We start from the raw sequence: 55277 nt of genomic DNA on the forward strand, positions 1-55277 counted from the left end.
GCGCGGGGCTGTGGACCGGGGAACCCGCGTGCCGGGACCGGGGACCCCGGACCGGGACGCGGCACCCCGGACCGGGACGCGGCACCCCGGACCGGGACGCGGGACCCGGGAGCCCCGGAGACCGGGACCGCCGAGCGGTGAGTGGAGAGTGGGGAGCGGGGAGCGGCGGGTGGGAGGGGGTGGTGGACGGGGTGGGAGGGGCGGGCTTAGCTTGCTCGGCATGAAGTTACGTATCGCGATCACGGCCGTCGCCGCGGCCTGTGCGCTGATCACCCCCCTGCCCGCCCAGGCCGACACCCCTGACCTCGGCGGCCTCACCGGAGGCGACCTCCTCCGCTGGGACCTCAAGCAGACCGGCGTCACCGCCCGCCTGCGCGGACTGGCTCCGGTGAGCCGTGACGTCGTGTGGGCCTCGGGCAGCGAAGGTACCGTGCTCAGGACGGCCGACGCCGGGCGTACCTGGCGGAACGTCTCCCCGCCCGGTGCGGGCGCGCTGCAGTTCCGCGACATCGAGGCGTTCGGGCCCGACACCGCCGTGGCGCTGTCCATCGGCGAGGGGACCGACTCGCGGGTGTACCGGACCGACGACGCGGGCCGTACCTGGACGGAGACCTTCCGCAACGACGAGCCGCGCGCCTTCTACGACTGCATGGCCTTCTTCGACCGCCGTCACGGGCTGGCGATGAGCGACCCGGTGGACGGCAGGTTCCGGATCCTGTCGACGTCGGACGGCGGGCGGAGCTGGGCGGTCCTGCCCGCCGCCGGGATGCCGGCCGCGCTGCCCGGCGAGGCCGGGTTCGCGGCCGGCGGGCAGTGTCTGGTGACGTCGGGCGGCCGGGACGCGTGGCTGGCCAGTGGCGGCGCCGAGCGGTCGCGCGTGTTCCATTCCCGCGATCGGGGCCGCACCTGGACCGTGGCCGACACTCCCATCCCCGCCGGAGACCCCGCCCGCGGGGTGTTCGCCCTCGCCTTCCGCGGCCGGCACCAGGGCATCGCGGTCGGCGGCGACTACCGGCCCGGCCAGGCCTCCCCCTCGGCCGGCGCCTACTCCGCCGACGGCGGCGCCAGCTGGCGGCCCTCTCGGGTGCCGCCGCCTGCCTACCGCTCGGGCGTGGCGCTGCTCCCGCTGGCCGCGATCGCCGTCGGCCCGAGCGGCAGCGACATCTCCTTCACCGGCGGCCGGACGTGGCACACGTTCGACACGGGCTCGTTCGACACCGTGTCGTGCACGCCCGACCTGAGCTGCTGGGCGGCGGGCGAGCAGGGCAGGGTGGCCCGCCTGGCCCTCAGCCGCCGCTGACCACCCGGGTGCGTCACCGGCCCCCTGCCCAGCCGCCAGGACAGGGCAGGGGGGCGGACCCGGTCAGCCGGAGCTGGTCATGACGGCGAAGCGGACGCCGTGGGGGTCGGTCAGGGTGGCGAAGCGGCCCACTCCTTCGACCGACTCGGCGGCCACCGCCACCGCGCCGCCCAGTTCCCGCGCCTTGGCCACGGCCGCGTCGCAGTCGCCCACCTCGATGTACGGCAGCCAGTGCGGCGCGACGCCCGGCATGGGCACGAGCCCGGCCATGCTGTCGTCGGCGCCGCCGCCGGGCGGGGTGACGACGGTGTAGGTCAGCTCGCCCATCGGCATGTCCTCGAAGCTCCAGTCGAACACCGACCGGTAGAACCCCTGCCCGCCGCCGGCGTCGGGCGTGTAGAGCTCGGCCCAGCACAGCGAGCCCGGCACGGTCACCAGCTCCAGCCCCTTGAGCTGCCCCGGCTCCCAGATCGCGAACTCCGCCCCCGCCGGGTCGCTGAACTGCGCGATGCGGCCCTCCGGCCCGACCTCGGACGGCGCCATGCGGACCGTGCCCCCGGCCTGCTCGACGGCCTTCGCGGTGGCCTCGGCGTCGGTGCTGCGGAAGTAGAGGATCCAGGCGGGGCTGGCCCCCTCCTCCGTGAGCCTGCCCACCGCCGCGACGGTCTTGCCGTCCTGCTGGAACGACCCGTAGTCGCCGCCGCCCGGCATGGTGTGGTGGCTCCACCCGAACAGCCCGGTGTAGAAGGCCACGGTCGCGGGAAGGTCGGGGCTCCCGAGGTCGAGCCAGACCGGGGTGCCGGAAAGGTTCTTCGTGGTGAGCATGGCGTGCTCCTTCGTGTGGATGATGGTCGGCCCGCCGCCTCACGGTGCGGAGGGAACTGAGGGCGACGCCACCTCTCAGCGTCGCACACGGCGTCGGGGATGAGGAGAGCCTAGCGAGTTTCGAATGTGTGTTCAGGCGATCACGTACACTCGAACACATGAATGTGCTCTACCAAGGCTCGCTGCTCGACGTGGACGAGGAGCCCGGCCCCGGCCCGCTCGCTCCGGTGCGCACCCGGCTGTCCCGGGACGCCTGGATCGACGTGCTGCCCGGCTGGCTCGGCGGCGCCGACGCGCTGTTCGACCGGCTGCTGCGCGAGGTGCCGTGGCAGGCCGAGCGCCGGGTCATGTACGACCGGGTGGTGGACGTGCCCCGCCTGCAGAAGTTCTACGGCGAGGCCGAGCCCCTGCCCGACCCGGTCCTGACCGAGGCCAAAGCCGCGCTCGACGCCCATTACGCCGAGGAGCTGGGCGAGCCGTTCCGCACCGCGGGCCTGTGCCTCTACCGCGACGGACGCGACAGCGTCGCCTGGCACGGCGACACCATCGGCCGGGGTTCCGCCGAGGACACGATGGTCGCCATCGTCTCGCTCGGCACGCCGCGCAGCCTGCTGCTCCGCCCCCGGGGCGGCGGCCCGTCGGTCCGTCGCGAGCTGGGCCACGGCGACCTCATCGTGATGGGCGGCAGCTGCCAGCGCACCTGGGAGCACGCCGTGCCGAAGACCGCGCGGCCGTGCGGGCCGCGGATCAGCGTCCAGTTCCGTCCGCGCGGGGTGCGCTGAGCGACATCGCCGCGTAGGCCACGACCGCCGCCGCCTGCAGCGCCGCGCCGGCCGCGAGGGCGAGGGGCACGGAGTGTACGGCCAGCGGCCCGGCCACCGCCGACCCGGCGGCGAACGAGGTGATCTTCAGGCTGGCGCCGGTGGTGAAGATCTGACTCCTCAGCCGGGCGGGGGCGTCGCGGTGCCGTACCGCGAAAAGGGCGGTGAGCTGTGGCCCCTCGCCCACGCCCGCGATCGCGGCGGCCACGACGGCGAGCGCGAAGGAGTCGGCGAGCGCCGCGACGGCGATGCCCGCCCCGACGACGGCGGTGGCGGCGACGAGCACGCCGTCGGGCCACCACTTCCCGGCGGCGGGGGCACGGTGGGCCAGCACCGCGTTGGCGCCGAGGGCGGTGGCGGCGGTCACGGCCAGGAGCAGCGCCCCGAACCCGGCGCTGCCCACGAGCCGCTCGCCCAGCAGCGGCGTGCACACGACCAGCATCGCGACTCCGGCCAAGGAGATCATCGAGGTCACGGTGGCGCGGCGCAGCGACGGGTTGCCGGTGATCGCCCGCGCGCCGGCCAGGAGTTCGGCGGCGACCGAGGTCGTCTTCTCCACGCGCTCGCGCGGCGGGAGCGACAGGGCGACGGGCAGGGACGCGGCGATGAGGACGCAGGCGGCGATCACCGGCGTGGAGCCGCCGCCGAAGGCCGCCATGAGCCCGGCGAGCGCGGGCCCGAGCAGGGCTGCGACGTTGTAGGAGATCGAGTCGAGTGCGTTGGCGCGCGGGAGCGAGCCCGCGGGCACGGCCAGGGGCAGCTGCGCCGTCCATCCGCCGCTCAGCGCGGGCCCGAGCAGCCCGGTCAGCACCGCGAGGCCGATCACCAGCCCGTCGGGCACCCGGCCGAGGAGGGCGAGGATCACCAGGAGCCCGCCCGCGTACCCCGTCAGGCACCAGGCCAGCAGCCGTCCCGGCCACCGCGCGCGGTCGAGCAGCACGCCGAGCAGCGGCCCGCCCACCGAGGCCGAGACCGTCAGCCCCGCGAGCAGCCATCCCGCGACCGCGGGCGACCCGCTGACGGCCAATCCGAGCACGAGCAGCGCGGGCCCGGACATGTCGTCGCCGGTACGCGCCGAGGCCGCCCCGAGCATGTAACGCCATAACATGCAAGAGACGTTACATGCCCCGGGTGGCGGCGCGGTGGGCGGCCACCCGCTCCCTGGTGGCGCAGCGCGGCGAGCAGTAGCGCCTGGGGCTGCCGCCCGAGGTGTCCAGGAACGGCCGCCCGCAGCTCGCCGAGGCGCACAGCCCCGCGGGAACCCGCTGATGATCGGCCAGCAGCACCGCCATCGACATCGCCGAGGAGGCCAGGAACCACTCCGCCCACGGCGCGTCGTCGTCGCGGTCCACGTGCAGGTGCCAGGTCGTCGTGCCGCCGTGGTCGGTCAGGCGCGGCGGGCAGGCGGTGCCGGCCAGCAGCCCGTTGAGCAGCCCCGCCGCCTCGCCGACCGACGGGGCGGCGAACAGCTCCATGAGGCGCCCGGCCGCCGCGCGCATCGCGCGCACGTCGTCCGGCGTCAGCTCCAGCGGGCCCGGCTCCCCGTGGGCCCGCAGGACGCCGGCGATCGACCCGGGCGTCGGCTCCTCCCACAGCAGGGCCTCGCACAACGCCACCGCCCGCGCCGCCATCGCCCTGGTCGAATGCACCTCCATCCCTGCAGGGTACGGTGTCAGCCCCCGCAGGCGGCGAAGACGTAGGAGTCGGCCAGGACGCTGTAGCGGTCCCTGACCGTGACCTTGCCGGAAGGCACCTCGACCCGCACGACGGTCATCTTCGTCGGCCCGCTCTCCGGCGCGTCCGCCAGGTGGAGCGTCACCTGGTTCTCGCCCGTCCAGTCGGCCTTCAGCACCTCGCCCTTCGGCAGCGTGAGCCGGATCTTCGCGGTGACCTGGTCCACCGCGCTGTCGTACAGGACCAGCGCGGGCTTCCTGCCCTGGATCACGTTGGCGATCGTCGCGCCGTCGGCGGCCAGGGCGTAGGGGCCGTTGTAGGCGACGACCTGCGGCGGGGTCACCCGGCGTACCTGCTCGCCGCTGTCGCGGTAGACGGCCAGGTCGGTCACGGGCTCCTCGCCCTCGGCGGAGGTGAGCAACTCGTCGGCGTCGCCGCTGAAGCCGGAAACCGCCTCGTTCCTGCCGGCCGAGCCGAGCTGCGTGCCGCTCGCGGTGTCGAAGATCCGCGTCTTCTTCCCGGTGATCGCCGCGGCCAGCTTGGCGCCGTCGTCGGAGAGCAGGAGCGTCACGTCGTACTGGGCGACCCGCGGCAGCGCGTCGGCGGCCAGCAGCTTCACCCCGCCGCCGATCGTGCGGACGGCCAGGCGTCCGCGCTTGGTGAAGTAGGCGACGCGGCTGCCGTCGCCGCTGACCGCGATCGGCGCCACCTGGTAGCCCGAAGAGGTGCCGTCGGCGTGCCTGGCCACGGTCTGCGCGTCGCGCAACTGCCGCTGCCTGCCGTCGTGCGTGACCAGCCGCCAGGGTCCGCACGGGCGCCGCTCGTCCTTCTTGTCGGCGCAGCCCTTCAGCGAGGCGTAGCGGACGGCGTCGTGGTCGTGCGGCCCCGCCTGCGCGGGGGCGGCCGGTGACAGGCTCAGGGCGAGGGCGCCCGCGGCCAGCGCGGCGGTGAACCTGATCTTCATGGCCTTCACTCCCCCGCCAGCCGCGCGGCGTACCTGGCCGCGCTGATCGTGTAGCGGTCACGCTTGGTGAGCGTGCCCGCCGAGGTGTCCACGCCGGCCGACAACGCGTGCCCCGTGCCGCTCTCCCCCTGGTAGAACAGCACGCCGAGGCCGCCGTCGCGGTCGTAGGAGGCGACCGCGGGCACGTAGCCCTTGGGCGCCGCCAGCTTCAGCGACGGGCCCATCTCGCCGCTGGTCAGGTCGTACTCGCGCAGCTTGGGCGGCTTGACCCCGTCGTAGTCGCCCGGGATGAGGGCGGCGAGGTTCCTGCCGTCGGCGGCCAGGGCGTACACGCCGGCCGCGCCGATGACCTGCGGCGGCGTGCGCCGCAGCGGCGGCCGGCCGTCGGTGTGGTGCACGACCAGCGCGGTGGTGTTGTCGGTGAGGTTGCGCGTGGCCAGCAGCTCGTCCCCGTCGGAGCTGAAGGCCTGCGGAACGTCGTCCGCCGGAAGGTTCACCGTCGCTCCCGTCCTGACGGTGACGATCTTGCCGGGCTTGTTGCCGTCGGTGTGGTCGATCGCGATCCGGTCGCCGCGTGGCGACAGGCGCAGCGTGAGGTCCATGGTTCCCGACGCCTTCGGGGTCAGGGACTTCGGCAGTGCGGTGACCCGGCCGCCGGCGGCGCGCCGTACGACCAGACGGTGGTCGCTCGCGCGCAGGTAGGCGATCCAGCGGCCGTCACCGCTGACGGCGAACGGCGCCTCCTGGTACTGCGGGACGCCCTTTCCGTCGGTGGCCGCGGCCGCGGCGCCGGGCACGGTGACCGTGCGGCCGTCGCGCATGATCAGCCGCCACTGCCCGCACGGGTAGGAGACGTCCTGCTTGTCCGTGCAGGACTTGATCCATGCGGCCCTCGCCTCGGGTGCCGCCCCGGTGTGCGCGGCGGCGGGCGTCGCGGCCCATCCGGCGGCGAGCAGCGCCGCGACGACCGTGACGGCCGCTGAGCTGTGTCTCATCCTCTGTCGTCTCATCCTCGTCCTCCTTTCGCTCACAGGGTTGGACCCGTGCGGCAGGAGGACGGTTGGTCACAGCTCGGCCACTATTCGCGCTGGAGGGGCCGCCGCCCGGCGAAGCCGAGTTCGTCGCGGTGGTACCAGCCCAGCTCGACCTCGCCCTCGATCCAGCACAGGCCCACCGGCCGCCCGCCGATCACCGAGGGGAAGTCGAGCAGCACCGGCGCGATCCCCTTCACCTGCAGCCCGCGCTCGTGCCAGCCGCTGATGATCTCCTCGATCCGCGCCTCCAGGGCCTTCAGCTCGGCCAGGCCACCCAGCGGGGAGACGCCTTCCTGCTGGCGGTCGAAGGCGATCTCGGCGAGATCGGCGCGGGCGGCGACCAGCCGCTCCGCCTCTTCGAGGATTCCGGGCAGCATCGCGCGCGCCTCGTCGAGGGTGAAGGTCCGCTCCATGACCGCACGCTATCGGCTGGGGTCGTAGGCGTGGACGAGCAGCCGCTCGGCGTGGTCCAGATAGTCGGCCAGGAAGGCGGCCGCCTCGTCCGTGCGTCCCGCCTCGATGTGCTCGAGCAGCTTGCGGTTGAGCACGACAAAAGGCTCGTGGAAGGTACGCGGGTTCTTCATCACATGGAAGACCAGCCGCAGCTCGGCCAGGAGCTGCCGCATGGTCTCATCGAGCCTGGGGCTGCCGTTCATGGCGACCAGCGCCTGGTGGAAGCGGATGTTGGCGGTGCCGACGCCGCGCCAGTCGTCGGCCGCGGCCGACCTTTCGGCGTCGGCGACCGCCTCCCTGATCACCGCCAGCGCCGCCCCCGTGGGGCGCCGGCGCACCGCCGCGTCCTGGAGCACGCGGCGGACGCGGTAGAGGTCGGCCACGTCCTCGGCCGACAGCACGCGGACGAAGACGCCGCGGTTGAGCCGGTGGTCCAGTAGCCGCTCGTGCCCGAGCAGCCGGAAGGACTCGCGCAGCGTGTTGCGCGAGACGCCGAGCGCCTCGGAGATGGACTCCTCCGACAGCCGCTGCCCCGGCTCGAAGAACCCCTCGATGATGCGGTCGCGCAGGATGTCGGCCACCCGCTCCGCCGTGCTGGTACGCCCGAGCCTGGACCGCTCGCGCTCGAGATCCGCAACCGCGTCATCCACATGTAACAGACAATCACCCCACAAACCTCTTGTCGAATTGTTCAACGATCCTTACGTTGAGAGATAAACCTACGAAAGGCGATGCGATGTCTGGCTCCCCCCAACAGACGCGGCGGGTGATCCTCGCCAGCCTGGTCGGCACGTCGCTGGAGTGGTACGACTTCTTCCTCTACACGACGGCGGCGACGCTGGTCTTCGGCAAGCTGTTCTTCCCGACGCTCGACCCGTTCAACGCCACGCTCGCGGCGCTGGCCTCCAACGCCGTCGCGTTCGTCGCCCGGCCGCTCGGCGGCGTCGTCTTCGGCCACTTCGGCGACCGCGTGGGACGCAAGACCGTCCTCGTCGTCACCCTCCTCATGATGGGCGTCGCCACGTTCCTCATCGGCGTGCTGCCCAGCTTCGACAGCGTCGGCATCCTGGCCCCGGTCCTGCTGGTCACCCTCCGCTTCATCCAGGGCCTCGGGCTGGGCGGCGAGTGGGGCGGCGCCGTCATCATGACCATGGAACACGGCGACCAGCGCCGCCGCGGCTTCAACGCCAGCTGGCCACAGGTGGGCGTGCCCGCCGGTTACGTCCTGGCCACCGCCCTGCTGACCGTCCTGTCCCTGACGCTGACCAACGAGGCTTTCCTGTCGTGGGGGTGGCGGGTGCCGTTCCTGCTGTCGGGGGTCCTGGTGCTGGTCGGCTTCTGGGTACGGCGCCGCATCTCCGAATCCCCGCAGTTCGCCGAGATCGACACCAAGGGCGCCAAGGCCAAGATGCCGCTCCTGGAGGTCATCCGGACGCACCCGAGGGCACTGCTGTCCGCCTTCACCGCCCGGATCGGCGTGGACGTGGCCTTCTACACCTTCACCGCCTACATCCTCGTCTACATCACCACCACGCTGGGCATGGACCGCTCGGTCGGCCTCAACGCGGTGCTGATCGGCTCGGCGCTGCAGTTGTTCCTCATCCCGGCGTTCGGCGCCCTGTCGGACCGCGTCGGCCGCCGTACCGTGTACCTGGCCGGCGTCGTGGCCGCCGCCGTCTGGGTCTTCGCCTTCTTCCCGCTGCTGGAGACCCGGTCGTTCCCGCTGATCGCGCTCGCCGCCGTCGTCGCCCTGATCACCCACGCCGCCATGTACGGCCCGCAGGCCGCCTTCATCGCCGAGCTCTTCAGCACGCGGCTGCGCTACAGCGGCGCCTCCATGGGCTACCAGGTGGCCGGGATCGTCGGCGGCGCCCTGGCCCCGATCGTCGCGCTGAAGCTCTTCGACACCTACAAGTCGACGCTGGCCGTGTCGATCTACGTGGTCATCGCGCTGGCGATCACCGCGTTCGGCCTGGCCATCGCGCCGTCCGCCCATGACCAGGACGAACGGATCGCCCAGCGGGCCTGAGCCACCGCGGAAGGGGCGCCGGGCGGCGGCTGCCAACGCCGCCCGGCGTTCAGGATCAGGCGGCGGTCTTCGCGTTGTGGCGCGCGGGCCGCCAGCCGCCCTTGAACGCGACCATCGACACCAGGAAGATCACCTGACCGGCCAGGCCGACCAGCAACCATGCCCGCCAGCCGCCCCCGGCCACGACCTGCGGCGAGACGATCAGCAGCACCACGATCATGACCCGGACGACCATGCCCCAGATGCCCAGCGCCGCGCCCTGCAGCCGCGACTCCACATCTTCGGCGTCCTCGGAGAAGTTGGCCATCCAGGGCACGTACGCGACGCCCATGAACAGGAACATCAGCGCGTAGACGACGGTGATCTGGGTGGTGGAGGCAGGGGAGCCGATCAGGCTGACGTAGTAGCCGAGCGCGGCGATCGTCAGGACCGTCCCCACGGCGGTGAACGGCTTGCGCGTCTGCAGCCTGTCGGAGAAGCGGCCGACCACGATCACGGCCAGGGCGTTGAGGAGGATGCCGATGGCCACGACGCCGTTGGCGGCGGCGGTCTCCATCCCGAAGGCCTCGTTGAGGATGGTCGGGCCGAAGATCGCGAAGGTCCAGTACAGCACCTGCCAGGCGGTGTTGCCGAGCACGTGGGCCCACAGGTGCGGATGGCGGAACAGCTCGCGTACCCGGCCGGGATCGATCTTCTCCTCGACGCGGACCGCCGACTCGGCCCGCATCACCTGGGCGCGCAGGGCGGCCGACGGCTCGGCGATCTGCCAGATGATCACCGCGCACAGCAGCAGCGAGACGACGCCCATGATGATCGCCTGCGACTGCCAGGCGTTGCCGAACATCGGCAGGGTCACGCTGGCGATCAGCGAGGCCAGGAAGGCGGCGCCGACCGGTCCCCACGTCCAGAACCCGAACGCCTGCGCCCGCCCCAGCCGCGGCGAGAAGTCGCGTACGAGCGAGGCGGTGATGGTGATCCCCGCGCCCTCGATGAAGAGCATCAGGCACCTGACCACGAACAGTCCCGTGGTCGTCTCGACGGTCGCCAGCAGGAAGTTGCAGGCGGCGGTGACGGTCAGGGTGGGCACGAGGATCGTGACGCGCCCCCACCGGTCCGACAGGATGCCGCCGAATCCGGCCGACAGGCCGCCCACGAGCACCGAGGCGGCCGCGATGAGCCCGTAGACCTCCAGCGTCATGCCGAGGTCCTGGCGCAGCAGGGGAAGGATGGTGGCGATCGTGGTCTCGAAGTTGGCGACCAGCGAGGCGAGCACGGCGATGGCCAGCAGGCGGATGCGGTTGGCGCCCACCGGATACACGTGCAGTTCGCGGACATAGAACGGCTTCATCCCAAGTCCTCCGGGGTTGAACTGTCGCTCTAGAACGCGTTTCTAGTTGCTTCACCCTGCTCTGCCTCGTCACCATCCGTCAACATTCGCGGACGTCACGATGTGATCTCGATCACAGGTGCCTCGTGATCGAATCGCAGCCCGGTTTCGTTACATCAATCGGCGAATCCGCATAAAATGCGCGCCTGTGAGCCTGCCTGTACGTGAACGTTCCCCCCGGCCCGGTGGCGGCCGGCACCGTCGTCCGGTCCCCGCGTCGCTACCCCCGGACGCCCCCGTGCTCGTGCTCGCCTGTCCCGGCGGCACCGACGGACCCGCCGCCGACATCGCGGCCGTGGTGAGAGTCGACAACCCGCAGATCGAGGTACGCCTCACCGCCGTCACCGAGCTCTCCCAGGCTTTGACCGACAGCCGGGCGAGCGTCGTCGTACCCCTGCTGACCTGGGACGACCCCGCAGTCCTCGGCGAGATCGGCAAGGCCGTGGCGGCCAGCGGCGCCGAGGCGGCCGTCACCCAGGCGCTCGGCCCGCACCCGCTGCTCGCCGAGGCCCTGCACATCCGCCTCGCCGAGCGCGGCCTGGCCAGAGCCGACCGCGTGCGCCTGCTGAACGTCGGCAGCCCCGTCGACGCCGTCATCCTCGGCACGCTCGGCGGCGAGCAGGCCGTCGCGGCCGCCCAGCCCACCGCCGTGCTGCTGGCCTCCCGCCTGACGATGCCGGTGGTGGCCGCCTCGCTCGACAGCGCGCCCGGCGTGGCCGTGGCCGCACAGCGCCTGCGGGCGGCCGGCGCCGAACGCCTCGCCATCGCCCCGTGCGCCATCGACGCACCCTCCGGCCTGGTCGAACAGGCCGCCACGGAGATCGGCGCCGGCCACGCCGACCTCCTGGGCGCGCACGGCGCGATCGCCGAACTTGTCGCGCGAGCTTACGGTAGTCAACTAGCGACTTGACAACACTTGTAAAGATCACTATGTAGGCGTTACCGTCAGCGCATGCACTGCGTCAACGTCGTCGGCGAGCGTCTCGGGCTGCGGGACGTCACGCCTGCCGACATCGACGCCCTGCACGCCATCTACGGCAACCGCGCGGCCACCGAGCATCTGCCGTTCAATCCACGATCCCTCGACGAGGTCGCCGGGATCGTCGAGGAAGCGATGGCCGCCGCAGCGACCGAACCCCGGCGCCTCTACCTCCTGGCCGTCACCGATCCCGACCACCACGGCGTGATCGGCGTCGCCCGCCTGCACGTCGAGGCCGACCACCCGCACAGCGCGGAGATCGGCCTCGGCCTGCGGCCCGACCAGTGGGGGCGCGGGATCGGGACCGACCTGATCAGGCTCCTGTTAGGTTTCGGCTTCCGGTCGCTGGGCCTGCACCGGATCTGGGGCGCGCGCGCACCGGCCAACATCCCGGCCCAGCTGGCCATGCTCACGGCGGGGATGATCGAGGAGGGCCGGATCCGGCACCACGTGCTGGCGCCCGACGGCTGGCGCGACTCCGTCGTCCACTCGGCCATCGTGGACGAATGGAACTCCCTGTACGTCTAGAGTGACGCCGATGTGGAACCACAACATCGCCTTCCACCCTTTCGTCCTGGCGAACGTGCCGGCCGGCTGCGAACGGGCGCTGGACGTGGGCTGCGGAGACGGGCTGCTGGCCCGCAAGCTGTCCGCCCTGTCCCGGCAGGTCACCGGCGTGGACGTCTCCCCCGAGATGATCGCCGAGGCCCGGTCCGCCGGAGGCCGCCCCGACTACCTCCAGGCCGACTTCCTGGCCAGTGACCTGCCCGAGTCGTCCTACGACTTCGTCACCACGGTCACCACCATCCACCACATGGACTTCGCACCCGCCCTGACCAGGATGGCGCGCCTGCTGCGCCCCGGCGGCCGGCTCGTCGTCATCGGCATCGCCGCCAACGCCACTCTCCTCGACTGGGTGATCGACGGGATGAGCGTGGTCAAGCACCAGATCGTCTCCCGCGTCCACGGCGGCGCCGAGCAGAACACCCCCGTCGCCGCGCCCACGATGACCTGGTCCGCCGTCCGCCGCGAAGCCCTGACCCTGCTGCCCCGGGCGCGGTGGCGACGGCACCTGCTGTGGCGGTACTCCCTCACCTGGACCAAACCGCTGCCAACACCGCCCCGCCCGGCGTGAGAATGTCAGTGCCGCCCCCTACGATGAGCGACCTCACGAAAGGGTGCCTGCCATGCTCGATTCGCTGATCGTGCCGCTGCTCGTCACGACGGACCTGCCGCCGGACGCCGACCTGGCCGAGTTCGGCGCGCTCCTGACGGAGACGGCGCGCGAGTTGCCCTACGACGCCTTCCTCGCCGGGAAGGTCTTCTGGCTGGACCGTCCCGTCCTGCCCCAGCAGCGCCCCGCCTCGGAAACCGAACTCCGCTTCGCGGCGATGCTCGGGTACGCGGCCGCCTCGGGCACCGGGCACGAGACCCGCCAGGTCGTCGCCGACGTACGGCGAGCCGCCACGGCGGCCATCGCCTCCCGCTACGGCACGGGCGCCGCCGCCCCGGCCGTCTTCGCCATCAGGGAGCGCGACATCCGCGAACGCACCCCCGACACCGCCCTCTACGTCGACACCCGCGACGCCACCCCCGACCTCATCACCGCCACCCGCGCCTACCTCTAACCCCGCCACCCGCCCGCCCACACCCCGAGCGCCCTCTCCGCCACGGCGCCACCCAGCCGCGCCCCGCCGCGCCCTCCTCGCTGCCTTACGCACCACCGCCCGCGCCCTCCCCCGGACACCGCGCACACAACGGCCGGGCGGGCAAACCGCCTTGGGCGGGCGCGACCACCACCGCCCGACCCCTCCCCCGGGCACGCGTCCCCGGTCACCACGCGCACGACAGCCGGGGCGGCTGGCAATGCGCCTTGCGTGCCACCACCACCCCGCTGCCTCCGCTGGCCCGCGGCCCTCGCCCTGGCGCCACACAGGCCGCGTGCGGGCTGCACTACCGCCGTACCGGCCACCGTCACCGGCAGCACACGCGGGCAGGTTGGAGCGCTTCATGCATGCCAAGGGGTGCCGTGGGCCGGTGCGCTGGGCAGGGAGCCTTGGACGATGGCCTGGGCGACCTCGTGGACGCCTTCCCTGGTGATCGACTCCGGCGGAGCCGTGACCAGGGTGAACAGTGCGCCCGCGTACAGTGTGATCAGTGTCGCGACCCTGTCCCGTGGGATGGGCAGGGCGAGGTCGGCGTGGTGGCCGGCGGTCAGGCGCAGGGCGGTGTCCTGCAATCCGGCCAGCGCCGGGGCCATGGCCGGGCGGCGGACGGCCTCAAGCTGGAGTTCGAAGATCGCCAGATAGCGGGTACGGAGCATGGTCGCGGCCCCGAACAACGACTCCGCCAGCAGATCGACGGTCTGCCCGATGCCGTCGGCGGCGGCTTCGGCCGGCCGCATGGCCTCGGCCATGTCGGCGAGGTGCAGTTCGCTGACGCGCTCCGCCACAGCCAGCAGCAGCGCCTCTCTGGTGCGGAAGTAGTTCGAGGCGGTCCCCTGGGGCAGCCCGGCGGCCTGCTCGACCGCGCGGTGGGTCAGTCCGTGCGCCCCGGACTCGGCGAGGAGTTCGATGGCGGCGTCGGTCAGGGCCCTGCGGCGGCCGGGGTTGGTCGGCGGCATGCGGCCATGGTAACGGCATCCGTCCTAGGACGGCCGTAGTGAGGATCTCCATGCACACCGTGAGCCTTGGACCTCTGTCCCAGGTCGCCCGGTGGGGATTAAGGTGATCTGTCATGGAGCGTTCTAGACGGCGGCGGCGGTGGGCGGCCGGCCTGCTGGGAATGGTCGTGCTGGCCGGCGGGTGCTCGCTGGGCACCGGCGACGACCGGAGCCGTGCCGAGGAACTGGCGGGCAAGCTCTACCCCGGCCGGCTGAAGGTGGTCGGGGCGCGCAACCTGTTCCCCGAGACCAACGGGTCGGAGATCACGTTCGCGCTGGCCGGCGACCCCGACGCCGTCGTACGCCTGAGGATCGACGCGGAGAAGGACACCTGCGACCGCAAGCCGTGTGAGAGCCAGCTCGCGGCGGCGGTGCGGAAGGGCGAGGAGCTCGGGGAGAACTGGCGGCGGCTGGCGGCGGGGTTCCAGAGTTGCGGGCACCCCATCATCGCCGCCAACGCGCCGCTGTCGGAGGTCTGGATCGAGGCGGCGCCCACGAACGCGACCATCGCGTCGTTCCTCGGCACGGTACGCGGGTGCCTGGGCACGGGCAGGGCGCTCGCGGTGAACTTCGCCACTCCCGCCGTCGCCGCCAGGCGCCCCCGCGGCGGGGAGGGACTGCCGACGTTTCTGCGGATGACCGAGACGAAGGTGCTCGCGGCGCTGTCCAGGGAGCCCTATCTGGTCGCCTCCTACTCGCCGGCCAACGAGCCGTCCGCGCGGATCGTACGGCCCTTCGACCAGCGGCAGGAGTTCGAGAAGCGGGCACGGGCCAGCGCGACCGAGTGGCTGGCCGCCAACCGTCCCGGCGCGATGGTCGGCGGCGTGGTCGGGGTGTGGCGCCTGCGGCCGGGGCGCGTGGACCGGCTTATGGGGTACGTGCTGTTCTGCGAGACCCAGCAGGCCAAGTGCCAGGGCGACCGGGCCGTGGCGATGACGGTGGACCCGCAGGGCAACCCGGTCGGCGACATGCGCGTGGTGGAGAACATCAGGGACCAGGGCGGCGTCCTGCGCCTGCCCGCCGGCACCTAGGGAAGTACGGCGGTGGCCTCGACCTCGACCAGCAGGTCGGGCTCGCCGAGCGCCGCCACGCCCAGCAGCGTGATCGGCTTGACCGGGTCGACGCCCAGCTTCGCCGCGGCCCGCGCGACACCCTCGCCCAGCAGCGGCAGTTTGTCCGGCGTCCAGTCCACGACGTAGACGGTGAGCTTGGCGACGTCGTCGAAGCTGCCGCCGACGCCGGCGAGCGCGGTGGCGATGTTGAGGTAGGACTGCTCGACCTGGGCGGCGAGGTCGCCCTCCCCCACCTTGGAGCCGTCGGCGTCGCGGGCGACCTGCCCGGCGAGGAAGACGAGCCGCGAGCCGGTCGCGACGGAGAGCTGGCGGTAGACATCGGGCTTGGGCAGCCCGTCGGGGTTGTGCAAGGTAACGGCCATGCCCCGTAACATAACATAGCTATGCTATGTATGCTAGACGGCATGCCAAGGATGAAGGACCCGGCGGTCCGCTCGCTCCTGATCGACCGGGCGGCGCACATGCTGCGGACCCGGCAGCCGGTCACGCTCCGCTCCCTCGTCGAGGGCACCGGCGTCTCCACCATGGCCGTCTACACACATTTCGGCGGTATGGACGGCCTGTGGTCGGCGACGCGGCAGGAGGGGTTCACCCGGCTGGCCGCCCGGCTGTCGGCGGTCGTGCTGACCGACGACCCGGTCCGCGACCTGGCCGCGCTCGGCGCCGCCTACACCGCGGCCGCGCTCGGCGACCCCGATCTCTACCGGGTCATGTTCGACGCCGGTTTCGAGCTGGAGGACGCCGCCGCGGCCGACGCCTCCCTCCACATGCTCGTCAGCGCGGCCGGGCGGGCCACGGCGGAGGGGCGCTTCCGGCCCGGCACCGACCCCCTGGAGCTGGCCACGCGCTGCTGGGTCATCGGCCACGGGCTGACCTCGCTGGTCGCCACCGGGCCGCTGCCGCCGGAGGCGCTGGGCCACGCCGTACCCCTGCTGACCGCGCTGTTCGTCAGCGCGGGTGACGAGCGGGAGCGCTGCCACCGCTCCGTCGCGGCGGGCTGGGGTCAATCACCTTAAGGGACATGCACGGACATGCCATTACCCGCCCGCGGGGAGGGTGACGGGCATGAAGATCGCAATGGTGGGCCTGGGCCGGATGGGCGCGAACATGACGCGCCGGATCATGCGCGCCGGCCACGAGTGCGTGGTGTTCGACCGCGCCCCCGCCGCCGTCCAGGCCCTGGCCGCCGAGGGCGCCCAGGGAAGCGCCTCGATCGAGGATCTGGTACGCGCGCTGCCGTCCCCCAGAGTCGTCTGGCTGATGCTGCCCGCCGCCGTCACCGGCCAGGCGGCGCGGACGCTGTTCGGCCTGCTGGAGCCGGGCGACGTCGTCATCGACGGCGGCAACTCCTACTACCGCGACGACGTGGACCGCGCGCGGGCGGCCGGGGCGCGGGGCATCCACTACGTGGACGTGGGCACCAGTGGCGGCGTCTGGGACCTGGACCGCGGCTACTGCCTGATGGTCGGCGGCGACGACGAGGCGGTGAAGCTGGTCGAGCCGGTGCTCGTCGCGCTGGCACCGGGGGTGGACGCGGCGGGCCGTACCCCGGGACGGACGGGCGAGCCGTCGGCGGCCGAGCAGGGCTGGCTGCACTGCGGGCCACCCGGAGCGGGACACTTCGTGAAGATGGTCCACAACGGCATCGAGTACGCCGTCATGGCCGCCTACGCCGAGGGGCTGAGCGTGCTCGGCGGCGCGGGGGCGGGCCGGCACGTGCGTGAGGCCGACGCCGAGACGGCGCCGCTGCGCGACCCGCAGTACTACCAGTACGACACGATCGACCTGGCCGAGGTGGCCGAGGTGTGGCGGCGCGGCAGCGTGATCGGCTCGTGGCTGCTCGACCTGACCGCCGCCGCGCTGCACGCCGACCCGGACCTGGAGCGGTTCGCCGGCCGGGTGTCGGACTCGGGCGAGGGACGCTGGACGAGCATCGCCGCCATCGAGGAGGGCGTGCCCTCACCCGTCCTGACCGCCGCGCTCTACAGCCGCTTCGCCTCGCAGGGGGCGGCGCTGTTCGCCGGGAAGGTGCAGTCCGCCCAGCGCAAGGGCTTCGGCGGTCACGACGAGAAGGACGAGATCACGCCGGGGTGAGCTCCACGAAGGACACCCCGGGCATGGGCAGGTCGAACTCCAGCGTCAGCGGGCCGGACACCCGGGCGGGCGGGGTCAGCTCGTCCAGGGTGTTGGCCGCGGCCAGTTCCTCCCACTGGCCGCCGGCGGGCCAGTCGCCGCCGCCCATCGCCTGCCACACCGCCCTGATGTTGGAGTGGCGCTCGTCGATGCGGTGATGGGTCACGAGGTGCTCGCCCGCCAGTCCCGGGATCGACAGCGTGACCGTGCGGGCCAGCTCTGCGGCGCCGTCGGCCTGGGCCTGGTTGAGCGTGCCGTTCCAGATCAGGACGCCGATCCGGCCGTCGCCGTGGCGGGCCGCCCAGACCTCCACGCCGCCGGCGTCGCCCTCGGCGCGCGCGGCCAGCTCCTCCTCGCCCAGCCGGTGGGCCAGGGTGAGCGCGTGGTAGCGGGGCTTGCGCAGGTTGCCGACGGTCAGCAGGCCGAAGCCGCCGTGGAACAGGCGCGGCGGACGGCCCAGCTCCTCGAAGTGGTCGGAGGCCACCCAGTGCGACAGCGCCTCGATCCGGCCCGCTGCCGCCTTCATGCCGTGCAGCAGGAACGTCGCGCCGAACGGGCCGTCGCCGATGCCGTGGAAGTGCGTCGGCGTGGGGCCCCACTCGGTCCACCAGATCGGTACGTCCTCGCGGCCGTGCCTGGCCAGGGCGGGCCGCCAGTCGAGGGGTGCGTTGCCGTAGGTGTGCGTGGAGACGAAGTCGAGCGCGGCACCGGACTCGGCCACGTGCGCGAGCAGTTCCTCGACCCAGCCGTTGGCGGCCGAGGAGGGCCCGCCGACGCGCAGGTCGGGGTGGACGTTCTTCACCGCCGCCGCCGTCACGTCGTAGAGCAGGAAGTACTCCTCCGGCGTGCCGGACCAGAACACGGCCAGGTTGGCCTCGTTCCAGACCTCGAAGGACCAGCGGTCGACGAGTTCCCGGATGCCGTAGCGCTCGGCCAGGTGCTCCACCAGGGCCCTGACCAGGTCGCTCCACGCCTCGAAGTCCTTGGGCGGTGAGATGATCGCCTCGTAGCCGAAGACCGTCGTGGACGGGTCACGGGCCAGGTCGCGCGGCATGTAGCCGAGCTCCACGACCGGCCGCAGCCCGAACTCCATGATCGTGTCGTAGACCCGGTCGACCAGCGTGAAGTCGTAGAGCGCCGTGCCCCCGGCCTCCTTGTACACCCCCAGGTCGTCGCAGAGGATGGCGTGGGCCCGGACACTCTCCACGCCGAACTCCTCCCGCATCGTCCGCAGCGCCGCCGTCAGCTCGGCCCCGATGGGACGGCCGCCGGTGGTGTCCTCGGACAGCATGTGGGACAGGTGCTCGGAGCCGATCATGGCGGTCCAGGGGCGCGGCAGCGCGCGGGTGACACGGTCGGCCTCGACCACGACCGTGACGGCGGCCGGTCCGGACAGCGGCGCCGCCCGCACCGGCGCCGAGAAGGCGCCGGTCACCTCCATGGCGGCGATCGCCGCCACCGTGTAGGCGGCCGGGCCCTGGCCGGTGTCGACATAGCGGCACTCCGGGACGGCGGGCACGTCGACGTCGGGCTGTTTGACCGACTCTCCGTCCCGGTGCACCAGGTACCCGATGGCGCCCGGTACCGGCTCCCAGGTCAGCGTCACGTGCCCGGCGCCGGATTCCGCCCGCAGCCCCTCCGGGGCCGGCAGCGGGATCTCGCCGACGGGTGTGACCTCCCCCGAGGCCTGGTAGATACGTTCCTGCCAGTCACGGCGTGCGGCATCGGCCGTACTCATCGAGAATGCGTTCCTCTTCTACTGGGAGACAAGCGGGATGACGTTCCACTCTTCGAGCCCCATCACCGGACGGAGCTTCGCCTCGACGGCGGGCGTGCCGAAGTAGCGGCGCATGTTGTCGCGGGCCAGCACGTTGCCCAGGGCGGCCATGACCATCCCCTGGTCCAGCGCCAGGTACCACTTCGACACCACGCCCGACCTGACCGCGACGGCGTCGTAGAAGCCGCCGGGCCCGTAGGCGTCGAAGTTCTTCTTCAGCCCGGCCAGGTTCTCCATGGCCGCCTTCTTCGCGTACGGCAGGGCCAGGAAGCCGGCATGCGGCGTGACGACCCCGTCACCGTAGGCGGCCGGTTCCGGCTGGGCGGGGCGGCAGCCCTCGTAGCCGGGGTCGGTGGTGGTGCGTTCCCTGTCGGTGGTGTAGCCGGTGGCGTCCATGCCGAGCGGGTCCACGCCGTACTCGCGATAGCCGCCGTGCGGGTCGTTGGAGGGCGAGAAGCCCCAGTAGCCGTACTTGGCCTCGCGCAGGCCGTGCTCGATCTGGGCCTGGACGAACACCGGGTGGTTGCGGCCCCAACTGCGCGGCGCCCACTTCGACTCGGGCACCACCAGGTCGGGCATCAGTTCCTCGAACATCGAGCCGCCCCAGTTGGGGACGTAGCGCATGCCGCGGTAGCCGTACGTGCCTTCCCAGACCTTGACGCCCAGGTGCTCCTTCCAGGAGCCGACCGGCTTCTGGTCCTGCCAGGCCCAGTCGCAGGCGTTGTCGGGGAAGGTGCGGTAGATGCCGAAGTAGTGCTCGCGCGGGACCTGGCCGAGGGCGATGCCGACGTAGGTGGCGATGCGGGTCTCGGCGGGCGCGCCGTAGTGGTGGCAGGTGGAGTAGACGACGGTGCCGGTGCCGGCGTAGTCGCTCTCGACCGAGCAGCCTTCCGGTTTCTCGGGTGAGAAGCCGCCGCGCAGCAGGCCGGTGCCGGCGTCGGGGCGGGCGGCGGGGTCGTAGTAGGAGGCGAAGTTCATGGAGCGGGCCAGGCGGCCGGCCTTGCCCGCGTGCTGCGGCATGGCCTTGGGGATCATCATGAGCGCGGTGGCCAGCCAGCCGTTGTCGACGCTGGAGGCGAAGAGCTGGATGGGGTTGCCGCTGTCGGGCCACACGCGCACGAGCTTGAGCGTGGCCGGGTCGTACCAGTTGTAGAACTGGCCGGTGGGGGTGTTGCGCTCCAGCTTCTCCAGCGCGTCCAGGACCCTGGCCACGCGCCTGGAGGCGTCGCCGGAGCCGATGAGGCCGAGGTCGCGGGCGGTGAGCGTGCTCCAGACGTAGGTGGCGATGTTGGTGGGCGAGGTGACCTTGGCGCGGGTGCGCAGGTCGCCGGTGACCTTGTCGGCCGGCAGGCCGGTGGCGGGCTCGACCATGGCGTTCATGGAGCGCCACGTGTCCTTGGCGTACTTGTAGAGGGTTAAGTCGGGGTTCGTCACGTGGGTGGGCGTGGCGGCCAGCAGGCCCGCCATGAGGGTGTTGAGCAGCATTCCGGGTGCTCCTTACTTGATGCCGGAGGTGGCGATTCCCTGGATGAAGAAGCGCTGCAGGAAGACGAAGAGGATGAGGATCGGCGCGATGACGATCACCGATCCGGCGACCAGCAGGTTGTAGTGGGTGCCTTCGGCGAAGTTGAGGATGTTGAGCGCGACCGGGAGGGTGTAGAGGTCCTCGGACTGCGCGACCACCGCGGGCCACAGGAAGTTGTTCCACGCGCCGAGGAAGGTGATCAGGCCGAGCGTGGCCATCGCGGGCTTGCACAGGGGCAGGACGATCCTGAAGAAGATCCGGAACTCGCCCGCGCCGTCCACGCGCGCGGCGTGGATCAGCTCGTCGGGCAGGTCGGCGATGAACTGGCGCATCAGGAAGACGCCCAGCGGGTTGATCAGTCCCGGCAGGATGATGCCGATGAAGGTGTTGACCATGCCGAGCTTCGCGATCAGCACGAACTGCGGCATCATGAGCACGATCGCCGGGACCGCCATCTGAGCCAGGACCAGGGCGAAGACGACGTTCTTGCCGCGGAAGCTCAGCTTGGCGAAGCCGTACCCGACCATGGAGCCGAACAGCAGGTTGCCCGCCACGATGGCCAGCGCCACGATCAAGGAGTTCATGAACGCCTGCCCGATGTGCACGCGTTCGAGGAGTTCGGCGTAGTTGCCCAGCGTCCAGGTCTCGGGCAGGAACGTCGGCGGGTCGCGCCTGATCTCCGGCTCGGGCTTGAACGAGCTCAGCCCGGCCCAGAGGAACGGCCCGATCACCAGCAGCAGGCCGGTGGCGAGCCCGATGTAGGTGACCACGTGCTGCCCGCGGGTGCGCTTCACCGTGACCTCCCGATCCTGAGCTGCAGCACCGCGAGCGCGATGATCACCGTGAACAGCACGGTGGCGGCGGCGCCGGCGTAGCCGTAGTTGCCGACTCCGAACTGCTTCCAGATGGCGAGCGACACCGACAGCGTCGAGTTGAGCGGCCCGCCCCCGGTCATGACCAGCGGCTCCTCCAGGAACTGCAGGAAGCCGACGGTGCTGTAGATGGTGCAGAAAAGGATCACCGGCCGCAGCTGCGGCACCGTGACCGACCAGAACCGCTGCCACCGCCCGGCCCCGTCGACCTCCGCCGCCTCGTACAGCTCGCGCGGGATGCCCTGGAGCGCGGCCAAAAAGACGACCATGTCGAAGCCGAACCCGCGCCAGGCGGTCATCGCGATGATGGACGGCAGCGCCGTACGCTGGTCCTGCAGCCAGGCGGGACCCTGGACGCCGACCAGCTCCAGCAGCCGGTTGACCAGCCCGGCCTCGGGCTCCAGCAGAAACTTCCAGGCGACCGCGATGCCGATGATGCTGGTGATGTGCGGCAGGTAGTAGCCGAGCCGGAAGAAGGCGGCCGGCAGCCGTCCGATCCCCGAGTTGAGCGCGACCGCCGCGGCCAGGCCCAGCCCGATCGTCAGCGGCAGGCAGACCACGACGAACACGAGCGTGTTGACCGCCGCCTTGACCATGGCCTCGTCCTGGGCCAGGCGGATGTAGTTCTGCACGCCGACGGGGTTGACGCCGAGCACGTCGGCCACGTCGGTACTACGGAAGTCGGTGAAGCTCATCCCGAGGCCGGCCAGCAGTGGCCCGAGGTAGAACACGACGAACATGAGCAGGAACGGCAGCACGAACACCCAGCCGAGCCCGGTCCTCCGAGCGTGGATCATGATTACAGGCCGGTGCCGATCGCGTCGGCCTGCGCCTGGATGGCCTTGGCCGCCTGCTCGGGCGTGGACTTGCCGAGCGCGAGCTTCTCCAGCTCACCCTCCATGACCTTGGCCAGCTGCTCCCAGGTCGGGTAGGGCGGCGGCGTCTTGGCGTCCTTCAGCTGCTCGCCGAAGACCTTCAGCTGCGGGTCCGCGGTCAGCTCGGGCTCCTGCCAGGCCGACTGTACGGCCGGCAGCGCCTTCACCGTCGTGTACCACTTGGCCTGCACCTTGGGTTCGCTGAGCCACTGGACGAACTTCCACGCCGCGTCCCGGTTCTGCGCCTTCTTGAACACCACCATGTCGGAGCCGCCGACGAAGCTGGTGCCGCTGACCGGCCCCTTCGGGTACGGCACGACGTCGAACTTGTCCTTGAACCCCGCTCCCCCGTCGTTGTTGAGCACCCCGGCCATCCAGGGCCCGGAGATGAAGCCGCCCACCTCGCCCTTGATGAAGTTCTGCGGGAAGCCGCCCTTCGGGGTGTCGTTGGGCGCCAGCTTCTCCTGGAACAACGAGGCGTACTGCTTCAGCCCCGTGATTCCCTCAGGCGTGTCGAAGGTGTACTTGCCGTCCTTGACGATCTCCCCGCCGGCCTGCCAGATGAGCGGGACCATCTCCTGCCAGGAGCCCTCGGTGTAGCCCTGGTTGAAGCCCTTCTTGGCGCCGCCCTTGTCCTGGAGCGCCTTGATGAACGTCTTCCACTCCGCCCACGTCTTCGGCGGCTCGACGCCGGCCTTGTCGGCCTGGTCCTTGCGGTAGTAGAGGACGCGGGTCTCGACGTACCACGGCACGCCGTACGCGGTGCCGTTGACGTCGACCGTCTGCCAGGCGCCGGGGAAGAACGCGGCCTTGTCGATGAGGTTGCCGGGCGTGGGCTCCAGCGCGCCGGTCTTGGACAGCTCGCCCGCCCAGGTCGATCCGATCATGCTCACGTCGGGGGTGGCGGATCCGGCGATCGCCGAGGTGATCTTGTCGTGCGCGACGTCCCAGCCCATCGGGGTCACGTTGACCTTCACGCCGGGGTTGGCGGACTCGAAGTCCTTCGCGAACGCGCCCAGCGCCTTGCCCTCCTCACCGATGGCCCAGACCGTGACCTCGCCCGCGACCTTGCCGGTGGCGACGTCCTTGGCCTGTTCCGGTGCCTTGTTCGCCTCGCGTCCGCATCCCGCGGCCAGGATCGCCAGCGCCAGCAGGCCGGCGGCCGAGCGCCTGGTGGTGGTGTTCATCGGGGTTCCTCCTGGGGGTGATGACCGCAGCTGGAACGGATCACCAGCTCGGTGGTCAGAGTGAGGTGGTTCGGGGTGGAGCGGGCCGCGGTGATCAGTTCGTCGAGCGCGCGGGCCGCGCGGGCGCCGAGCTCGCGCATCGGCTGCCTGATGGTGGTCAGCGCCGGGCGGGCGTGGCGGGCGGCCATGATGTCGTCCCAGCCGGTGACGGCCACGTCATCCGGTACGGCGAGGCCGAGCTCCTCGGCGGCCAGCAGCGCGCCGAGCGCCACCTCGTCGTCGGAGCAGATGATGGCCCGCGGCCGGTCGCCGGACCTGAGCAGGCGCAGCGCCGCCTGGTGTCCGTCGTCCACGGTGTAGTGGCCGGTGGGCACCGCCTCGATGGCGGCGCCGAGCACCGAGCGCACGCCCTGCCAGCGTTCGTCCACGTCGTCGCCGGTGACCAGCGGCGCGCCGAGGAAGGCGAAGCGCTCGTAACCGTGCAGGGCCAGGTGCTCGGCCAGCAGCCGGGCCGAGGCGGTGTTCTCCGCGCGCAGGGTGTCGGCCCCGGCCAGCGGCTCGCGCGAGACGAACACCAGCGGCATCCCCACCTGGATCAGCTCGGCGATGACGTCGTCCGGCGCGGTGTGGCCGAAGATCAGCAGCCCGTCCACGCGTCCGGCCAGATCCTTGACCAGGTCCCGCACCCGCGTACGCCCGGTCGTGGACAGGATGAGCACGGAGCGGCCCAGCTCGGCGGCGACCTCCTCGTAGCCGAGCAGGACCTCGGTGTAGTAGGGGCCGGACAGATTGGGGAAGACGATCCCGTTGGCGGCGTGGCGGCCCTCGGCCAGGCTGACGCCGAGCCTGCTGGGCGTGAAGTTGAGCTCTTCCACGGCCTTGAGCACCTTCTCGCGCGTCTTCGACGCCACGGGCCCCGTGCCGCGCAGCGTCCGCGACACCGTCGCGATCGACACCCCTGCCCGCTGGGCCACCTCGTAGATCGTCACGTCCATCGTCTTTCTCCCTCGCTGTGTAAGCGGTTACACACAACCTCGTGTAAGCGCTTACAGAAAAGGAGTGTGCCAGCCGCGTCAACTTCTCGTACAGACCCCGGCGAGTAACGGTGAGGTCACGCCGCCGCGGGTACGTGCGATCACATGCTGTACGGCAAGGAACACGTCGAGAGATACCAGCAGACCGGCGGGGCCGAGGGCCACGACTGGAACGGCACCACGGTCCTGCTCCTGACCACCCGCGGCCGCAGATCGGGCCGCCCTTACACCACCCCGCTCATCTACCAGAGGTACGGCGACGCCTACACGGTGGTCGCCTCCAACGGCGGCGCCAAGGAGCATCCCGACTGGTACGCCAACCTGCTGGCGGACCCGGAGGCCGAGGTGCAGGTCAAGGACCGGCTCTTCAAGGCACGGGCCAGGACCGCCACCGACGAGGAGAAGCCCGGCATGTGGGGCGCCATGACCAGGGTGTGGCCCGACTACGACAACTACCAGCAGAAGACCGACCGCCCGATCCCGGTGGTCGTGCTCGAACCCGTCACCTGACGGCCGCCTCCACCACGCCGGTGGCCCGCGCGAACCGCTCCACCTCCTCGCGCGGGATGGCACCGGGCAGGAGCACCGAGGTGGCCAGCCGGAAGACGAGGGCCCGCGCCACCATGCGGGCCCCGCCGTCCACCTGCTCGATCAGCGCGGGATCGGCCCCGTGGTAGAGGAGGCCGTCGGCGACGACCACCGCCTCGGCGTAGCCGGCGGGCCGCCAGTAGGGCGAGAAGTCGATCACCGCGGGCGGCCGTTCCGGGTGGAACAGCACGTTGCCGGTCAGGTCGCCGTGGACGAGCTGGCTGGGCGCCCCGGCCGGGCTCGGGACGCGGCGCAGCCGTTCCAGAAGATCCGCGGGCCCTCGCGGAGGCTCGCGTTCCTCCCACGCGATGCGGTCGGCCACGGCCCAGGCGTGCTCGCGGCGGTCCAGCAGGGCGGGGCGCGGCAGGTGACGCAGGGCCCGGTGGAAGGCGCGGCCGGCCGCGAGCAGGTCCGCCCACCGGCCGCCCGGACCCGGCGTGCCCTCGGTGAACTCGGCGGCGGCCCACCCGCCCGCGACGTGACCGCCGTCGCGCGAGCGCAGCGGCCGCGGCACGCGGAAGCCGTCGGCGCCGGGCAGGCCGCCGAGCACGCGCGCCGACCACTCGGCCTCCTGCGCGTCACCGGCGGGCTTCAGCACCGCGTCGCCGGCGCGGAAGCTCTCTCCCTGGCCGCCGTCGAGCGGGCGGGCGGGCCCCGCGAGCCCGAAGGCGGCCAGTACGTCGTCAGAAGGGCGCATCCCACCATCATGGGCAAGTACGCCTAGAACGTGACCAGCGGCGCTCCGAAGGTGTCGGCGACGAAGTTGACGAAGAAGAAGCCGAAGAACAGGAAGTTCAGGACGAGGATCACGTAGTGCCACGGGCGCGGGCGGGCCGGGCGTGGCAGCCTGCTGTTGAGGTAGATGAGCATGAACGGGTAGATGAGCGCGCCCAGGTTGGACAGGTTGGCCGACCACTCCACCAGGCCGACCGGCAGCGCCAGATGGATGACGATCGAGATGATCACGAGCAGCACGATCATGAACGGGTAGTAGAAGCGCCGCGGGTCGCCCTCGATCAGCGCGCGCAGGCGCGGGCTGGTGGCGTGGGCGGCGTCGGTGGTCACGCGGACCATCGCCTCGAAGATGCCGAGCTGCGTCGAGAAGAGGATCAGCACGCCGAGCACGAGCGCGACGTAGAAGAGCGTGCGGCCGTACTCGTCGCCGAGCGCGGCGGCCACGAACGTCGGGACGTTGGCCCGGGTGGGCCGCTCCCCCGACAGGGCCACGGCCTGGGCCATCAGGATCGTGGGCAGCAGCATGCCCAGCATGGCGCCGACGAAGAAGACGCCCCACATGTCCGTCAGCAGCAGCCGGTACCAGCGGCGCCACAGGCCGCGGTTGCGGTCGTCGTCGGGGAAGGTGACGCCGCTGGCCAGGATCTCCTTGCGGCCGCCGCGCAGGCCGGAGATGAAGCCGGCACGGTAGCCCATGCCGTAGCCCTTGTCGCGGTAGTGGCCCATCACGTACCAGTTGAGGCCCGAGGCCAGCGCGGTGAACCCGGCCAGCGCGCCGAGCTGCGTGGCGGTGATGCCGGCGGGCGGCGCGGCCGGGGTGAAGAAGCCGCGGATGCCCTCCCACCACAGCGAGAACGGCACCACGAACAGGTCGATCGCCAGCAGGGCGAGCAGGATCGTGCCGACCATCACCCAGTTGGCCAGCTCAAGGGCGCGGCTGATGCGGCGGGCCGAGGCGGCGATGACGAAGACCAGGACGAGCAGGGCGATGGCCCACAACCTCGGCTCCTCGGCGCCGGCCGGGGCGATGGTTCCGTGGACGAGCGCGTAGACGCCCTGACCCGCGGAGGCGGCCCAGCCGCCCGCGATGAACGCGAAGATCACCACGAGCACGGACAGCGGCACCCACAGCATCCAGCCCGGCGGCACCCGGCCCCACCCCACGACCGGGGTCTCGCCGGTGGCCAGCACGTACCGGGAGCACTCGACGTTGTAGAACGTCTGCAGCAGCGCCGAGATCAGGATGACCCAGCCGACGCCGACGAAGCCGTACTGGCCGACGTTGAGGGGGCCGAGCAGCCATTCGCCGCTGCCGATGGAGATGCCGAGGGCGATCAGGCTCGGGCCGACCGCGTACTTGACCAGCTCCTTCGGGCCGAGGCGGCCGACGTTGAAGACCTCCTCCGGAGTGGGCAGGTCGGCGACGGTGAGGGCGGGGCGGCTGACTCCGAGTGGATGCGTCATGGCAGGCCTCCTGGTTTCAGGGTGATCCCGAACCCGGGGGCGGACAAGACCCATTTGGTCAAAAGGAACCGGGGTCACCGGGTCGTTCGTTGGCCCGGCATGGCTGACATCCCCTATGACCGGAAAGAACAGTTCAAGCAGATCGAGAGCGGCCTGATGCCCGGCGAGCAGATCATCGCCGTCTATGACGCGATCGGGGCGGGCACCGGGTTCCTCGGGCTGACCGACCGGCGGGTGATCGTCCAGGACAAGTCGTTCGTGGGCAAGCGGGTCGCGATCACGAGCATCCCGTACAGCAAGATCTCAGCGGTGAGCGTGGTCAGCAACAAGTCGTTCGCGGGCAGCTTCTTCTCCTCGGGCGCGATCGCCATCCACGTCGGGACGCACACCTACGAGGTGGACTTCCGCGGCGACAACAAGGCCCACCACGTGCACAACGTCATCCTCCACCACATCTCCCGCTGACCCCGGGGCTCACACCAGGGACGAGTACAGATCCAGGGTGCGGGTGGCGATGTGTTCCCAGGAGAAGTGCTCGACGGCCCTGGCCCGGCCGGCCAGGCCGAGGTCGCGCGAGTAGCCGGGGTCGGCGAGGACGGCGTTGACGCGCTCGGCGAGGTCGGCGGCGAAACGATCGGGGTCGTGGGGCTCGCCGTCGGGGCCGCCGGAGATGGGGACGAGCAGGCCGGTCTCGCCGTCGGCCACGACCTCGGGGATGCCGCCGGTGGCGGTGGCCACCACGGCGGTCTCGCAGGCCATGGCCTCCAGGTTGACGATGCCCATCGGCTCGTACACCGACGGGCACACGAACACCCGGGCGTGCGTGAGCAACTGGATGACCTCGGGCTTGGGCAGCATCTCGGAGATCCAGACGACGCCGTCGCGCGCTCCGGCCAGGCCCTCGACCAGGCCGGTGACCTCGGCGGCGATCTCGGGTGTGTCGGGCGCGCCCGCGCACAGCACGATCTGCGCGCCGGGCGCGAAGGACCGCGCCGCGCGCAGGAGGTGGACCAGCCCCTTCTGGCGGGTGATCCGGCCCACGAAGATCACGTACGGCCGCGCGGGGTCGATGCCGTGCTTCTTCAGCACGTCGAGGCCCGGGTCCGGCGCGTACTCGACGGTGTCGATGCCGTTGTGGATCACGCTCACCCGGTCGGGCCCGATCTCGGGGTAGGCGGCGAGCACGTCGGCGCGCATGCCCTCCGACACCGCGATCACCGCGTCGGCCGAGGCCAGGGCGGTGCGCTCGGCCCAGGACGAGACCGTGTAGCCGCCGCCGAGCTGCTCGGCCTTCCACGGCCGCAGCGGCTCCAGGCTGTGGGTGGTGACGACGTGGGGCAGGCCGTAGAGCATCTTGGCCAGGTGGCCGGCGAAGTTCGCGTACCAGGTGTGGGAGTGCACGACGGACGCGCCCTCGCAGGCGGCGGCCATCTCCAGGTCGACGCCCAGCACCTGCAGCGCCGCGTTGGCCGTCTCCAGCCCGCCGGGCACCCGGTAGGCCGACACGCCGGGCTCCTCGCGGGCCGCGCCGAAGCAGCGCACCCGCACGTCGGCCAGCCGGCGCAGCTCGCGGGCCAGGTATTCCATGTGGACTCCGGCCCCGCCGTAGACCTCCGGCGGATACTCCCGGCTGAGCAGATCGACGCGCACGGAGCCCACCTTAACCAAGGTCGGCGGCAGGACGCAGCGCTCGGTCCGCGAGGTTGTTCGTACTTGCCGGATTTCGGGGTAGCTTCCTGGTCATGACGTCCCCCAGGGTTCTCGCGGTGGTGCTGGCCGGTGGAGAAGGCAAGCGGCTCATGCCGCTGACGGCGGACAGGGCGAAACCGGCGGTGCCCTTCGGCGGGATGTACCGGCTGGTGGACTTCGTGCTGTCCAACCTGGCCAACGGCGGCTACCTGAAGATCGTGGTGCTCACGCAGTACAAGAACCACAGCCTCGACCGGCACGTGTCGCGCACGTGGCGGCTGTCGGCGATGCTGGGCAACTACGTGACGCCGGTCCCGGCGCAGCAGCGGCTGGGCCCGCGCTGGTTCTCGGGCTCGGCCGACGCGCTGTTCCAGAACCTCAACCTGATCTACGACGAGATGCCCGAGCACGTGATCGTGTTCGGCGCCGACCACATCTACCGGATGGACCCTCGCCAGATGGTCGCCCAGCACGAGGCGTCGGGCGCGGACGTCACGGTGGCCGCGATCCGGCAGCCGCTGTCGCTGGCCGACCAGTTCGGGGTCATCGAGACCGACCCGGCGGGACGCAAGATCGTGGCCTTCCGCGAGAAGCCGAAGGACGCGGTCGGCGTGGCCGACTCCCCCGACGAGGTCTACGCCTCGATGGGCAACTACGTGTTCAAGACCCAGGCGATGATCGACGCGGTGCGCGAGGACGCCCTCGACCCCACCAGCAAGCACGACCTGGGCGGCAACATCATCCCGATGCTGGTCAAGTCGGGCGTGGCCGACGTCTACGACTTCGCCAACAACGTGGTGCCGGGCTCCAGCGAGCGCGACCGGGGGTACTGGCGCGACGTCGGCACGCTCGACGCCTACTACGAGGCCCACATGGACCTCATCGCCGCGCACCCGGTCTTCAACCTGTACAACGACCGCTGGCCCATCTTCACCGGCCACGACCCGCTGCCTCCGGCGAAGTTCGTGCACAACGACGGCGACCGGGTGGGCCGGGCGATCGACTCGCTGGTCTCGCCCGGCGTGATCGTCTCCGGCGGCACCGCGGTCCGCTCGATCCTGTCGCCGAAGGTGGTCCTCCACTCGCACTCGCTGGTGGAGGACTCGGTGCTGATGGACAACGTCAAGGTCGGCCGGGGCGCGATCGTGCGCAAGGCGATCGTCGACAAGAACGTGGTGATCCCGGACGGCGCCAGGATCGGCTTCGACCTGGACTACGACCGGACGCGCTTCGCCGTGACCAGGGGCGGCGTGGTGATCATCGGAAAGAACGAGATCGTGGACCGCTGATCCAGAGCACCCGTCCGCCCTCGACGGGCACCGGCTTGTAGGCGGAGAACAGCGCCGCCTCCTGCAACCCCTCGACGGCGGGCGAGCGCACCACGGCGGTGCGCGGGTCGAGGCCGAGCGCGTCCCAGTCGATCTCCAGCTCGACCTCGGCGGGCCCGTCGTGCCAGCTGCCGATCGCGACCAGGGAGCCGGCGGGCCCGACGTAGGTGGTCGCGCGGGCCTGCGACGAGACCCGGACCGGCGCCGAGGGCGACCAGTAACCGTACATCGCCGCGGACGGCAGGTCGCAGGCGTCGAAGAGCCGCCACATGCTCCGCGGGTCGCCGTCGCCGCCGTAGACGCGGCTGGTCATGCCGTAGACGAGGCCGCGCCAGGGGTGCCCGCCGGCCTGCAGCATGTCGCCCATCACGCCGAACGGGATGCCGCAGGTCTCGACCAGCCACTGGTCGGGGTGCGCGCTGTAGTCGAAGTACTCGCCGAACCACAGCCGGTCCACGTACGGCAGGTGCTCCAGGTAGAGGTTGGCGCTGCTGGCGAAGCCGTCCTTGGCGTTGAACTGGTTGGCCGAGTGCAGGTCGATCAGCGGGGCGGGACGCTGGTCCAGCACCCGCCTGACGCGTTTCATCACCTCGCGGTCGAAGCCGAGGTCGTCGAGGTAGATGCCGTCGACGCCGACGTTGCGCACCAGCCAGTCCAGGCCCTCGACGTAGAAGTTGTGCCAGCGCGACTGCCCGCTTGTGATGAGCGAGGAGTCGTCGGTGGCGGTGGCGAACCAGGCGGGCAGCCGCCCGTCGCCGACGTGCTCGCGCGACCAGGCGCCGCCGCCGCCCGGCCCGGCGGCGAGCACCTCGTCGCCCAGGCTGAGCAGCGCCCACAGCTCGGGCGCCCGCGTGGTCAGCTCGCGCACCGTGTAGTAGACCTTGCTGCGCAGGCCCGCCGCGTGGAGTTCGTCCACGTACTCCTTGAGCCGGTCGACGGCCAGGAACGGGTAGTTGATGTAGGGGTTGACCTCGGTGGCGTGGTGGGTGTTCACCACGGTGGCCCCGGCCTCCAGGACCTCGCGGGCGGGCCGGTAGGCGTGGAAGTAGCGTTCGCGGAAGTGGGCGGCGGTGTCGATCGGCTTGAACGGGGTCAGCGTCAGCCGTACGTCGAACCGGAGCCTTTCCCCGGCGGCCATGCGCCGCGGCCCGCCGTAACAGACAAGCCGGTCGTCGTCGAGGCGGACGCCGCCGCGCCCGCCGTTGTGCCACGAGCCGGGCAGCACGAGCGGCCGCTGGTGGTAGAAGTTCGTGTTGAGCGGGCGTGTGTAGTGCTCGTCGCTCAGCCTGACCTGCACGCCGGCGTTGACCGCGCCGACCCACAGCGCGTCCTGGTTGCGGCTGACGTCCCAGCGCCAGTCGAGGTCTGCGCGCGCCCCTCCGGCCCGCCCCAGCCCCATCTGGTACGGCAGCGCCGCCAGCGGCACGCTCAGCCGGGTGTCGTCCAGGTCGGCATCGGCATGCGCGGACAGTTCGAGCCGGTAGTCCAGCGTCCCGTCGAACTCCAGCCGCCCGTCGAGGTCGAGCGTGAGGTCCCCGGCCCGCCACCGCGACACCCAGGTCACGGCCGCCGCGTTGCGGGAGGTGACGCGCCATCCGTCGCTCGCCCACGCGTGGCCGGGCACCTCGAAGCCGACCGGCCCCGTCAGCACCTGCACGGCCTCCTTCCCGAGCGTCACCTCGGGCGTGAAGTACGAGGTCAGCGCGGCGGGCAGCCCGTCGGGGCCGAGCGTGACCGTGCGGCCGAGCACGCCGAGCCGCGCGCCGTCCACGGTGACCGGCGTGAACGGGCGCACCACGGTGTCGTCGGCGAAGCGCCGGGAGTCGAGCCAGCGCAGCCGTGACAGCTTGGCCGGATCGGCGTCGCCGTGGTCGTCGGAGGTCCGATCGCTGAGCTCCACCACGAAGTCGACCGTCAGCGGCTGCTCACCCTCCGTGAACACCCGGACAGTGAACTCGCTTTCGGAAATGAGCGCTCCGCACCAGAGCGCTTGCACTGTGTGCGCGCTCACATCGAGGCGCCGGGTGAAGTCGCGGCCGAGGTGGTCGGTGCCGCCGAGGGTGTGGCAGGTGAAGCCGGGCAGGTCGCATTCCACGCGGACGTCGCGCAGGGGGCGGGAGCCGTACACGCCGATCTGGAAGGCGAGATGGTCGCCGCGGTCGGCCCGCAGCCGCACGGGGCCGGGCTCGCGCTCCAGCCAGCGGGCGGGCAGGGCGCGCATCCGGATGGGGTGCTCGCGGCTTTCGCCGAAGGCGAAGAAGCCCTCCATGGGCGGCGCGGGGCGCTCCATGTCGGTGTAGCGGTCGTGCTCGGTGCGGGCCTCGTAGGACTCCACCACGCACGTGCCCGAGGGGCCTTCCGGCAGGTCATCGGTGGGCGGGAGGTACTCGTGCTGGGGGTACTGCGGGGTGGCCGCGTTCTCGTACGCAGTGTAGTAGAGCACGTAGCGTCCTCTGCCACGAGCCGGCGCGAAGGCGTAGCCGCCGGGGACGGCGTGCGCGCGGCCGGCCTCCTCGCCGCCGGCCGTGCGCACGAGGCCGGAGCCCCGGTGGTGCTGGGGCGGGATCCAGGGCACGGGCACCGTCACCAGCGGGCTTTCCGTCTCGACCAGGACGGTCACGCGGTGGTTGCCGAGCTCGGCGGGAGCCCAGAAGGAGACGGCCTCGTGGGGTTGCAGCATGGCGGACAGGCTAACGTGTGCCCAACGGTGATTAAAGATGTCTCTTTCATAAATACTGCGAACACTATTGACCAGGGCGGTTGGCATCTCGCACGATGTCGGATCAATCCCCCAATAATCCGGACGAAGGTGAGACGTGACGACGGTCGAGTCGGCAGTGCGCCCCCCACAGGGGCAACGCCGTACCGAGGGCGAGGCGAGCGGGAAGCGCGCCGGGCGCTGGCGTAGGGACAAGACCCTGTTCTTCCTCGCCCTGCCGGGTGCGCTGTACTTCGTGTTGTTCTTCTACGTCCCGCTGCTGGGCAACGTCGTGGCGTTCCAGGACTACGCGCCGTTCCTGGGGTTCACCGGGAGCTCGTTCGTGGGGTTCGAGAACTTCACCGCGATGCTCGCGGACGAGGCCTTCTGGAAGGCGGTCGGCAACACGCTGGAGATCACCCTTCTCCAGTTGTTTCTGTACTTCCCAGCACCGCTCGCGCTGGCGCTCCTGCTCCACGGCATGCTCGGCAACCGCCTCAAGCGCCTGGTGCAGACCGTGGTCTACCTGCCGCACTTCATGTCGTGGGTCATCGTCGTGGCCATGTTCCAGCAGGTCTTCGGCGGCGCCGGCTCGCTCAACATGTTCCTGCGCCAGAACGACATCGGCATCTTGAACATCATGAACAACCCCGACACGTTCTCCCTGCTGATGACCAGCCAGGTCATCTGGAAGGACTGCGGGTGGGGCACGATCATGTTCCTGGCCGCCCTGGTCGCCGTGGACCAGAACCTCTACGAGGCGGCGGCCGTGGACGGCGGCGGCAAGTGGCGCAGGTTGTGGCACGTGACGCTGCCCGGCATCAGGCCCGTGCTGATCATGCTGTTCATCCTGCGGCTGGGCGACATCCTCTCGGTCGGCTTCGAGCAGATCTTGCTGCAACGAAAATTCGTCGGTGCCAACGCCTCAGAGGTGATCGACACCTATGTCTTCTACAACGGCGTGATCGACGGCAACTGGGGGATCAGCACCGCCGCCGGCCTGATGAAGGGCATCATCGGCGCCGCGCTGATGCTCGCGGCCAACAAACTCGCGCACCGGCTCGGAGAGCAGGGGGTCTACAACCGATGAGGAATCCGTTCGCGCTGCCCCCGATGCCGCCGTGGATGGAAAAGCCCACGGTCCTCGGCCGCGCCACCAAGGGCATCGCACTCACGATCATCTGCGTGCTCGTGCTCTACCCGTTCGTGCTCGCCGTCGGCACCAGCCTGGCCGGCGCCGACGAACTGCGCGCGGCCGGCGGCTGGGTGCTCATCCCCTCGGAACCGACGCTGGAGGCTTACCAGGTCCTGATGTCGGGCGGCGTGGTGACCAAAGCCGCGCTCGTGACGGTCAGCGTCACGGTGATCGGCACCGCGCTGAGCATGCTCGCCACCATCATGATCGCCTACGGCACCAGCCGCCCCGGCTCGCTCGGCAGCCGCTGGATCGTGTTGATGATGCTGGGAACGTTCCTTTTCGCACCTGGAATCATCCCGAGCTTCCTCATGGTCAAGCAGCTCGGCATGCTCGACACCTACGCCGCGCTGGTCCTTCCGGTGCTGCTCAACGCCTTCAACGTGATCGTGGTCAGGCAGTTCTTCATGAACGTGCCCAACGAACTGCTCGACGCCGCCCGCATGGACGGCGCCACCGACATGACGATCCTGCGCAAGGTGATCCTCCCGCTGTCGAAGGCGGTGCTGGCGGTCGTCGGCCTCTTCTACGCCGTCAGCTATTGGAACGCCTTCTTCAACGCGATGCTCTACGTCCAGTCGGACAAGTATCCGCTGCAGATGATCCTGCGCTCCTACATCATCGAGGCCGGCGAGATGAACGCCGGTGACCTCGGCATCGCCCACCTGCCTCCGGGTCAGGCGATCAAGATGGCGGTCCTGGTCTGCGCCGTGGCCCCCATCGTCTGTGTCTACCCCTTCCTCCAGAAGTACTTCGTCAAGGGCGTCCTCACGGGCGCCATCAAGGGCTAAAAGGAGCCTGCACATGAACCTCAACCGGCGTTCCTTCCTGGGCCTGGCCGGGCTGACCGCGGCCGTCGCGGTCACCGGCTGCTCCACCTCGGGCGGCGGCACTGCGGGCTCCAAGGCCGGGGCCGCGGGCGGCCCGCTGAAGATGCCCACGTACGTGCCGTTCGCGGGCCCCACCCCCGACCTGCCCGGCAACGCCCAGGGCCTGGACCCGGGCTTCCTGAAGTTCCCCGCGAGCCCGGTGAAGTCGGTCAAGGCGGTCCCCGGCGACGGCTCCACGATCACCGGCCTGACCTACTACGACGGCCCGATCGTGCCCCAGATGAGCGGTAACGCCTTCTGGCAGGAGGTCAACAAGCGCCTCGGGGTGACCTTCCAGCTCGACACCGGCAACGACGAGGGCTACCCGACGAAGTTCAACACGATCGTCGCGGGCGGCGACATCAAGGACTTCATGTGGGTGGCCCCGAACCAGGGCCTCACCAAGATCGCCCAGCTCGCGGAGGCGAAGTTCGTCGACCTGACGCCGTTCGTCTCGGGTGACGCGGTCAAGGAGTACCCGAACCTGGCCAACTTCCAGGAGATGACCTGGCAGGCCGCGGTGATGAACGGCAAGATCTGGGGCGTCCCGGTGCCCTACAGCTTCTTCGGCCAGGTCTACGCCGGCAACAAGAAGTCCTGGGACTCCGTCGACGGCTTCACCGCCAAGTCCCCCGACGAGCTGATCGAGAAGTTCAAGCAGCTCACCGACGCCAAGGCCGGACGCTGGGCGCTGGAGCCCGCCTACGTCAACGCCGTCGCCCAGTTCAACCAGATCTTCCGCGGCGTCAACACGTGGAAGCTGGAGGGCGGCAAGCTCACCCACATGTTCGAGACGCAGGAGTACGTCTCGGCCATCGAAATGGCGATCAAGGCGTTCCAGGCCGGCGTCTTCTACCCGGACCCGAAGATCACCGACATCGCGTCGAAGGTCGCGCAGGGCACGGTCGCCGCGCAGGTCCTGTCGGGCGCGGGCTGGGTCGGCGTCCCCAACCAGCCGGGTTACGGCACCGCCTGGGAGATGACCACGTTCGTTCCCTTCGGCCACGACGGCGGCAAGGGCGTGCACAACCTGGCCAGGGGCTCGGTCGGCTTCACCGGCATCAGCAACAAGAACGACGAGAAGAAGACCAAGATGCTGCTCAAGGTGCTGGACTACCTGGCCGCGCCGTTCGGCAGCGAGGAGTGGTTCTTCCTCAACTACGGCGTCGCCGGCACCCAGCACAAGATGGAGAAGGGCGCCCCGGTCAAGACCAAGGAGGGCGAGACCCAGCTGGCCTTCAGCAACCAGCTGAAGTTCATGACCCAGTCGCCCGAGTTCCTCTACTACCCGGGCAAGGACGAGACCACCAAGGCCATCCACACCGCCCAGCAGCAGCTGCTGGAGATCTCCCAGCCGAGCCCGATCCTCGGCCACTACTCCGAGACCAACATCGACAAGGGCCAGTCGCTCACCTCGAAGGTCTACGAGTACGTCGAGGACGCCGTCACCGGCCGCCGGCCGCTGACGGACTTCAAGTCGGTCGTGGAGGAGTGGAAGAGCGGCGGCGGCGACAAGATCCGCAAGGAGTTCGAGGAGTCGATCGCCAAGGCGGGCTGATCTTCGCCGGGGCCGGTGTGGAATGCCACACCGGCCCCTCGCGTATCCAGGCGTCCGAAACTCTCCCCCAAACCCCGCCGAATCGGTAGAGTGCCCGGTCCCTGGACGAATAGGAAACACGCGTGAACGTGCGAGAAGCGCGCCAGGCGGCGGCGCGCTGGGTGGCGGGGATCGAGTGCGAGGGAGCGTTCCTCAGCGGGTCGGCGACCTGGCTCGCCCGCGACGACGACCTGCCGCCCGCCTCGGACGTGGACGTCTTCGTCCTCGTCGCCGAGGAACGGCGCAAGCTCGGCAAGTTCCGCTTCGAGGGCGCCCTGCTGGAGGCCACCTACCTCACGTGGGAGCGGATTCCGTCGGCCGCGGCCATCCTCGGCGACTACCACCTGGCCGGGGCGTTCAAGGACGACAACGTGGTGGCCGACCCCACCGGGCGGCTGCGCGAGCTGCAGTCCGCCGTGGAGCCCGCCTGGGCCGAGCCGCGCTGGGTGCGCGAACGCTGCGAGCACGCGGAGAGCGGCATTCTCAAGGGGCTGGCGGCCATGGAGGAGGCGCAGCCGTACCCGATGAAGGTGTTGCGGTTGTTGTTCGCGACGGGCGTCACCACGCACGTGCTGCTCACGGCGGGGCTGCGCAACCCGACGGTGCGGCTGCGCTATCCGGCGGTGCGCATCATGCTCATGCCGTACGGCCGCGCCGCGCTCTACGAGCGGCTGCTGGAGCTGCTGGGCAGCGAGCACCTGCCACCGGGCCGGGTCGAGCGGCACCTGGCGGCGATGACCAGGGTGTTCGACCAGGCGGCCCGGGTGGAGGGATCGCCGTATGCCTTCGCCTCGGACATCTCCCCGCAGGCCAGGCATATCGCGGTGGACGGCAGCCGGGAGCTGATCGAGCGCGGGCTGCACCGCGAGGCGATGTTCTGGATCGCCGTGACCTATGCGCGCAGCCTGCTCATCCTGGGCGGCGACGCCCCCGGCTTCCACGAGATGCTCGCCGACCTGCGGATCGGGTCGCTGCAGGAACGCGCGGACCAGGTCCGCGCGTTCCTGCCGAGGCTGCGGCGGGCGGCCGAGGGGATCATCGGGCGCCGAGACGGCGCCGGGCCTCCTCCAGCTGGCGCATGACGGCGAGGCTGTCGTCCAGCGGCATGATCGCGCTCTCGGTGCGGCCGTCCGCGACGGCGCGGGCGACCTCGCGGACCTCGCCGCGGTAGCCGTTCTCCTCCGGGTCCAGCACGTGCTCCTCCGGCTCGGCGCCCGGCCTGGTCAGCACGATACGGCGGGGCGCCCAGAAGGCGGCGGGGATGTCGGCGCGCATCTCGGTGCCGATCACCGTGGCGCTGTTGGGGTGCGGGCTGAGCAGCGAGGTGTCCAGCAGCGCCCGGCGGCCGCCCTCGTAGGCCAGCAGCACACCCGCCTCCGCGTCCACGCCGGAGGGGCCGAGCGAGCCGGTCACGTGCATGTCCACCGGCGTGCCGAGCAGCAACTGGGCCAGCGCGAACGGGTAGACGCCCAGGTCGAGCAGGGCGCCGCCACCCAGGGCCGGGTCCCAGAGCCGGTGGGCCGGGTCGTAGGGCTGCGGGAAGCCGAACGCCGCCTGGACCCCGCGGATCTCACCGAAGCGCTCGTCGGCGGCGATCTTCTGGATGAGCGGGTTGAACCGCATCCACATGGCCTCCATCAGGAACACCCCGGCCTCGCGGGCGAGGGCGACCATGCGCTCGGCCTCGTCCAGGCGGGCGGTGAGCGGCTTCTCGCACAGCACGGCCTTGCCGTGGGCGATGGCCGCCGCGGCGACCTCCAGATGCTGGGCGTGCGGGGTGGCGACGAAGACCGCGTCCACCTCGTCGGCGGCGCACAGCTCCGCGTAGGAGCCGAAGGCGAGCTCCGCGTCCAGCTCCTGGGCCAGGACGGCGGCGCGTTCCTTCGAACGCGAGCCCACGGCGGACACGCGCATGCCCGGCTCGGCGGCGATGACCATGCCGACGGTCCGCGCGATTCCGCCGGTGGCGGCGATACCCCATCTCATTCGGACACCTGCATCCTGAAGTCGTAACGGCTGGGCAGCGGGTTCTCCCGGCGTGCCCGTTCGGCGAGCTCCGGCGTGACCGGGCCGGTGCCGGACAGGCGGCGCTCGTGGTAGGCGAACCAGACGGCGTCCAGGGATATCTCACCTTCGCGAAGGTTGTCCACTTCGATGCCGCTGGTGAGAACGTTCCCGGCACGTTCCAGGTCGCCCGCGTCGAGGGCGGCCTGTGTCTCGATCAGCTGGACCCTGCCGCGGGAACGCTGCTCGGCGGGGAGCGCGTCGATGAGGGCCAGCGCACCGGCCGGGCGTCCGGCGGCGAGCAGCGCGCGCAGGGTCTCGACGGCGAGCTCCGGCACCCGAGGCGCGAGTGAACAGGCCTCGGCCAGCAGCTCAGCCACCTCAGACCGCACACCGTCCCTCTCGGATGGCACACCGTCCGTCTCCAGGCGCGGGCCCCCGTCCGTTTCGTGCTGAAGGCTTCCGTCGGTTTCCAGGCGGAGGCTTTCGGCCAGGCAGCGCAGGGTCCACGGGGTGCGCTCCAGGGCCAGGGACTCCTTCCACGCCGTGCGGGCGCCCTCGGTGTCGCCGTCGGCGTAGCGGGCCAGGCCCAGGTGGTAGCGGGCGTGCCAGTCGGCGGGGTGCGCCTCCAGCAGCGCGCGCCACCTCGGCCCGGTCACCGGCGCCGCGGGCGGGTCGCTGACCGGCAGCCTCCCGCTCGCCAGCAGCTCGGCCCAAGGAGCCTGCTCCTCCCCCATCTCCCCGTACGGCAGGCCGTCCAGCTCGGGCAGCGCCCCGGCGGCGGCCTCCAGCGCGGCCCACCCGGACCCGTGGGCCAGCCGTACCGCCTCCCCGGAGAAGCCGTCGGCCTGCTCTTCCAATGTCTGCCGGGAAACGAGCCGGTCCAGCGCCTCCGACACCGCCGAACGCGCCTCGTCCCACGACCCGTGCACCCGGTCGGGGTCGGCTTCCAGGAGCCCGTACGCCTCCACCCAGGACCACGACGTGTTGCCCGGCATCGGCACGTGCTCCAGCTGGGTACGCGCCAGCCCCGCCTGGATCTCCAGGTATCGCGAGCCCGGCCCGCTCAGCCATTCCTGCCAGCGCCGCCCTCCGGCACCGGTGCCCCAGTGGAACAGCTTGCGCCCGCGCAGCGGATCGGTCGAGGTCTGGACCAGGCCCCGGCCCTCGGTGTCGAGGGCGGCGATCCAGCGCCGCTCGGCCGGGGGGATCTCGAAGAAGTAGTCGGCCGAGCGCGGTACCTCGTCGGTGTAGCTGCGGTCGATGCCGTCCAGCACCGGGAAGCCGACCACGCGCAGCTCGGCGGTGTAGTCGAAGTGGTGGGCCCGGTCCGCGGGCGCCACCACCCGCACGCCGGGCCCCTCGGGGACGGCGATGTTGGACCACCAGTAGACCGGCGCCTCGGCGGGCGCGGGGTTGCGGATGGTGACCCGGACGAACAACACCGGGGAGTCCTCGGGCAGCCACGTGTCGATCTGCAGCAGCAGGCGGCGCATCCGCTCGAACTCGTACAACCGCAACATCGGTGTCCCGTCCGCCCTCGTCAGGCGGACGGCGTGGAGAGGCGAACAGGTCAGGGGCCAGTGGCCGGTGGCGCCGAGGTTCCACTCGACGCCACCGGCCAGCCAGGCGTCGCGCAGGGCCAGGTTGGCGGGCTGGAGGATGGGGTTGCGGTGCAGCAGTTCCCTGCCGCTCGGGCGGTGCTCCAGCGACCACAGGCGGCCGCCGTACCCGGGTAGGAAAGTGGCGGTGAGCTGGGAGTTCTCGAGGACCACCACGGGCAGTTCGCGCTCGCGGCGGGTGCGCGAGTAACCGTCCTGCGGCGTGTACGGCAGCAGCGAGTACGGCTGGCCGTAACCGATCTGCGCGGTCATCTCGGGATCGGCGCCGGTGATGCCGGGCGTGACCCGGGTTCCGTGCAGGATCGGCAGCGGGCCGTGCCGGGGCGGCTCGGTCGCGGGCAGGCGCAGCGTGCCGCCGCGGAGGGTGCTGGTCATGTGGTGGTCCCCGAGTGGGTGGATCGTCAGTTGCAGGTCGTGAGCTGGTGCATGCCGATGTCGGGCGTGCAGGTGACCGGGTTGCCGAAGTGGTCGCGGCCGCCGTTGGCCGCGATCTCCCGGCCCTTCTGGAGCGCGGGCGAGCCCTGCTGGAGCTTGCCCTCGCCGGTCAGGAGCGGGTCGCCGGTGACGGTGCCGATCGCGCCGTCCGGTACGGCCACGCCGTTCAGGAGGTTGTTCTCCAGCTTGTATCCGCCGGAGCGCAGGTTGAACACGGCCTTGCCGGTGCCCCTGGTCACGACGATGTTGTTGGCGAATAGGACGTTGCGCGGGTTGGCGTTGTTCTCGTTGATGACGGTCTGGGTGACGCCGTCGCCGATCACGAACGTGTTGTTGTAGATCGCGGCGCTCTCGATGCCGCCACTGCAGTTCTCGACGCCGCGGAAGTGGTCGTTGACGCTGAGGTTGTAGCGGACGACCGCGTCCTTGATCTTTCCGGCGGCGTTGCACAGGAGCAGGAAGCCGCCCTGGTTGTCGTGGCTGCGGTTGTACTGGAAGACGGTGCCGAAGCCGTTCTCGTCCACGTCGAAGCTCATGCCGTCGCGGGTGGTCTCGCCGCCGCTGACCTCGTTGAACTGGATGACCACGTTGTCGGAGTTGTGCGTCCAGAGCCCGACGCTGTAGCCCTGGGAGCGGCGCTGGAAGCCGTGGACGCGGTTGTGCTCGGCCACGGCGCCGGTGACGCTGCCCAGCACGATCCCGTCGCCGCCGACGTCGGTCACGGTGTTGCGCTCGACCTTCACGCCGGTCCAGGGAACGTGGCGGTTGCCCGGCTCCCGGCCCCAGCCGGAGAGGTTCCAGGTGGAGAAGAGGAAGATGCCGGAGCGGTCGACGCTTTTGACGGTGTTGCCGGTGATCAGGACGTCGTCGAAGAGTGTGGGGGTGGTGTTGCCCTCGACCCACATGGTGATGCCGGCCGAGCCGTACTCGTCCTTGGAGTCGTCGCCGTTGACGTCGTGCACGTCGAGGTCGCGCAGCACGATGTGCCGGAGGGTACCGGCGTCGCGGGCGCTGACGCGCACGCCGCGGCGCTTGCCCGCGGTGGCGCCGGTGTTGGCGACGTCGAGGTTGGCGATCTCCCAGTGCTGCTGGTTGTGCAGCTTGACCGCGTCGTCGGCGCCGCCGCCCTGGATGCGGGGCTTGGCGCCGCGGCCGTAGGCGTCGATGCGGATCGGCGCGCCGGCCCGTCCCGAGCCCTGCGGGGCCAGGGCGCCGGTGCAGGTGGAGCCGCGCTTGAACGACACGCGGTCGCCGGGGCGCAGGGCGAGGGCGTTGACCTGGGCGAGAGAGTTGAGCGGACGGCCGACGGTGCCCTTGGGCGCCTTGCGCGACTGGCAGTCGACGTGAACGGCGCGACCGCGACCGAACCCGGCAGCGCTCAGGCCTTGGTCGGCCGTGCCGGGGCCTTGGTCGGGTGTGCCGAGGTCCTGGCCGGGGGTGCTGGGGGCCTGGCCGATTGTGCTGGGGTGGTCGGGCGTGGTGGGGGTGGGCTGGGCCAGTGCGGGCGTGGCGGTGAGCCCGACCAGCGCGAAACCGACAAGCAGAGCTTTCACGCGAAAAATCTCCTTATTTCCCGATGCCAACGGTCATGCCCTGGATGATGCGAGTGCCCAGCCACGAGAACAGCGCGACCATGGGGGCGAGGATGATGCAGATGCCAGCGAACATGGTCCCCCAGTCACGCCCGGCGTACTGCTGGAGGCCGACGAAGTTGACCAGCGCCACCGGCAGCGTGATCTTGTCGTCGCTGGTCATGAGCGCGATCGCGAACAACGTCTCGTTCCACGCGCCGATGAACTGCAGCAGGAACGCGGTGATCAGCCCGCCCCGCGCGACCGGCAGCACGACCTTGACGAAGGCGCGCAGCCCGGAGGCCCCGTCGATGGCCGCCGCCTCCTCCAGCACCACGGGGATGCCGGCGAAGAACCCGGTCAGCAGGTAGACGGTGAACGGCATGGCCAGGCCGATGTAGACGACGGTCAGCCCGACGAAGCTGTCGGTCAGCTCGACCGCGGCGAGCCCGACGAACAAGGGCACCAGCAGCACCTGCCCCGGCACCCCGAGGCCGAGCGCGAAGGTCATGGTCAGCGCGTTCGAGGTCCTGGTACGGCGGCGCGCGAGCGCGTACGCGGCGGGTGCGGCCAGCGCGACGGCGATCAGCGAGGAGACGGCGGCGACCCCGACGCTGTTGATCGCGGCGCTGCTGAAGCCGCCGTCGGCCCAGGCCTTGGCCCAGTTGCCGCCCTGCGGCGGCACCGGCAGCCCGAACGGCTCGTTGAAGATCGACTGGGTGTCGCGCAGCGAGGTGACGAAGATCCAGGCCAGCAGCGCCAGGTCGGCGACGACCAGGAGCCAGACGATCGTGTGTCCGATGCGCCTCACATCGACACCCGCTCCCTGCGCATCATCCGCCGCAGGATCAGCACGAACACGCCGACCATGATCAGGCTGACGACGGCGGCCGCGGCGGCCAGGCCCAGCTTGGGCACCGAGCTGCCGGGGAAGGCGGAGTAGTAGACGTACATGGCCGTGGTCCAGGTCTGGATGGGCGCGCTGCTGACGGTGGCGCCGCCGCCGAACAGCAGCACGATCTCGAAGACCTTCACCGAGCTGACCGTCCAGAGCACCGCGCAGACGCTGACGACCTCCCACGACAGCGGCAGCGTGATGTGCCGGAAGCGCTGCCAGGCGTTGGCGCCTTCGAGCTCGGCGGCCTCGTACAGGTAGGTCGGGATCTGGTCGACGGCGGCCATGATGATCGTGGTGTAGTAGCCGGTGGCCGTCCACACGATGGTGGCGATGATCATCGCGGGCAGGTTGTCGATCGACAGCCACTTGGGCACCGCGTCGATGCCGAGCAGGTTCAGCATCTTGTTGACCGGCCCGGTCGGCCCGAACAGGAACCCGGCCGCGATCCCGAAGACCAGCGCGTTGACCAGGCACGGGAAGAAGAGCACCGAGCGGGCGAACATCTTGCCGGCCATCTCGCGCAGCGCCAGCGTGAGCAGGAAGCTGATCGCGAAGGTGGCGACACCGCCCACGACCAGGATCTTCACGGTGTTGGTCACCGAGTAGTGGAAGGCCTGGTCGTCCAGCAGCGTCTGGTAGTTGCCCAGGCCGCGCCACTGCATGGCGCCCATGCCGTCCCACTTGTACAGGCTCGTCCAGGCGGCGTAGGCGATCGGGGCCAGGAACAGCAGGGCGTAGAAGGCCAGCGCCGGGCCGACGAACGGCCAGAACAGGCGGCTGGCCTGCCGTTCCAGCGGGCCCCCGCGGGCCGCGCGGGCCCGCCGGGGTGCGGCCATGGAGGTGACCGCCACTAGCCGTTGGCCTTCCAGTAGGCGAGGTGGCCTTCCTTGGCCTTGGTGATGAACTGCTCGGCCGTGGCCTTGCCCAGCCACAGCTCGCTGAAGGCGGGGAAGAGCGCCTTGTCGAGGTAGTCGCCGGAGACGCCGTCGATGGGCAGGCGGCTCGGGCTGTCGGTGAGCAGCTTCTGCGCGTCGAGCAGTTCCTCGGGGGCGGGCACGTCGGCGCGCGGGGTGATGTTCTTCGCCTCGGTCGAGATGCCGGAGATGTTGTCCTTCTTCAGGAAGTAGGCGATGAACTTCTGGGCGGGCTCGGGGTTCTTGGCGCGCTTGGGGATGGCGAAGCCGAGCGGGATGATGTCGAGTTCGGTGTTAGTGCCCTTGGTCGTGGGCACCGCGAACTCGCCGACCTTGAAGCCGCTCGCCAGGTTCTTCTGTGCCTCGCTGGGCACCCACGTGCCGTCGAGGTGGAAGGCGGCCTTGCCGGTCGCCCAGTTGGTCTGCTGCGCGGGGTACTTGCTGGCGTCGTAGCCCTTGAGGATGTGGCCCGCCTTGACGAACGCCTCGATCCGCTTGGCCGTCTCCAGCACGCCCGGCTGGTCCCAGGCGGCGCCGGTCTTGTCGTTGACGATCTTGCCCATGGTTCCGGCGCCGTTGTCGCGGACCAGCAGGTAGTCCATGAACAGGAAGTTGGTCCAGGTGTTGTCGCCGTCGGAGGCGACGCACGCCTTGTCCTTCGCCTTGAGGGTCTCGCAGAGCTTGACGAAGTCGTCCCAGGTGGCGGGGGTCTTGGCCAGGTCGGCGTCGGCCTTGTTGTAGTAGAACATGGCCGAGTTCAGGACGTAGGGGACGATCCAGCGGGTGACGCCGTCGGGGTCCTTCGGCATCGCGTCCAGGTACTTGGCGGGGATGACGTCGGAGACCTTCTTGCCCTCGCCGGGCACCTCGCTGTCGTAGACGGGGGTGAGGTCCCTGGCCTGGCCGGTCGAGGCGAGCAGCGAGCTGATCACGTCGAAGCCGTTCTCGACCAGGTCGGGCGCCTTGTTGGCGGCGATCGCCGGGCCGATCTTGGTGCGGATGTCGCGGCCCTGCCACTCGACCGTGACCTTGGTGCCGGTCTCCGCCTGGAACTTGTCGATCGCGGCCTTGATGACCTTGGCCTGCGGCTCGTTCTCCTTCCACATCGACCAGTAGGTGAACTGGCCGCCCTTCTCCTCCGTGGTGCTCTTGTCGCCGGTGCTCTTGTCGCCGCCGCCGCAGGCGGTCAGCGCCAGGGCGGCCACGACACCGGCCGCCAGGACCCTGGGTGCGCGCATATCGGTTCACCTTTCGCGATTACCTGTTGCGGCACCCTAGAACCGCCTCAAAGCGCCAAACAAGGCAGTACATGCAACGCTTTGATCACAGCATGCACTAAACGACGATTTTTGCGCACAAAGATGCACACTCCTGCAAGGAGTGCGAGAAAAGCTGCACTGGGGGTGCTAAAAGACCTCAGGCGGTCAGTACTGCTTGACGCTGTAGTCGTAGCGGCACGGCAGGCGCGAGGCGTGCGTGTGCGGCTGCCCGTGGTAGTCCCACCACAGGGCGTCGAGCGAGTCCTCGCCCTCGCGCAGGTCGTCGACGACCAGGCCGGTGTCGAGGATGCGCCGGGCCCTGGCCCGGTCACCGCCGTCCAGGGCGGCCCGGCACTCCAGCAGCCGGATGCGCCCGTGCCAGCGGTCGGCCGGGCCCAGCTTGTCGATCAACGCGAGCGCGTCGGCGGGGCGGCCGCCGGCCAGCAGCGCGGCGAGCGTCTCGATGGTCAGCGGGCGCAGCCGCGGCGAGAGCGCGTGCGCCTTCAGGTAGAGCTCGGCCGCCGCGCCCGGCTCCTGCTCCAGGACGGCCAGGTTGCGCAGCGCCCACGCGTTGGGCGCGCACGCCAAGGACTCCTCCCAGGCGGCGCGCGCGCCGTCGTGGTCGCCGTCGTGGTAGAGGTTCACGCCCAGGTGGAACCGGGTGAACCAGGTCGGCTCCGCCGCCTCCAGCAGCGCCCGCCACTCGGGCCCGACGGTGTAGGAGGAGGGCGGCAGCGCCGGGGCCGGGGTCGGGATGGAGCCCTTGCGCACGAGCGAGAGCCACGACTGCTGGTCGCGGCCGATCGTGGTGTCGGCGAACGGCGTGGCGGGCAGGTTCAGCGCCCTGCTGCGCCGCTTGGCGAGGGCCCGGCGTTCGAGCGCGCCCCATCCGCTGCCGACGTGCAGCGTCTCCTCCGGTACGGCTGCCGCCAGCCGTACCGCATGCTCGTGCTCGGACGCCAGCCGGTCACGGGGGATCAGCCGCTCGACCGCCTCGCCCGCGCGGACGGCGGCCCCCTCCCACGCGCCGTGCGCGTCCTCGACCTCGGCCAGCCCGTAGGCCTCCGTCCAGGAGAAGGCCGAGCGGGGCGCGAGGCGGACGTGTTCGAGCTGCGTGCGCGCCAGACCGGCCTGGATCTCCAGGTAGGGGCGGTCGGGGCCGGACAGCCAGTCCTGCCAGTTGCGCCCGGCGGGGCTGGCGCCCCAGCGGAAGTGCTTGCGCCCGCGCAGCAGATCGGTGGAAACCTGCGCCAGCCCGGCGCCGGACTCGTCGACGGCGGCGATCCAGCGGCGCTCGCCGTCGGGCAGTTCGTAGAAGAAGTCGGCGGCCTGCTCGTTGCGGCCCGGGTACGACTGGTCGGAGTCCTGCCAGCTCGGCACCGGCACACGGCGCAGCCGGCCGTCGTAGGAGAAGTGGTAGGCCTGGCTCGCGGGGGCGAGCACGCGCGTGCCCGGGGTCTGCGGTACGGCGGCGTTCGACCACCAGTAGACCGGCGCGTCCGCGGGGAACGGGTTGTACACGCGCACGTGCACGAGCAGCACGGGCGAGCCGGGCGGCAGGCACGCGTCGATCTGGTAGACCAGGCGCCGCAGCCGTTCCCACTCGTACATGCGCAGCACGGGCACGCCGTCCGGCCTGGTCACGCGGGCCGCGTGCAGGGGCGCGCAGGCCAGCGCGGTGTGGCCGAACGTGCCGAGGTTCCACTCCACTCCCCCGGCGAACCAGGCGTTGCGCAGGCCGAGGTTGGCCAGTTGCAGGTGCGGCGGCCGGTGCAGCAGCTCGCGGCCGGTCGGCTGGTGGATCAGGGAGCGCAGCCGCCCGCCGTACTCCAGCAGGAATTCCGCGCGCAGCACGCCGTTCTCGAGCACCGCCGTCTTCAGCTCCCGCTCGGCCCGCTCCCGCCCGTAGCCGTCCTGGAAGGTGTACGGCAGCAGCGACCCGGCGTGCCCATAGGCCAGCTGAGCGGCCATCTCGGCGTCGGCCGCGGTCGTCTCGAGACCGCCACGCGGGTCGGTCAGCGTGTGGAGCGGCGGCAGCGGGTTCTCCGGACCGAGCGGCGAAACCGGGAGCCGGACAGAGGAGATGCTCAGCATTTCAGCATATCTTTGCACATATCGCGCATTAACTGCATGATTGGCCAGGTGAACCGGTACGAACGCTGGAACGTCCTGCTGGAGATGGTCGCCGAGGCCGGGCAGCTGGACGTCGTCGAGACCGCCGAGAAGCTCGAGGTGTCGACCGCGACGATCAGGCGCGACTTCGACGAGCTGGCCGCGCAGCAACTGCTGACCAGGACGCGCGGCGGCGCGATCGCGCACAGCGTCTCCTACGACCTGCCGCTGCGCTACAAGGTCGCCCAGCACGCGCCGGAGAAGCAGCGCATCGGCTCGGCCGCCGCCGCCCTGGTGCCGGAGGGCTCGACGGTCGGGCTCAACGGCGGCACCACGACGACCGAGGTGGCGCGCGCCCTGGCCACCCGCGACCTCGGCGGCGACCAGCGCGGCCCGGCCCTGACCGTGGTGACCAACGCCCTGAACATCGCCCACGAGCTGGTCGTACGCCCCCATCTGCACGTGGTCACCACCGGCGGCTCGGCCCGCGCCCAGTCGTACGAGCTGGTGGGCCCGGTGGCCACCGGCATGCTGGAGCGCATCGCGCTCGACGTGGCGGTGCTCGGCGTCGACGCCCTCGACGTGGACCACGGCGCCAGCGCGCACAACGAGGGTGAGGCCGCCATCAACCAGCTCATGGCCGCCAAGGCCCGCCAGGTGATCATCGTCGCGGACGGGTCGAAGCTGGGCAAGCGGGCCTTCTCCCGCATCTGCCCGCTGGCGCAGATCGACGTCCTGGTGACCGACTCGACCGCGCCCGCCGACCTCACCGCCCGGTTCGCGGAGTCCGGGGTGCGGATCGTTCAGGTGTGACCGCGGTGGGCTTGGCGCGTACGTGCATGCGCTCGCCCTGACGGCCGAACAGGCTGAGGATCTCCACCGGCCCGTCGCCCGCGCTGCCGAACCAGTGCGGCAGCCGGGTGTCGAACTCGGCCGCCTCCCCCGAGCCGAGCACGATGTCGTGGTCGGCCAGCACGAGGCGCAGCCGTCCCGACAGCACGTACATCCACTCGTAGCCCTCGTGCGTGCGCGGTTCCGGGACGCACTGGTCGGCGGGGATCACCATCTTGTACGCCTGCAGTCCGCCGGGCTGGCGGGTCAGCGGCAGCACGGTACGCCCGTTGACGGTGCGCGCCACCACTCTGACCCGGGGGTCGCCCACCTCGGGCGCGCCGACCAGTTCGTCCAGCGGGACCTGGTGGGCCTGGGCGATCGGCAGCAGCAGCTCCAGGCTGGGCCGGCGCTGGCCGGACTCCAGCCGGGACAGCGTGCTCTTGGAGATCCCCGTGGCCTCGGCCAGCGCGGAGAGCGTGACCCCGCGCTCGGTCCGCAACCGCTTGAGCCGGGGCCCCACCTGGGCGATGACGTCTTCCATGCCCCCATTGTCCCGGATACGGCAACCGGTGTTGCCAGGCGACCGGTGTTGCCGGACGGCCGGTGTTGCCGGACGGCCGGTGTTGCCGGACGGCCGGTGTTGCCGGACGGCCGCCCCCGCGCGCCGCCCGGCCCGGTCGCCGGAACGGCTAGGCGGCGAAGAAGCCCCGCATCGCGTGGGCGACCTGGGCCGGGGCGCTGTCGTTCGGCGCGTCGTGGGTGAGTCCGGGCAGTTCGACCAGCCGCGCGGCCGGGATGACGTCGTTGAGGACGGCCGCGGCACTCAGCAGGTACGCGGGCCCGCGCTCACCCGTCAGCAGGAGGGTCTCGGCGGCCGTGTCCCGGTAGCGAAGGCCGTCGGAGTCGAGCCTCAGCACCTCCCGCATCTCGGCCGGCACCCTGGGCAGCACGTCCACGTACCCCTGGCGGCGCTCGCCGCGCAGCGTGAGCGCGATCATGGCCTGGATCAGCCAGAGCGGCAACCGGCTGAACGACCCCGCCACCTCCAGCCCCTTGATCTGCCGGGCGAGCGCCTCCAGCGTGCGCCCTTCGGCGAGCGCCCGTTCGAAGGCGGGCAGCCAGTCCCGGGGCAGCCCGCCGTTGACGCTCACGGCCGGTTCGTAGGCGGCCAGCTTCTCCACCGGGTGCCGCAGCGCGGTCTCGAGCGCGACCAGCCCGCCGGAGCTGTGCCCGAACAGCCGCGTGGACCCGGTCTCCGCCATGACCGTGATGACGTCGTCGCAGACCCGGTCGATGCTGTAGCCGGCGAGGCGGGTGTCACGGTCCAGGAGGTGCACGGTGAAGGAGTCGGCCAGGTACCAGGCCAGCGCCCGGTATCCGCGCCCCGCCACCCGGCCGCCGCCCAGGACGACGATCCCGGGTCCGGTTCCGATGCTCTCGTAGCTGATCAGCGTCCCGTCCGCTGAGGCGAGCTTTGTCATGCGCGACCACCCACTCTGTCGGCGTATCGTGAGAGACGATATATCTCGTCTTGGACGGGAGTCAAGATATATCGCGTCAAGGGCATGCTCATCGGATGCCAAGATGGAGGGGATGACTGATGACCTGCCCCGGGAGCGATCACGGCGGCGGGTGCTGGCAGGCGCACTCGCGGGGGCGGCGGCGCTGACCGTTCTGGGAGTGGCCGCGCTGCGCCGTGACCCCGGTCCGAGCGCGGGACCCGCCGAGCCCGCCACGCCCGGCCCCGCTCCCTCCCCCAGCTCCACCACGCCCTCCCCCACGACGCCCTCCCCCGCCACGCCCTCCCCTGCCGCGTCGGGCGTGCCCACCTGGGTGGGCCCGACCGCGCCCGGCGTCGAGGCGGGCCTGTCGCTGGGCCGGCCGGGCGCGCTGGTGGCGATCGAGGAGTTCGGCGACTTCAAGTGCCCGAGCTGCCGCCGCTACGCCCGCGAGATCGCCCCGGCGCTCAAGACGAAATACGTGGACACCGGCATCGCCCGCGTCTTCTGGCGCGACTACCCGATCAGGGGCCGCGACTCCACCCGCGCCGCGCACGCCGGCCGGGCCGCCGCCCGCCAGGGCCGCTTCTGGCCGTTCCACGACGTGCTCTACTCGGGCGAGGTGGCGCTGAGCGACGCCGGTCTGCGCGAGGCCGCCGATCGGGCCGGGCTCGACGTCGCGCGTTTCGAGCGTGACCGCAAGGATTCTTCGGTACGGCAGGCCGTACAGGCCGACCTGGAGTTCGCGCTCCAGCTCGGCCTGCCCGGCACGCCCGCCTTCCTCATCAACGGCGAACTGCTGTTCGGCGCCCAGCCGGTCGCCGCCTTCGAGAAGGCGATCGAGAAGGCCAGGCGGGCGCGTTGACCGAGATCGGCTATGCCGCCGCGTTCCTGGGTGGCCTGTTCTCGCTGGTCAGCCCGTGCGGCGCGATGCTCCTGCCGGCCTTCTTCTGCTACGCCTTCCCGACCGGCCGGGCGCTGGCGGGCAGGACGGCGTTGTTCTACGCCGGGCTGTGCGCGGTGCTGGTCCCGCTGGGCATGGGTTCGGCCCTGGTCAGCCGGGTCTTCTACGGCCACCGCGAGCTGCTGGTCACGGTGGCGGGGTGGGCGCTGATCGGGTTCGGCGTGCTGCAGATCGCCGGGCAGGGCTGGACGCTCGGGCCGGTGGAGCGGTTGCGCGCCCGGCTGGGCGGCGACTCGCCCTGGGCGGTGCTGGGGCTGGGCGCGGTTTCCGGGCTGGCCGGGTTCTGCGCGGGCCCGATCCTGGGCGCGGTGCTCACCGTAGCCGCGGCCTCGGGTGACGCGGTGCGGGGCGCGGTGCTGCTGGCGGTGTACGCGGCGGGGATGGCGGCGCCGCTGCTGCTGCTCGCCCTGCTGTGGGAGCGCTACGACCTGGGGCGGCGCCAGTGGCTGCGCGGACGCGGCGTCGAGCTGGGGCCGGTCGTGATCGGCCGGCTGCGGATCGGCCCGGTGCGCCTGCACACGACCTCCACGCTGTCGGGGCTGGTCTTCGTGGCGCTCGGCGTGGTGTTCCTGGTGACCGACGGCACCGCCGCTCTGGCCGGGCCGGTGCCGGAGGGCTTCGAGGACCGGGTCGGCGCGTGGGCGGCGGGCGTACCGGATCTGGCGCTGGTCGGGGCCGGGGCGGTGGCGCTCGTCGCGGCCACCGTCTGGGGCCTTGCCCGCACCCGCCGATGACCGCACGGGGACGCCTCAACCAGGCCGCGGCTGACCAGGAGCAAGTCCAGAAGCAGGAGCAGGTCCGGGACCGGGACGGCTCAGGCTTCTGCTGACCAGGATGTGGGCTGGGGGCCGGTCGGCAGGTCCACGCGGAAACGCGGCAGCGACTCGGGATGGTTCTCGCGGACGTACCCGACCAGGTGCTCGCGCACGTCACACTTGAGGTCCCACGCCGAGGCCGAGTCGGCGGCGCTCATCAGCGCCCGCAGCTCCACCAGGCCGTTGGGCAGCACGTCGGTCACCTGGAGAGTCCAGTCCTTCTGGTCCCAGAGCGGGTTCTCCTGGATGAAGCGGTACAGCTCCTCGCGCAGGGCGTCGACCGGCACCGCCCAGTCCACCCGCAGGTGAACCACCGCCAGGACGCGGCTGCCGTGCCGGGTCCAGTTCTCGAAGGGGTTCGTGGTGAAGTACGAGACCGGCAGCACCAGCCGCCGCTCGTCCCACAGCCGCAGGACGACGTAGGTGAGCGTGAGCTCCTCGATGCGGCCCCACTCGTTGTTGACCACGACCACGTCGTCCAGGCGCAGCGCGTCGCTGAAGGCCAGTTGCAGCCCGGCCAGCATGTTGCCGATCGTGGACTGGGCGGCGATGCCGACGATGGCGCCGGCGATGCCCGCCGAGGCGAGCAGACCGGCGCCGAGCGCGCGTACCTGCGGGAAGGAGAAGAGCATCGCGCCGAGCGCGACGACGATGATGACCGCGGTGGCGACCCGGCGGACCAGCGCGATCTGCGTCATGATCCGCCGGGCGCGGCGGTTGCGGTCGCCTTCGACGAGCACGAGACGGTCGAGGATGACATCCGTGACGGCGTAGGCGGCGCCGACGATCAGCCAGGTGACGCAGGCGATCGTGATCAGCCCGAGCACCCGGTCGACGCCCTCGCCGAGGGTCTGCTCCTGCGGCGTCCCGCCGAACATGGCGGGCACGAAGACCACGTTGGCCGCGATGACCACGGCCGTGGCGAAGCCCGCCCAGGTGCAGTGCTCGACAAGATGCCTGGCCAGGCCCCACTTGGCGCCCGCCCTGGACAGCAGCCTGCGGGCCACCTCCACGACGATGATCGCCCCTGCCACCGAGAGGGCCAGGATCGCCCAGGTCGACACAGTCACTCCTCACCTGTCGCGAAAAATCACACTCCCCCTATGGTGCCGGACATCTCAGAAGGACTCGTCAAAGGACACGTTGCCCTCGACCGCGACCTGGTAGGCCGACACCCTGCGCTCGAAGAAGTTGGCGAGCTCCTGCACGTCCTGGAGCTCCATGAACGCGAACGGGTTGGCGGCGCCGTACTTCTTCTTCAGGCCGAGCCTGGACAGCCGCTGGTCGGCCACGTACTCCAGGTACTCACGCATGTGATCGACGTTCATGCCGCCGATACCGTCGCCGCACAGGTCGCGGGCGAAGGCCAGTTCGGCCGCGACCGCCTCCTCGATCATCTGGGTGACCTGCTCGCCCAGCTCGTCGTCGAACAGGTCCGGCTCCTCGGCGCGTACGGTGTCCACGACGCTGAAGGCGAACTCCATGTGCATCGACTCGTCGCGGAAGACCCAGTTGGTGCCGGTGGCCAGGCCGCCGAACAGGCCGCGGGAGCGGAACCAGTACACGTAGGCGAACGCGCCGTAGAAGAACAGGCCCTCGATGCAGGCGGCGAAGCAGATCAGGTTGAGCAGGAAGGTCCGCCGGTCCTCCCGCGTCTCCAGCCGCTGCAGGCTGGACAGCGAGTCGATCCACCGGAAGCAGAACTCGGCCTTGTCGCGGATGGAGGGGATGTTGTCCACCGCGGCGAACGCCTTGACCCGCTCGTCCGGGTCGGGCAGGTAGGTGTCGAGCAGCGTCAGGTAGAACTGCACGTGCACCGCCTCCTCGAAGAGTTGCCTCGACAGGTAGAGGCGCGCCTCGGGGGCGTTGACGTGCTGGTACAGGTTGAGGACCAGGTTGTTGGCCACGATGGAGTCGCCGGTGGCGAAGAAGGCGACCAGGCGGTTGATCAGGTGGCGTTCCTGCGGCGACATCTTGGCCAGGTCGGCCAGGTCGGAGTGCAGGTCCACCTCCTCGACCGTCCACGTGTTGCGGATGGCCGCCCGGTAGCGCTCGTAGAAGTCGGGGTAGCGCATCGGACGGAGCGTCAGGTCCATTCCGGGGTCTAGCAGCATGCTGTGTTTCATGGTTCCTTCGCTTCGCTCAGTCACTGGCACGCCTCGCAGTACTCGGGGTTCTCCAGGGAGCAGGCGACCGCTTCCTGGACGGGGGTCGTCTGAACGGTGGTCTGCGCGATCCGGGTGGCCGGTCGTGAGCGCAGGTAATAGGTGGTCTTGATGCCCTTCTTCCAGGCATAGGCGTACATCGAGGAGAGCTTGCCGATGGTGGGCGTGGCCATGAACAGGTTCAGCGACTGCGACTGGTCGATGTACGGCGTGCGCGCCGCGGCCAGGTCGATCAGCGCCTTCTGCGGCAGCTCCCACGCGGTGCGGTAGAGCACCTTCAGCTCATCCGGGATGCCGGGGATGTCCTGGACGGAGCCGTCGGCGCGCTTGATGGCGTCGCGCATGTCCTGCGTCCACAGCCCGCGCTCCTGAAGGTCACGCACCAGATACCGGTTGACCTGCAGGAACTCACCCGACAGCGTCTCGCGCTTGAACACGTTGGACACCTGCGGCTCGATGCACTCGTAGCACCCGGCGATGGAGGCGATCGTCGCCGTCGGCGCGATGGCGATCATGAGCGAGTTGCGCAGCCCGGTCTCGGCGATCCTGGCGCGCAGCGCGTCCCAGCGCTCGGAGGCGCCGACGCCGTAGTGGTCGGGGTGCAGCACGCCCTGGGCGGCGCGGGTGTCGTCGTAGGACGGGTGCCTGCCCCGCTCGACGGCCAGGTCGGAGGAGGTGGCGTAGGCGGCGAGGGCGATCTCCTCGGCGATCCTGGTGGACAGCGCCAGCGCCTCGGGCGAGTCGAACGGCAGCCGCAGCGCGAAGAACACGTCGGCCAGGCCCATGACGCCGAGCCCGATCGGCCGCCACCGCTTGTTCGCCTTCTCGGCCTCGGGCGTCGGGTAGAAGCCCAGGTCGATGGTGCGGTCGAGGAAGCGCACCGCGGTGCGGACGGTGCCGGCCAGCCGTTCCCAGTCCAGGCCGGTGCCGGTGACGTGGGCGGCCAGGTTGACCGAGCCGAGGTTGCAGACCGCGGTCTCGCCGTCGCTGGTCACCTCCAGGATCTCGGTGCACAGGTTGGACAGGTGGATGACGTTCTCCGGCCTGGCCGTCTGGTTGGAGACGCGGTTGGCGGCGTCCTTGAAGGTCATCCAGCCGTTGCCGGTCTGGGCGAGCGTGCGCATCATCCGGCCGTACAGGGTGCGGGCCGGCATCTGCCGCGTGTACAGGCCCTGCTCCTCGGCGGCGCGGTAGGCGGTGTCGAAGGCGTCGCCGTACAGGTCGGTGAGGTGCGGGACCGTCTTGGGGTCGAACAGCGACCACATGCCGTCGGACTCCACGCGGCGCATGAACTCGTCCGGCACCCAGTTGGCGAGGTTCAGGTTGTGGGTACGGCGGGCGTCCTCACCGGTGTTCTCCCGCAGCTCCAGGAACTCCTCGATGTCGGCGTGCCAGGTCTCCAGGTAGACGCAGGCCGC

Annotated in this window: 52 protein-coding genes (1 of these 52 running past the window's edge); 20 read left to right on the forward strand and 32 right to left on the reverse strand. The window is 71.0% G+C overall.

Annotation, left to right across the window (positions count from 1 at the left end; all coding sequences use genetic code 11):
* Nucleotides 1-220 precede the first annotated feature (220 nt).
* Nucleotides 221-1300: a WD40/YVTN/BNR-like repeat-containing protein gene (locus tag ACFWY5_RS18205; protein ID WP_379633125.1), complete on the forward strand. Its 1080-nt coding sequence runs from the start codon at nt 221-223 to the stop codon at nt 1298-1300.
* Between the two features lie 63 nt (nt 1301-1363).
* On the opposite strand, the gene ACFWY5_RS18210 is transcribed toward ACFWY5_RS18205, so the two are convergent.
* Entirely contained in the window at nt 1364-2125 is a 762-nt protein-coding gene (locus tag ACFWY5_RS18210) for a VOC family protein (protein ID WP_379633127.1), read from the reverse strand.
* A 158-nt stretch (nt 2126-2283) separates the two neighbouring features.
* Between ACFWY5_RS18210 and ACFWY5_RS18215 the strand changes: the two genes are divergently transcribed.
* A complete protein-coding gene (locus tag ACFWY5_RS18215; protein WP_379623674.1) occupies nt 2284-2907 on the forward strand; it encodes an alpha-ketoglutarate-dependent dioxygenase AlkB in 624 nt (207 codons plus the stop codon).
* On the opposite strand, the gene ACFWY5_RS18220 is transcribed toward ACFWY5_RS18215, so the two are convergent.
* The 6 genes from ACFWY5_RS18220 to ACFWY5_RS18245 form a co-directional block, all read right to left on the reverse strand.
* On the reverse strand, nt 2873-4054 hold the full coding sequence (locus tag ACFWY5_RS18220; protein ID WP_379633129.1) for an MFS transporter: 1182 nt from the start codon (nt 4052-4054) through the stop codon (nt 2873-2875). The genes ACFWY5_RS18215 and ACFWY5_RS18220 overlap by 35 nt on opposite strands.
* A 10-nt stretch (nt 4055-4064) precedes the next feature.
* Complete coding sequence (locus ACFWY5_RS18225; RefSeq protein WP_379623678.1) at nt 4065-4601, reverse strand: CGNR zinc finger domain-containing protein; 537 nt, start codon at nt 4599-4601, stop codon at nt 4065-4067.
* A 17-nt stretch (nt 4602-4618) separates the two neighbouring features.
* A complete protein-coding gene (locus ACFWY5_RS18230) occupies nt 4619-5584 on the reverse strand; it encodes a hypothetical protein (RefSeq protein ID WP_379633131.1) in 966 nt (321 codons plus the stop codon).
* Nucleotides 5585-5589: 5 nt separating this feature from the next.
* A complete protein-coding gene (locus ACFWY5_RS18235) occupies nt 5590-6594 on the reverse strand; it encodes a hypothetical protein (protein WP_379633133.1) in 1005 nt (334 codons plus the stop codon).
* A gap of 68 nt (nt 6595-6662) precedes the next feature.
* Nucleotides 6663-7031 (reverse strand): DUF2203 domain-containing protein, encoded by a 369-nt coding sequence (locus ACFWY5_RS18240; protein WP_379633135.1) that lies wholly within the window; start codon nt 7029-7031, stop codon nt 6663-6665.
* 9 nt (nt 7032-7040) lie between these two features.
* Complete coding sequence (locus ACFWY5_RS18245; protein WP_379623686.1) at nt 7041-7721, reverse strand: GntR family transcriptional regulator; 681 nt, start codon at nt 7719-7721, stop codon at nt 7041-7043.
* Between the two features lie 86 nt (nt 7722-7807).
* Here ACFWY5_RS18245 and ACFWY5_RS18250 point away from each other — a divergent pair, with 86 nt between their 5' ends.
* On the forward strand, nt 7808-9100 hold the full coding sequence (locus ACFWY5_RS18250; protein ID WP_379633137.1) for an MFS transporter: 1293 nt from the start codon (nt 7808-7810) through the stop codon (nt 9098-9100).
* A 55-nt stretch (nt 9101-9155) separates the two neighbouring features.
* On the opposite strand, the gene ACFWY5_RS18255 is transcribed toward ACFWY5_RS18250, so the two are convergent.
* Nucleotides 9156-10448, reverse strand: coding sequence for an MFS transporter (locus tag ACFWY5_RS18255; RefSeq protein ID WP_379633139.1), 1293 nt, complete (start codon nt 10446-10448; stop codon nt 9156-9158).
* A 187-nt stretch (nt 10449-10635) separates the two neighbouring features.
* On the opposite strand from ACFWY5_RS18255, the gene ACFWY5_RS18260 reads away from it, so the two are divergent.
* From ACFWY5_RS18260 to ACFWY5_RS18275, 4 genes are read left to right on the forward strand one after another with little or no spacing between them, the layout of a single operon-like run.
* Nucleotides 10636-11397: a sirohydrochlorin chelatase gene (locus ACFWY5_RS18260; RefSeq protein WP_379623693.1), complete on the forward strand. Its 762-nt coding sequence runs from the start codon at nt 10636-10638 to the stop codon at nt 11395-11397.
* A 42-nt stretch (nt 11398-11439) separates the two neighbouring features.
* On the forward strand, nt 11440-11994 hold the full coding sequence (locus ACFWY5_RS18265) for a GNAT family N-acetyltransferase (protein ID WP_379633141.1): 555 nt from the start codon (nt 11440-11442) through the stop codon (nt 11992-11994).
* 10 nt (nt 11995-12004) lie between these two features.
* The gene (locus tag ACFWY5_RS18270) at nt 12005-12601 is read left to right on the forward strand and encodes a class I SAM-dependent methyltransferase (RefSeq protein WP_379633143.1); all 597 of its coding nucleotides are present in this window, start codon (nt 12005-12007) and stop codon (nt 12599-12601) included.
* 52 nt (nt 12602-12653) lie between these two features.
* Entirely contained in the window at nt 12654-13094 is a 441-nt protein-coding gene (locus ACFWY5_RS18275; protein WP_379623699.1) for a hypothetical protein, read from the forward strand.
* 380 nt (nt 13095-13474) lie between these two features.
* Here ACFWY5_RS18275 and ACFWY5_RS18280 read toward each other — a convergent pair whose 3' ends face one another.
* Nucleotides 13475-14089: a TetR/AcrR family transcriptional regulator gene (locus ACFWY5_RS18280; protein ID WP_379633145.1), complete on the reverse strand. Its 615-nt coding sequence runs from the start codon at nt 14087-14089 to the stop codon at nt 13475-13477.
* Nucleotides 14090-14202: 113 nt separating this feature from the next.
* Here ACFWY5_RS18280 and ACFWY5_RS18285 point away from each other — a divergent pair, with 113 nt between their 5' ends.
* Nucleotides 14203-15159, forward strand: coding sequence for an SCO7460 family lipoprotein (locus tag ACFWY5_RS18285; RefSeq protein WP_379633147.1), 957 nt, complete (start codon nt 14203-14205; stop codon nt 15157-15159).
* Here the strand turns inward: ACFWY5_RS18285 and ACFWY5_RS18290 are convergent.
* Nucleotides 15156-15563 (reverse strand): RidA family protein, encoded by a 408-nt coding sequence (locus tag ACFWY5_RS18290; protein WP_379623705.1) that lies wholly within the window; start codon nt 15561-15563, stop codon nt 15156-15158. The genes ACFWY5_RS18285 and ACFWY5_RS18290 overlap by 4 nt on opposite strands.
* A 42-nt stretch (nt 15564-15605) precedes the next feature.
* Between ACFWY5_RS18290 and ACFWY5_RS18295 the strand changes: the two genes are divergently transcribed.
* Both ACFWY5_RS18295 and gnd read left to right on the forward strand, forming a co-directional pair.
* A complete protein-coding gene (locus tag ACFWY5_RS18295) occupies nt 15606-16217 on the forward strand; it encodes a TetR/AcrR family transcriptional regulator (protein ID WP_379623707.1) in 612 nt (203 codons plus the stop codon).
* Between the two features lie 49 nt (nt 16218-16266).
* Nucleotides 16267-17295: a phosphogluconate dehydrogenase (NAD(+)-dependent, decarboxylating) gene (gnd, locus tag ACFWY5_RS18300; protein WP_379633149.1), complete on the forward strand. Its 1029-nt coding sequence runs from the start codon at nt 16267-16269 to the stop codon at nt 17293-17295.
* Here gnd and ACFWY5_RS18305 read toward each other — a convergent pair.
* Genes ACFWY5_RS18305 through ACFWY5_RS18330 form a run of 6 tightly spaced genes read right to left on the reverse strand, consistent with a single transcriptional unit; the run spans nt 17282 to nt 24565 of the window.
* Nucleotides 17282-19072, reverse strand: a complete 1791-nt coding sequence (locus ACFWY5_RS18305; RefSeq protein WP_379633151.1) for a hypothetical protein — start codon at nt 19070-19072, stop codon at nt 17282-17284. The two genes, gnd and ACFWY5_RS18305, sit on opposite strands and share 14 nt — an antisense overlap.
* Before the next feature lie 18 nt (nt 19073-19090).
* Nucleotides 19091-20596: a glucoamylase family protein gene (locus ACFWY5_RS18310; RefSeq protein WP_379633153.1), complete on the reverse strand. Its 1506-nt coding sequence runs from the start codon at nt 20594-20596 to the stop codon at nt 19091-19093.
* A gap of 12 nt (nt 20597-20608) precedes the next feature.
* A complete protein-coding gene (locus tag ACFWY5_RS18315) occupies nt 20609-21430 on the reverse strand; it encodes a carbohydrate ABC transporter permease (RefSeq protein WP_379623715.1) in 822 nt (273 codons plus the stop codon).
* Nucleotides 21427-22305, reverse strand: coding sequence for a carbohydrate ABC transporter permease (locus ACFWY5_RS18320; protein ID WP_379623717.1), 879 nt, complete (start codon nt 22303-22305; stop codon nt 21427-21429). Before ACFWY5_RS18320 ends, ACFWY5_RS18315 begins: the two co-directional genes overlap by 4 nt.
* Before the next feature lie 2 nt (nt 22306-22307).
* A complete protein-coding gene (locus ACFWY5_RS18325; protein ID WP_379633155.1) occupies nt 22308-23570 on the reverse strand; it encodes a sugar ABC transporter substrate-binding protein in 1263 nt (420 codons plus the stop codon).
* Nucleotides 23567-24565, reverse strand: coding sequence for a LacI family DNA-binding transcriptional regulator (locus ACFWY5_RS18330; RefSeq protein ID WP_379623721.1), 999 nt, complete (start codon nt 24563-24565; stop codon nt 23567-23569). The genes ACFWY5_RS18325 and ACFWY5_RS18330 overlap by 4 nt, the downstream gene beginning before the upstream one ends.
* Before the next feature lie 144 nt (nt 24566-24709).
* On the opposite strand from ACFWY5_RS18330, the gene ACFWY5_RS18335 reads away from it, so the two are divergent.
* Nucleotides 24710-25114: a nitroreductase family deazaflavin-dependent oxidoreductase gene (locus ACFWY5_RS18335; RefSeq protein ID WP_379623724.1), complete on the forward strand. Its 405-nt coding sequence runs from the start codon at nt 24710-24712 to the stop codon at nt 25112-25114.
* Here the strand turns inward: ACFWY5_RS18335 and ACFWY5_RS18340 are convergent.
* Both ACFWY5_RS18340 and ACFWY5_RS18345 read right to left on the reverse strand, forming a co-directional pair.
* A complete protein-coding gene (locus ACFWY5_RS18340) occupies nt 25107-25889 on the reverse strand; it encodes a TIGR02569 family protein (RefSeq protein ID WP_379633157.1) in 783 nt (260 codons plus the stop codon). The genes ACFWY5_RS18335 and ACFWY5_RS18340 overlap by 8 nt on opposite strands.
* Before the next feature lie 23 nt (nt 25890-25912).
* A complete protein-coding gene (locus ACFWY5_RS18345; RefSeq protein ID WP_379623728.1) occupies nt 25913-27391 on the reverse strand; it encodes an Nramp family divalent metal transporter in 1479 nt (492 codons plus the stop codon).
* A gap of 99 nt (nt 27392-27490) precedes the next feature.
* On the opposite strand from ACFWY5_RS18345, the gene ACFWY5_RS18350 reads away from it, so the two are divergent.
* Nucleotides 27491-27856 (forward strand): PH domain-containing protein, encoded by a 366-nt coding sequence (locus tag ACFWY5_RS18350; protein WP_379623730.1) that lies wholly within the window; start codon nt 27491-27493, stop codon nt 27854-27856.
* 9 nt (nt 27857-27865) lie between these two features.
* On the opposite strand, the gene glgA is transcribed toward ACFWY5_RS18350, so the two are convergent.
* Nucleotides 27866-29041 carry a glycogen synthase gene (gene glgA, locus ACFWY5_RS18355; RefSeq protein ID WP_379623732.1) on the reverse strand — a complete coding sequence of 392 codons (1176 nt, stop codon included), beginning with the start codon at nt 29039-29041 and terminating at the stop codon, nt 27866-27868.
* Between the two features lie 92 nt (nt 29042-29133).
* Between glgA and glgC the strand changes: the two genes are divergently transcribed.
* Entirely contained in the window at nt 29134-30369 is a 1236-nt protein-coding gene (gene glgC, locus ACFWY5_RS18360; RefSeq protein WP_379633159.1) for a glucose-1-phosphate adenylyltransferase, read from the forward strand.
* Here glgC and ACFWY5_RS18365 read toward each other — a convergent pair.
* Nucleotides 30338-33088 carry a glycoside hydrolase domain-containing protein gene (locus ACFWY5_RS18365; protein ID WP_379633161.1) on the reverse strand — a complete coding sequence of 917 codons (2751 nt, stop codon included), beginning with the start codon at nt 33086-33088 and terminating at the stop codon, nt 30338-30340. The genes glgC and ACFWY5_RS18365 overlap by 32 nt on opposite strands.
* Before the next feature lie 136 nt (nt 33089-33224).
* On the opposite strand from ACFWY5_RS18365, the gene ACFWY5_RS18370 reads away from it, so the two are divergent.
* The 4 genes from ACFWY5_RS18370 (at nt 33225) to ACFWY5_RS18385 (ending at nt 37849) form a co-directional block, all read left to right on the forward strand.
* The gene (locus ACFWY5_RS18370) at nt 33225-34196 is read left to right on the forward strand and encodes an ABC transporter permease (RefSeq protein ID WP_379633163.1); all 972 of its coding nucleotides are present in this window, start codon (nt 33225-33227) and stop codon (nt 34194-34196) included.
* On the forward strand, nt 34193-35092 hold the full coding sequence (locus ACFWY5_RS18375) for a carbohydrate ABC transporter permease (protein WP_379633165.1): 900 nt from the start codon (nt 34193-34195) through the stop codon (nt 35090-35092). The genes ACFWY5_RS18370 and ACFWY5_RS18375 overlap by 4 nt, the downstream gene beginning before the upstream one ends.
* Nucleotides 35093-35105: 13 nt before the next feature.
* Nucleotides 35106-36728 carry a substrate-binding domain-containing protein gene (locus tag ACFWY5_RS18380; RefSeq protein ID WP_379633167.1) on the forward strand — a complete coding sequence of 541 codons (1623 nt, stop codon included), beginning with the start codon at nt 35106-35108 and terminating at the stop codon, nt 36726-36728.
* A gap of 122 nt (nt 36729-36850) precedes the next feature.
* Complete coding sequence (locus ACFWY5_RS18385; protein ID WP_379633169.1) at nt 36851-37849, forward strand: hypothetical protein; 999 nt, start codon at nt 36851-36853, stop codon at nt 37847-37849.
* On the opposite strand, the gene ACFWY5_RS18390 is transcribed toward ACFWY5_RS18385, so the two are convergent.
* The 7 genes from ACFWY5_RS18390 to ACFWY5_RS18420 all read right to left on the reverse strand — a co-directional run bounded on the left by ACFWY5_RS18390 (nt 37803) and on the right by ACFWY5_RS18420 (nt 47564).
* Nucleotides 37803-38753 (reverse strand): Gfo/Idh/MocA family protein, encoded by a 951-nt coding sequence (locus ACFWY5_RS18390; protein WP_379621518.1) that lies wholly within the window; start codon nt 38751-38753, stop codon nt 37803-37805. The two genes, ACFWY5_RS18385 and ACFWY5_RS18390, sit on opposite strands and share 47 nt — an antisense overlap.
* Nucleotides 38750-40768 carry a DUF5107 domain-containing protein gene (locus tag ACFWY5_RS18395; RefSeq protein WP_379633171.1) on the reverse strand — a complete coding sequence of 673 codons (2019 nt, stop codon included), beginning with the start codon at nt 40766-40768 and terminating at the stop codon, nt 38750-38752. Before ACFWY5_RS18395 ends, ACFWY5_RS18390 begins: the two co-directional genes overlap by 4 nt.
* 26 nt (nt 40769-40794) lie before the next feature.
* A complete protein-coding gene (locus ACFWY5_RS18400; RefSeq protein ID WP_379633173.1) occupies nt 40795-42381 on the reverse strand; it encodes a right-handed parallel beta-helix repeat-containing protein in 1587 nt (528 codons plus the stop codon).
* A gap of 13 nt (nt 42382-42394) precedes the next feature.
* Nucleotides 42395-43210, reverse strand: a complete 816-nt coding sequence (locus ACFWY5_RS18405) for a carbohydrate ABC transporter permease (RefSeq protein ID WP_379621524.1) — start codon at nt 43208-43210, stop codon at nt 42395-42397.
* Entirely contained in the window at nt 43207-44133 is a 927-nt protein-coding gene (locus ACFWY5_RS18410) for a carbohydrate ABC transporter permease (RefSeq protein ID WP_379621526.1), read from the reverse strand. Before ACFWY5_RS18410 ends, ACFWY5_RS18405 begins: the two co-directional genes overlap by 4 nt.
* 14 nt (nt 44134-44147) lie before the next feature.
* A complete protein-coding gene (locus ACFWY5_RS18415) occupies nt 44148-45449 on the reverse strand; it encodes an ABC transporter substrate-binding protein (RefSeq protein WP_379633175.1) in 1302 nt (433 codons plus the stop codon).
* 186 nt (nt 45450-45635) lie between these two features.
* Nucleotides 45636-47564, reverse strand: a complete 1929-nt coding sequence (locus tag ACFWY5_RS18420; RefSeq protein WP_379633177.1) for a DUF5107 domain-containing protein — start codon at nt 47562-47564, stop codon at nt 45636-45638.
* A 48-nt stretch (nt 47565-47612) separates the two neighbouring features.
* On the opposite strand from ACFWY5_RS18420, the gene ACFWY5_RS18425 reads away from it, so the two are divergent.
* Nucleotides 47613-48395 carry a DeoR/GlpR family DNA-binding transcription regulator gene (locus ACFWY5_RS18425; RefSeq protein ID WP_379621532.1) on the forward strand — a complete coding sequence of 261 codons (783 nt, stop codon included), beginning with the start codon at nt 47613-47615 and terminating at the stop codon, nt 48393-48395.
* Here ACFWY5_RS18425 and ACFWY5_RS18430 read toward each other — a convergent pair.
* Together ACFWY5_RS18430 and ACFWY5_RS18435 are read right to left on the reverse strand one after the other, a co-directional pair.
* Nucleotides 48349-48957, reverse strand: a complete 609-nt coding sequence (locus tag ACFWY5_RS18430; RefSeq protein ID WP_379621534.1) for a helix-turn-helix domain-containing protein — start codon at nt 48955-48957, stop codon at nt 48349-48351. The genes ACFWY5_RS18425 and ACFWY5_RS18430 overlap by 47 nt on opposite strands.
* Nucleotides 48958-49105: 148 nt before the next feature.
* Nucleotides 49106-49897, reverse strand: coding sequence for an alpha/beta fold hydrolase (locus ACFWY5_RS18435; protein ID WP_379621536.1), 792 nt, complete (start codon nt 49895-49897; stop codon nt 49106-49108).
* A gap of 112 nt (nt 49898-50009) precedes the next feature.
* Here ACFWY5_RS18435 and ACFWY5_RS18440 point away from each other — a divergent pair, with 112 nt between their 5' ends.
* Nucleotides 50010-50780, forward strand: a complete 771-nt coding sequence (locus ACFWY5_RS18440) for a DsbA family protein (protein WP_379633179.1) — start codon at nt 50010-50012, stop codon at nt 50778-50780.
* A complete protein-coding gene (locus ACFWY5_RS18445; RefSeq protein WP_379621540.1) occupies nt 50777-51613 on the forward strand; it encodes a cytochrome c biogenesis CcdA family protein in 837 nt (278 codons plus the stop codon). Before ACFWY5_RS18440 ends, ACFWY5_RS18445 begins: the two co-directional genes overlap by 4 nt.
* Before the next feature lie 80 nt (nt 51614-51693).
* On the opposite strand, the gene ACFWY5_RS18450 is transcribed toward ACFWY5_RS18445, so the two are convergent.
* The 3 genes in view from ACFWY5_RS18450 to ACFWY5_RS18460 are tightly spaced (at most 54 nt apart) and all read right to left on the reverse strand, a layout consistent with a single transcriptional unit that may run on beyond the window.
* On the reverse strand, nt 51694-52758 hold the full coding sequence (locus ACFWY5_RS18450; protein WP_379621542.1) for a mechanosensitive ion channel family protein: 1065 nt from the start codon (nt 52756-52758) through the stop codon (nt 51694-51696).
* A gap of 54 nt (nt 52759-52812) precedes the next feature.
* Complete coding sequence (locus ACFWY5_RS18455; RefSeq protein ID WP_379633181.1) at nt 52813-53820, reverse strand: ribonucleotide-diphosphate reductase subunit beta; 1008 nt, start codon at nt 53818-53820, stop codon at nt 52813-52815.
* A gap of 20 nt (nt 53821-53840) precedes the next feature.
* Nucleotides 53841-55277: the 3' portion of a ribonucleoside-diphosphate reductase subunit alpha gene (locus tag ACFWY5_RS18460; RefSeq protein WP_379633183.1), read on the reverse strand. It continues 726 nt past the right edge of the window; 1437 of the gene's 2163 nt are visible here — the last part of the coding sequence; the start codon falls outside the window, past its right edge; its stop codon occupies nt 53841-53843.

It is taken from the genome of Nonomuraea sp. NPDC059007 (assembly GCF_042740555.1).
In the GTDB taxonomy this organism is placed as follows: Bacteria; Actinomycetota; Actinomycetes; order Streptosporangiales; family Streptosporangiaceae; genus Nonomuraea.

Bases quoted from the DNA above. Each gene is read 5' to 3' on its own strand.
- glgC (WP_379633159.1), top strand. From the start codon at position 29,134: ATGACGTCCCCCAGGGTTCTCGCGGTGGTGCTGGCCGGTGGAGAAGGC.
- ACFWY5_RS18340 (WP_379633157.1), bottom strand. From the start codon at position 25,889: ATGCGCCCTTCTGACGACGTACTGGCCGCCTTCGGGCTCGCGGGGCCC.
- ACFWY5_RS18210 (WP_379633127.1), bottom strand. From the start codon at position 2,125: ATGCTCACCACGAAGAACCTTTCCGGCACCCCGGTCTGGCTCGACCTC.
- ACFWY5_RS18320 (WP_379623717.1), bottom strand. From the start codon at position 22,305: ATGATCCACGCTCGGAGGACCGGGCTCGGCTGGGTGTTCGTGCTGCCG.
- ACFWY5_RS18310 (WP_379633153.1), bottom strand. From the start codon at position 20,596: ATGCTGCTCAACACCCTCATGGCGGGCCTGCTGGCCGCCACGCCCACC.
- ACFWY5_RS18440 (WP_379633179.1), top strand. From the start codon at position 50,010: ATGACTGATGACCTGCCCCGGGAGCGATCACGGCGGCGGGTGCTGGCA.
- ACFWY5_RS18250 (WP_379633137.1), top strand. From the start codon at position 7,808: ATGTCTGGCTCCCCCCAACAGACGCGGCGGGTGATCCTCGCCAGCCTG.
- ACFWY5_RS18345 (WP_379623728.1), bottom strand. From the start codon at position 27,391: ATGACGCATCCACTCGGAGTCAGCCGCCCCGCCCTCACCGTCGCCGAC.
- ACFWY5_RS18235 (WP_379633133.1), bottom strand. From the start codon at position 6,594: ATGAGACGACAGAGGATGAGACACAGCTCAGCGGCCGTCACGGTCGTC.
- ACFWY5_RS18280 (WP_379633145.1), bottom strand. From the start codon at position 14,089: ATGCCGCCGACCAACCCCGGCCGCCGCAGGGCCCTGACCGACGCCGCC.
- ACFWY5_RS18270 (WP_379633143.1), top strand. From the start codon at position 12,005: ATGTGGAACCACAACATCGCCTTCCACCCTTTCGTCCTGGCGAACGTG.
- ACFWY5_RS18350 (WP_379623730.1), top strand. From the start codon at position 27,491: ATGGCTGACATCCCCTATGACCGGAAAGAACAGTTCAAGCAGATCGAG.
- ACFWY5_RS18415 (WP_379633175.1), bottom strand. From the start codon at position 45,449: ATGCGCGCACCCAGGGTCCTGGCGGCCGGTGTCGTGGCCGCCCTGGCG.
- ACFWY5_RS18295 (WP_379623707.1), top strand. From the start codon at position 15,606: ATGCCAAGGATGAAGGACCCGGCGGTCCGCTCGCTCCTGATCGACCGG.
- ACFWY5_RS18330 (WP_379623721.1), bottom strand. From the start codon at position 24,565: ATGGACGTGACGATCTACGAGGTGGCCCAGCGGGCAGGGGTGTCGATC.
- ACFWY5_RS18215 (WP_379623674.1), top strand. From the start codon at position 2,284: ATGAATGTGCTCTACCAAGGCTCGCTGCTCGACGTGGACGAGGAGCCC.
- ACFWY5_RS18220 (WP_379633129.1), bottom strand. From the start codon at position 4,054: ATGTTATGGCGTTACATGCTCGGGGCGGCCTCGGCGCGTACCGGCGAC.
- ACFWY5_RS18375 (WP_379633165.1), top strand. From the start codon at position 34,193: ATGAGGAATCCGTTCGCGCTGCCCCCGATGCCGCCGTGGATGGAAAAG.
- ACFWY5_RS18390 (WP_379621518.1), bottom strand. From the start codon at position 38,753: ATGAGATGGGGTATCGCCGCCACCGGCGGAATCGCGCGGACCGTCGGC.
- ACFWY5_RS18290 (WP_379623705.1), bottom strand. From the start codon at position 15,563: ATGGCCGTTACCTTGCACAACCCCGACGGGCTGCCCAAGCCCGATGTC.
- ACFWY5_RS18455 (WP_379633181.1), bottom strand. From the start codon at position 53,820: ATGAAACACAGCATGCTGCTAGACCCCGGAATGGACCTGACGCTCCGT.
- ACFWY5_RS18230 (WP_379633131.1), bottom strand. From the start codon at position 5,584: ATGAAGATCAGGTTCACCGCCGCGCTGGCCGCGGGCGCCCTCGCCCTG.
- ACFWY5_RS18420 (WP_379633177.1), bottom strand. From the start codon at position 47,564: ATGCTGAGCATCTCCTCTGTCCGGCTCCCGGTTTCGCCGCTCGGTCCG.
- ACFWY5_RS18325 (WP_379633155.1), bottom strand. From the start codon at position 23,570: ATGAACACCACCACCAGGCGCTCGGCCGCCGGCCTGCTGGCGCTGGCG.
- ACFWY5_RS18265 (WP_379633141.1), top strand. From the start codon at position 11,440: ATGCACTGCGTCAACGTCGTCGGCGAGCGTCTCGGGCTGCGGGACGTC.
- ACFWY5_RS18335 (WP_379623724.1), top strand. From the start codon at position 24,710: ATGCTGTACGGCAAGGAACACGTCGAGAGATACCAGCAGACCGGCGGG.
- ACFWY5_RS18380 (WP_379633167.1), top strand. From the start codon at position 35,106: ATGAACCTCAACCGGCGTTCCTTCCTGGGCCTGGCCGGGCTGACCGCG.
- ACFWY5_RS18275 (WP_379623699.1), top strand. From the start codon at position 12,654: ATGCTCGATTCGCTGATCGTGCCGCTGCTCGTCACGACGGACCTGCCG.
- ACFWY5_RS18435 (WP_379621536.1), bottom strand. From the start codon at position 49,897: ATGACAAAGCTCGCCTCAGCGGACGGGACGCTGATCAGCTACGAGAGC.
- ACFWY5_RS18365 (WP_379633161.1), bottom strand. From the start codon at position 33,088: ATGCTGCAACCCCACGAGGCCGTCTCCTTCTGGGCTCCCGCCGAGCTC.
- gnd (WP_379633149.1), top strand. From the start codon at position 16,267: ATGAAGATCGCAATGGTGGGCCTGGGCCGGATGGGCGCGAACATGACG.
- ACFWY5_RS18430 (WP_379621534.1), bottom strand. From the start codon at position 48,957: ATGGAAGACGTCATCGCCCAGGTGGGGCCCCGGCTCAAGCGGTTGCGG.
- ACFWY5_RS18395 (WP_379633171.1), bottom strand. From the start codon at position 40,768: ATGACCAGCACCCTCCGCGGCGGCACGCTGCGCCTGCCCGCGACCGAG.
- ACFWY5_RS18285 (WP_379633147.1), top strand. From the start codon at position 14,203: ATGGAGCGTTCTAGACGGCGGCGGCGGTGGGCGGCCGGCCTGCTGGGA.
- ACFWY5_RS18225 (WP_379623678.1), bottom strand. From the start codon at position 4,601: ATGGAGGTGCATTCGACCAGGGCGATGGCGGCGCGGGCGGTGGCGTTG.
- ACFWY5_RS18255 (WP_379633139.1), bottom strand. From the start codon at position 10,448: ATGAAGCCGTTCTATGTCCGCGAACTGCACGTGTATCCGGTGGGCGCC.
- ACFWY5_RS18410 (WP_379621526.1), bottom strand. From the start codon at position 44,133: ATGGCCGCACCCCGGCGGGCCCGCGCGGCCCGCGGGGGCCCGCTGGAA.
- ACFWY5_RS18205 (WP_379633125.1), top strand. From the start codon at position 221: ATGAAGTTACGTATCGCGATCACGGCCGTCGCCGCGGCCTGTGCGCTG.
- ACFWY5_RS18305 (WP_379633151.1), bottom strand. From the start codon at position 19,072: ATGAGTACGGCCGATGCCGCACGCCGTGACTGGCAGGAACGTATCTAC.
- ACFWY5_RS18240 (WP_379633135.1), bottom strand. From the start codon at position 7,031: ATGGAGCGGACCTTCACCCTCGACGAGGCGCGCGCGATGCTGCCCGGA.